The organism is Bacillus sp. V3-13, assembly GCF_002860165.1.
In the GTDB taxonomy this organism is placed as follows: Bacteria; Bacillota; Bacilli; order Bacillales; family Cytobacillaceae; genus Bacillus_BJ.
Window position 1 is genome coordinate 1 of sequence record NZ_PGUZ01000033.1, and the last position, 57,671, is coordinate 57,671.

A 57,671-nucleotide genomic window follows, 5' to 3' on the forward strand; every position below is an offset into this window, starting at 1 on the left:
GAGCGGAACTTGAGATTTACGAGCGGAACTTGAGATTTACGAGCGGAATTTGAGATTTACGAGCGGAATTTGAGATTTACGAGCGGAACTTGAGATTTACGAGCGGAATTTGAGATTTACGAGCGGAATTTGAGATTTACGAGCGGAACTAGAGATTTACGAGCGGAATTTGAGATTTACGAGCGGAATTTGAGATTTACGAGCGGAATTTGAGATTTACGAGCGGAACTAGAGATTTACGAGCGGAACTTGAGATTTACGAGCGGAACTTGAGATTTACGAGCGGAATTTGAGATTTACGAGCGGAACTTGAGATTTACGAGCGGAACCTCGAGATTACGAGCAGCCATCCGCATTTAAAAGCACGTAGTAGTATGTTCAAACGCTTATTGGCATCCCGTGATGGGCCGCAATATTCAGGAAGTAACATGCCTAAAAAAACCCCATTATTACAAAGGAGATTTAGTGATGAATGACGAAGAAGGTTATACCACATTGAAATAGGATAACTGCAATTTTTTCTAAACGAATTAAATGTGATCATCCTGTCCTCTAAAAATACAAAACTCACAAAAAAAGAGTAGTCTACAAGATCTCCACAAGTTCGGATTGCGAACATCTTTCATAGAAAAGCATCGAGAAGACTATTTATATAGTCAGACTAATGATAAAATAACTACAAAAAAAGAAACCGCTTACAAACTAAATGAGGGAGGTCAACCATGCCCCATCCTTATTTAACCGAAGACCATCAAATGTTTCGCAGGTCATTTAGAAAGTTTTTAGAAAAAGAAGCATACCCATATTATCAACAATGGGAAGAGGACAGGATGATTCCACGCGAGTTTTGGAGGAAGATGGGTCAGCAGGGGTTTTTGTGTCCTGATCTCGATGAAAAGTATGGAGGCAGCGGCGTTGATTGGGGGTTTTCCGCGGTCATAAATGAGGAGCTGGAGCGGGTCGGATCCGGACTTGTCGGGATTGGGCTGCACAGTGATATTGTTGTCCCCTATATCCATATATATGGGACGGAAGAACAGAAGCAGCGCTGGCTTCCCCGTTGTGCGAGTGGTGAGTTGATCACGGCAATTGCCATGACCGAGCCCGGAACAGGATCCGATCTTGCCAACATTCAAACGACGGCAAGAAGTGACGGGAACGACTATATTTTAAACGGGCAAAAAACATTTATTACGAACGGAATCCATGGAGATTTGATCCTGGTTGCCTGTAAAACGGACCCGCAAGCGGTTCCTAAACATAAGGGAGTCAGCTTGATCGTTGTTGAGAGGGATGCACCTGGATTTTCAAGAGGCAGGAAGCTCGACAAAATTGGCCTGCACTGCCAGGATACTGCCGAATTAATTTTCGACGATTGCCGGGTTCCAAAAGACAATCTGATAGGCGAAGAAGGAAAAGGCTTTTTATACTTAATGGAAAAGCTTCAGCAGGAGAGGCTGGTTGTTGGGATTGCAGCGCAGACTGCGGCAGAAGTCATTCTGAAACTGACCATTGATTATGTGAAAAGCCGCCAAGCGTTCGGCAAGCCAATCAGCGCATTTCAAAACACGCAGTTTAAGATTGCCGAGATGGCGACAGAAATTGAAATGGGCCGGGCCTTTCTTGATCAGCTAATCGCTGAGCACATAGAAGGCCAGGATATCGTCACAAAGGTGTCGATGGCAAAGTGGAAATTGACGGACTCGGCCAGAAAAATTGCCGCCGAATGCATGCAGCTTCATGGCGGTTATGGATATATGGAAGAATACGAGATTGCAAGGCGTTACCGGGATATTCCGGTCGCGAGCATTTATGCCGGAACAAATGAAATCATGAAGACGATCATTGCCAGAAATCTTGGCCTGTAATGTTGGGCCGAACATTAACCCGGAAAGGAAAGATAGCATGCGAGAAGCAGTAATAGTAGAGGGTGTCCGAACACCGGTAGCGAGAAGAAACGGCGCTTTAAAGGATATCCGTCCCGATGATCTTGCCGCCTTAACATTAAAAGAGCTTGTCACCAGAGCGGGGATTGATCCAGCTCTCATTGAAGACGTGATTTTAGGATGTGTGACCCAATCCGGGGAACAGGCCGGCGATATTGCAAGAGTTGCATCATTAATTGCCGGCTTCCCGATTGAGGTTCCTGGAACAACGATCGACCGCCAGTGCGGATCGAGCCAGCAGGCGGTCCATTTTGCTGCCCAGGCAATTTTGGCGGGCGATATGGATGTGGTAATCGCTGGCGGTGTCGAGAGCATGTCCCGGGTTCCGATTGGCTCCAACTACCAAGGATCCCCTTTTAGTGAAAAATTAAAGAGCCAGCATGAAATCATTCATCAAGGCTTATCTGCTGAGAGAATTGCGGAAAAGTACGGTTTTACACGCGAAGAACTGGATCAATTCTCGCTGGAAAGCCACCAAAAAGCATTAAAAGCCCAGGCGGAAGGTTATTTTGCACAAGAAACGTTTCCGATCGAAGTGACTTTGCCCGATGGAAGCAGCGCCATCTTCAAGGAGGACTCGGGGCCAAGAAAAGAAACATCCTTGTCAGCACTCGCAGGATTGAAGCCGGCATTTGCGGAAAAAGGAGTCATTCACGCCGGAAATTCAAGTCAAATCAGTGACGGGGCAGCCGCACTGCTGATTATGTCCCGCGAAAAAGCGGAGGAGCTCGGTTTGAAACCGCGTTTTCGGATTCATACCCGTGTCGTGGTTGGATCAGATCCAACTCTAATGCTGACAGGCCCAATCCCCGCCACGGAAAAAGTACTGCAAAAAGCAGGATTAACGCTTGATGATATTGATGTGTTTGAGGTGAATGAAGCATTTGCGCCTGTTCCGCTGGCGTGGCTGAAGGAGACAGGTGCCGACCCGCAAAAGCTCAATCCGAATGGCGGGGCAATTGCCCTCGGCCATCCGCTTGGCGCCAGCGGGGCGCGGCTTATGGTGACGATGATGCATGGGCTTGAACGGACAGGCGGGCGCTACGGTTTGCAAACAATGTGTGAAGGGCACGGAATGGCGAACGCGACGATTATCGAACGGCTTGACTAATTTTTGGAGGGATGAATATGTCAACAACGGTTGGAAAGATCTTTGATTTGACGGTAAAAAAATATCCTCATAAAGAAGCCATCTATGATGTCAGGAAAAACCTCCGCTATACGTACCAACAATGGAGCAAGAAAGTGAACCAGCTTGCAAACGCTCTTTTACATGAAGGTGTGAAGAAGGGTGACCGCGTTTCAACCTTTCTGTTTAATACAGAAGAACTGGCAACTGCTTTTTTTGCCTGTGCTAAAATTGGCGCGGTTTTCAATCCGATTAACTTTCGGCTAACAGCTGAAGAAGTGGATTATATTATAAGAGATGCCGAGCCGAAGGTCATTTTGTTTGAACAAGCGTTGGCTGACGTTGTGGCCGCGATTGAAGACCGTTTTTCAACACTGTCCTTCTGGTTTATTGATGAAGAAACGCCTGACTATGCTGCAAGCTACCATGAAAAAGTCAATTCAGCTTCGGAAGCAGATGTTGACACGACGGTTGATGAAAACGATTTATACGCGATTATGTACACGAGCGGGACGACCGGCAGGCCAAAGGGTGTGCTGCACCGCCACCGCGAGATGGTTGAACAAAGCCTGATTATAATCTCTGCGACGAAGCTGGAGCAAAAGGACAACGGGCTGGTAACCGCTCCGATGTTTCATTGTGCAGAGCTTCATTGCGCGTTCTTGCCCCGTGTTCATGTAGGTGCCAGAAACATCATTCTTCATCATTTTGATCCAAAGCAAGTGCTGCAATTAGTAGATCAGGAAAAAATAACGAAGTTTTTTGCGGCTCCGACGATGTGGAATATGCTTCTCCAGGAGGATTTAAGCCAGTATGATATCACCAGCTTAAAACTCGGTTTATATGGAGCAGCGCCAATGGCTCCGGCACTGGTCCGTGCTTGCCATGATCAACTGGGGATCTCGCTCGTCCAGGCGTATGGAATGACAGAGATGGGCCCGGCGATTACCTTTCTCTTGGAAGAGGATCAGCTCACGAAAGCTGGTTCTGCCGGCCAGGCCTGCCTGAATCACGAAATCCGGATTGTCCGGCCTAATGAAACAGGGCTTTCGGATCCTGATGACGTTGTTCCGGCAGGTGAAACAGGCGAAATTATTGTCCAGGGACCATGCATGATGAGCGGATATTTTCGCCGCGATGAAGCAACCGAAAAGGCGATGTACAAAGGCTGGTATCATTCAGGAGATATCGGCTACCTCGATGAAGATGGCTACCTGTGGGTAAAAGACAGGGTTGATGATATGATCATCAGTGGCGGCGAAAATATTTATCCACGCGAGATTGAGGACCTTTTATACGAACATAAAGGGGTTCTCGATGTTGCCGTTGTAGGGCAGCCGGACGACCGCTGGGGCGAAACCGTCACAGCTTTCGTCGTAAAAAAAGATGCGCAGCTCACGGAGGCCGAGCTTGATGAATGGTGCAAGAGCAGTAACAAGCTTGCCAACTACAAGCGGCCCCGCAAATATGTATTCTGTGAAGCACTGCCAAGGAATGCGAGCGGGAAAATCCAGAAATTTACGCTGAGAAAGCAGCTTCAGGAGCTTTTCAGCAACGGACAGTCCTAAATAGTGTCAGCAATTAGCGAGCGAGGGGACCCCCCTCGCTCTTACTATTGTGATTTTAAAGATCTTTTCCGAATTTCCCATTTTAAAAGCTGTTCGCGGTCTTTCCGCTGAAGATGGGCAATAGGATTTATTTTAACCAATTTTTTAAAAGACTGTGTTGTTTCTTTAACGGCTTTAATGGCAGAATTGACAGCTGCCTTCTTCTCCTGAATATCGGCGACAATTTGCTGCTGGTTTGTTGTGAGCTCATCTGTTTCAGTTCTTATGCTATCCGTTTGCTTCTGAACGCGTGCCGCGGATTGCGAAAGCTTGTCGATAGCCGGTTTTGCTTCTTTAAACGTTTTGAAAGCAGAGTACCCTAAGTAGATGAGTGAGCCAACGACTAGAGCGATGCTTAAATAAATAATGAACATTTAGAAACCTCTCCTTTCTTTATTAGCATCAACCGCTTTTTTATTTTTACCCTGAAACGAACGAAAATTAACAATTAAATTGCATTTTCCTTATTGTTAAATTGTTTAAAAATTCCGCGAAAAAAGCTATCATGAACAGTAAAGACTTTTTCTTTAGGTTTCCGAAAGAATTTACATGGCAAACTGCGGACAATCGTTTGGAGGGTAACAGATGCTTAAGATGGGGGCGTTTTTAAAACCATACCGGATTCCGGTTGCGATCGCTTTGCTTTTAATGCTGACAGAGCTTGCGGTTGAACTTGTCCAGCCGCTGTTAATAGCAAAAATCATCGATGAAGGTATTTTGCACGAAGATCTTCGGGTTGTGATATTTTGGGGAGCTGTTATGGTCGGGTTTTCACTCATCGCTTTTGTCGCGGGTGTGACCAATTCATTTTATGCTTCCCATGTCAGCCAAAGCTTTGGCTATGATGTGAGAGAAAGCTTATTCAACAAAGTACAATCGTTTTCATTTGCGAACTTTAACACGTTTCCGGCCGCTTCGCTCGTGACGAGAATGACAAACGATGTCACGCAAATCCAAAACACGGTGTTCATGAGCCTGCGGATCGCACTTCGGGCCCCATTGCTTGTCATTGGGGGCGTTATGATGGCGTTCATTGTCAATGTGAAGCTTGCCCTTTTTTTAGCAACTGTTCTGCCGATTTTATTTGTGTTTCTGCTATGGCTAATGAAAAAAGGCAGATCCGCGTTTAAATCCGTACAGGCAAAGCTCGACGGTGTTAATAATGTGATGCGTGAAAATTTGGCGGGGATTCGGCTCATTAAAGCTTTTTTAAGAAGGGACCATGAAGGCAACCGGTTCAAGAAGGCGAACCAAGACTTGATGGAACGGACGGTTGCCGCTTTAAGGATGATGGAACTGGCAATCCCGGTCCTCCTTTTTGTGATGAATTTAAGTATCCTGGCGATTCTTTGGTTTGGTACGGCTGATGTCAGTACAGGGAATATGCAAGTCGGTGAAGTGGTTGCGATCGTAAATTATGCAACGAGGATCACAGGAGCTTTTTCGATGTTTTCCTGGATCATGATGGCGTTTTCAAGGGCCCAGGCCTCTGCTGAGCGGATTTCCGAAGTGCTCGAAACCGAAATCGATCTCAATGATTCTGAAAACCATGATCCTTCTTTAACAATCGAGGAAGGGAAGATTGAGTTTGACCATGTTTCGTTTCAGTATCCGGCGAGCCGCACTCATGTATTGGACGATGTGTCGTTTAGCGTTAAAAAGGGGGAAACGGTCGCCATTCTCGGTGCAACAGGAGCGGGTAAATCGTCTTTGTTCCAGTTAATCCCCCGGCTGTATGATGTCACGGACGGCGGCATTTATATTGATGATCACGATATCAGAATGATAAAGCTTGATCGTTTGCGCGGGAAGATTGGATTTGTTCCGCAGGAATCATTGCTGTTTACAGGAACGGTAAAAGACAATATTGCCTGGGGAAAAGAAGAGGCGACGATCAACGAAATCATTGAAGCAGCGAAAAGTGCGCAAATTCATGAGACGATCAATAAGCTGCCGAAAAAATACGACACGATCGTCGGACAGAAAGGCGTAAACCTGTCAGGGGGGCAAAAACAGCGGATCGCGATTGCCCGGGCTCTCGTGAGGAAGCCAAGGATTTTGCTGCTTGATGATAGTACGAGTGCATTGGATCTTAGAACAGAAGCAAAACTGCTTGAGGCAATCAAAAAGTATCCTTGTACAACCCTTATTATTACGCAAAAAATTAGTACGGCAATGGAAGCCGATCAAATCATTCTTTTAGAGGATGGCAAGCTGCTTGAAAAAGGAAGCCATGCTTCATTATTAAAGCGTTCTGCCCTTTACCAAAGCATTTTTCAATCACAGTTTGGAGAGGAGACGCTGCAGCATGCTCAAGGAGTTAAGTAAACCTTTCCAATATAAACGTGTTTCTGTTCTGGCTGGGGATGAACGTTCCGGAAAAAAGAAATTAAAAACGAAAAATTGGCTTGGCACAGTGAAAAGGATTTGGGAGTATTTTGCTTCGTATAAAGGTTTATTTATGCTTGTCGTTTTAATGGTTGTGGCCAGCTCGGCTTTGGGGCTGCTCGGACCTTTCTTGATTGGGGTGACGATTGACGAATATGTAGTCTCGGGGAACAGCCATAATTTGATATTGCGATTAATTGAGTTAGCCGTTGTCTATCTTTTGTATTCCGGTTCTCTTTGGTTTCAAAACTTCTGGATGATCGGAATTGCCCAAAATACAGTCTTTACGATGCGCACCCAGTTGTTTAGCCATCTTCATAAGCTGCCGATCCCCTTTTTTGATAAACGCCAGCACGGAGAACTGATGAGCCGCATCACCAATGATATTGAAAATGTCAGCACGACCTTAAACAGCTCGGTCATTCAAATTTTCTCGAGTATGTTGACGTTGGCAGGCACGGTAGCTGTCATGCTCTGGCTCAGCCCGCTGCTGACCCTTGTTACATTGATCATCGTACCGCTTATGTTTATCGGGATGAAATGGATAACAAACCGGACCGGAAAGCTATTCAAACAGCAACAGCGCAATCTCGGCGATATGAACGGATTTATTGAAGAAACCATTTCCGGGCAGCGAATTGTTAAAACTTTTTCGCAGGAAAAGAAAGTGATTGCCGAGTTCCGTGAAAAGAATGAAAAGCTGAAAGAAGCGGGATTTTGGGCGCAGACGTATTCAGGATTTATTCCAAAGCTGATGAACTTCTTAAATAATTTGAGCTTTGCGATTATTGCCGGTATTGGCGGCCTCTTGGCATTGAAGGGGATGGTGACAATCGGGGTTATGGTTATTTTTGCTGAATATGCCCGGCAGTTTACCCGTCCGCTCAATGATTTGGCCAATCAGTTTAACACATTGCTGTCGGCAGTGGCCGGGGCGGAGCGCGTCTTTGCTATTTTGGATGAGGAAGAGGAGATGCAGGACGAACGTTTCGCGGCCGACCTGCCTGCTGTTCAAGGGGAAGTGGAGTTCAGGAACGTGTCTTTCTCTTATGAAAAGGAAGATACCACAGTCACCGACATTGATTTTTATGCTGCTCCCGGGGAAACGGTTGCCTTTGTTGGGCCTACAGGCGCCGGAAAAACCACCTTGATTAACCTGCTCTCGCGCTTTTATAACCCGGACAGCGGGAAAATACTGATAGATGGCCACGATATTACTTCAATAAAACGGGAAAGCCTGCGGCGGCATATGGCTTTCGTTCTTCAAGACTCATTTTTATTCGAGGGCACGATTAAGGAAAACATTCGCTATGGGAGGCTCGACGCCAGTGACAGCGAGGTTGAAAAAGCAGCCAGAAAAGCAAATGCGCATTCTTTTATTATGAAGCTTCCTGAGCGGTATGATACAGTGCTCAGCCAGGATGGCGGAGGGATCAGCCAGGGCCAGAAACAGCTGCTGTCGATTGCGAGGGCGATTTTAGCCAACCCATCTATTTTGTTATTGGATGAAGCGACAAGCAGCATTGATACGGTGACGGAAGTGAAAATCCAGGAAGCGCTGCAGCGGCTGATGGAGGGAAGAACAAGCTTCGTCATCGCCCACCGCCTCAACACAATTCAAAAAGCCAACCAGATCATTGTCCTGGAAGAGGGCAGAATCATTGAAAAAGGCAGCCACCACGAACTGCTAAAACGAAAAGGTTTTTATCACAACCTGTATTTTGGCCAGCTCCGGGATGGCGTAATTTAAAAGTTGGCGATAAAACGGCTGAGGTTGATGATGTATTTGCAAAAGTTGACGATAAAGTGGCTGAAGTTGATGGTAAATTTGAAAAGTTGACGATAAAGTGGCTGAAGTTGATGGTAAATTTGAAAAGTTAACAAGAAAACGGCTGAGGTTGATGATATATTTGAATAGTTGACGATAAAGTGGTTGGGGTTATAGAAAATATAAAGGCATGGGGAACAATGAAAAAATTAATCAAGCTTTATATTATTTTCCTTGCGATTGCGATTGCAGGCTGTTCGCAATCGGAACAACCGGATGATCAGGAGAAAAGAACGGAGCTTACGATTTCTGCGGCTGCGAGTATGAATGATGCTTTAACAGAAATTCAAGAAGCCTATGAAAAAGACCATTCCGGTGTGGAACTGTATTTTAATTTTGGCGGAACTGGCATGCTCCAACAGCAAATTTCCCAGGGTGCCCCGGTTGATTTATTTTTATCGGCGGCTGAAGATAAATTTGCTTTGCTCGTTGAACAAGGTTTTATTGAAGAACGGTACAGTACCAACCTGGTCGGGAATGAATTAGTCCTTGTGCAGTCAAAAGACCGGGAAGATAAGCTGACAGGATTTGCAGATCTTGCTGATGATGCGGTTGAACGGGTTTCAATTGGAACGCCTGAAAGTGTTCCCGCCGGCAAATATGCCCGTGAACTTTTAGAGTATGCCGATTTGTGGAAACCGGTGCAAAATAAACTGATTTTCGCTAAAGATGTCCGCCAGGTTCTAACGTATGTTGAAACGGGCAACGTCGATGCGGGCATTGTTTATAAAACCGATGCGCTTGTATCAGATAAAGTAGAGATCGCCGCTGTTGCCGGGGCGGAGACCCACTCTCCGATCATATACCAGTTAGGCCTCATCAAAGGGTCAGAAAATCGCGAAGAAGCAATCGGCTTTTATGAATATTTACAAGGGAAAGAAGCAGCGGGCATCCTTGAAAAATACGGTTTTAATTCACTTGCCGGCAAATAGGACAGCGCCTTCAGAATGCCTTTTAACGTTTTAACTCGCGATTTTGTCAGGAAAAGCAGGCGGTCAAACGATTAAAAAATACAGAGAGGTGGTAAAGCATACATATAAACGGCCTAAGGAGATGAAATGATGGATTTAAATAAAAAGACTTATTATGTCAATATTGAAAACGGCGAACTTTTGCAAAATGCGACTGAGCCTGAAGCAGAGTGGAATTTTAAAATTTACGCAACTGACGAAGAAGCGGCCCGGCTGCGAGAGCTTTTTAGCGAAAACTATAATGCTGATTTAAAGACGTACGCCCGGGCCCATGTTCCTTACCTTGAATATCATAGAGCTTCACAAAACGAAGAATATGATTCAACGATTGAACAAGCCTATGCGATGATTTATGAGCTTGGCGATGAAAAAGCAAAGCGCCATATCGAGGGCATGGGAATATTACATGGAGAAGATCATGATTTAGGAAAAGCACCATAAAATGGAATGACGGGTAGTTAATTCATGCTCGAATTGGCTATCCTTTTTTATTTTTAAAATATTCGATCGTGTATAATAACATTATAGAGACAGACGAGGGGGGATAAAGTTGATTGAGCTATTGCCCTTAATGGTTGAACGGGTCGGAATTCTCGTTATTGTCGCGTTTTTACTATCGAGGATGAAGTCGTTCAGGCAAATTATCCATAATGAACCAAGCATCTCAGGTAAATTTATTTTAGTTGCCATTTTTGGAACATTTGGAATCATTAGCAATTATACCGGAGTTGAAATTGAAAGCGGGGCCGTTTCTTCCCAAGTATGGCAAACAGATGTTGACATCGACAGTGCAATCGCCAATACAAGGATCATGGGCGTTGTCATTGGCGGTTTGCTTGGCGGGCCGGTTGTCGGCTTGGGAGTCGGGTTGATCGCAGGACTTCACCGCTTGACGCTTGGGGGATTTACCGCGGTTGCGTGTTCGGTTTCAACGATTTTTGCCGGCTATGTAACCGGCCTGCTTAGTAAGCGGTACAGGATCCAAAAAAATCGCGCCCCATGGGGAGCTGTTTCAATAGGGATCCTGATGGAATGTATCCAAATGGGAATCATCCTTGTTGTAGCCAAGCCGTATGACGCAGCTGTCCATTTAGTTGAAATTATCGCATTTCCGATGATAGCCGTTAATGGATTCGGGACCCTGTTGTTTATTTTAATCATTCAAACCATTTTATTGGAGGAAGAAAGAACAAGAGCCTTGCAAACGAATAAGGCACTCTACATTGCCCAGCAAACGCTTCCATTTTTCCGGCAGGGATTAACGATGCATTCGAGCCGAAAAGCAGCGGAAATTATCCTCGGGGAAACGAAAGCGGATGCAATCGCGATTACGAACAAAAACCAGGTTTTGGCCCATGTTGGAGCAGGGTCCGACCATCACAATCCGATGGAAATGATGGCGACTGAATTGACGAAGAAAGTATTGGAGCAAGGACGGATTATCAAGGCCACCTCGCGCAGCGAAATTCGCTGTATGAAAGAGGATTGCCCTTTGCAGGCAGCACTTGTTTTGCCGTTAATCGCCAATAGCAAGACAGTCGGGACATTAAAGCTTTATTTCCTCGATCCGGCAAGGCTTGACCAGGTTGAACAAGAACTGGCAGAAGGATTGAGCAAACTGTTTTCCACCCAGCTGGAGCTGGCGGAAGCGGAGATGCAAAGGCGGCTCTTAAAGGATGCCGAAATTAAAGCGCTTCATGCCCAGGTTCATCCGCATTTTTTATTTAATTCGATCAATACGATCTCAAGTTTAATCCGCACCGATAAAGACAAGGCAAGAAAGCTTCTGCAAAAGCTCGGTGTGTTCTTTCGCAGCAATCTGCAGGGAGCCCGGCAGATGCTGATTCCGCTTGAAAAGGAGCTCGAGCATGTCGAAGCGTATTTGGCTTTGGAACAAGCCCGGTTCCCTGATAAGTATTCTGTTTCGATGGATATAGATCCACCGCTGAAAACAGTGCTTATCCCGCCATTTACACTGCAGCCATTAGTTGAAAATGCCATTCGCCATTCTGTTTCAAAAACAAAGAAAGCAGAGATTACTGTAAGGGCTTATGCAAAAGGCGGGAAAATGGTAGTGGTTACCGAAGATAATGGAAAAGGCATCCCTGCCTCGATGCTTAAGCATTTAGGAAACGATACGGTCAGGTCGGAAGAAGGAACGGGAACAGCCTTGTGGAATATCAAAAACCGGATCCAGGAAATTTATGGGGCGGAAGGCAACTTCCTGATTGAAAGTGAACAAGGAAAAGGCACGAAGGTTTTCATCACCATGCCTTTGGAGCAAAGCAAATGGAGTGAGGAGTATGTTAAAGGCCTTTATAGTGGATGATGAGCCGTTAGCCAGGGATGAGCTCGCTTATCTGCTCTTAAGAACGAAAAAAGTAGAAATAGTCGGTGCTGCAGATAATATTGAAACAGCCATCGATCAGCTTTCCGATTTCGAAATCGACGTTCTGTTTCTAGATATTGAATTGGGCGATGAAAGCGGACTCGACCTGGCAAAACGGCTTATTGAACTGGAGCAAAGACCGGAAATTGTTTTCGCAACAGCTTATGACGAATTTGCCCTAAAAGCATTTGAACTGGAGGCCGCCGATTATATTTTAAAGCCTTTTGATGAAAACCGTGTCGGCCAAACCGTTGAAAAAATCTCAAAGCTTCTTGCCAGGAAAAAAGCAATCAGGCCGGATGAACTCCAGCAAAGGCCGCCTCTTTTGGAACGGACAGGCAAATTGGCGATTACCGTCGAGGAGCGGATTGTTTTAATTGATATTGACAGCATCCTCTATATAAGTACGGCAGAAGGCAGAACCGTAATCGCTGCAGATAAGCAAAAATATTATGTTGCCGAACCGCTTGTAACCTTTGAACGAAGGCTTCAGGGTACCTCGATTGTACGTGTCCACCGCGCATATCTTGTCAACCTGAAGGCGATTCTGGAAATACAGCCATGGTTTCATTCAACGTATAACTTGATCATGCCGGATGGTGAGAAAGTCCCTGTCAGCAGAACCTATACAAAAGAATTGAAACAATTGCTGGGTTTTTAGTCCTGTTGCATTTCAGTACGAAAATTTTGCACCTCACTCGTTAATTCTTGCATTCTATTTTGAAAAATAACGATAAGCGCTTTCATCATATAAAATAGACTCAACGAGAAAGGGGGAGAAATAAAATGAATGCGGTTACAATCGTGATAGCATCGATGTGTATTTTAATGATTGCTTATCGGCTTTACGGCACTTTTATGACAGTTAAAGTTTTAAAATTAAACGATGCCAAGCCAACACCTGCGCATGAATTGAATGATGGGAAAGACTATGTACCGACTAATAAATGGGTAAGCTTTGGCCACCACTTTGCTGCGATTGCAGCAGCCGGTCCGCTTGTCGGCCCGATCCTCGCAGCCCAATTCGGCTATCTTCCAGGCTTGCTTTGGCTGTTGATCGGGGCCGTGATCGGGGGGGCGGTGCATGATGCGGTCGTATTATTTGCTTCCATGCGCAAAAAAGGAAAGTCGCTTTCAGAGGTGGCGAAGGAAGAACTGGGACCTGTTGCCGGCTTTTGCACAGGATTGGCCATGCTGTTTATTATTACGATTACAATGGCCGGGTTGTCCATGGTTGTTCTCCATGCTTTGGAACAAAATCCTTGGGGAACATTTGCCGTCGGGATTACGATTCCGATCGCAATGGGAGTCGGTATTTATTATAAAAAAACCGGCAATTTAAAATTAGCTTCAACAGTCGGCTTTATTTTATTAATGATCGGAGTATTCATCGGTCCTTCAATCCAAGGTACTGTACTTGGGGATCTATTAACACTTGATACAAAAACATTGGCTATTGTTTTACCTGTTTATGCGTTCTTTGCTGCTGCACTTCCGGTCTGGCTTCTGCTAGCACCGCGTGATTATTTAAGCAGCTTTATGAAAATCGGTGTATTTATCGCACTCATTATCGGGGTATTCGTGATTAATCCTGCGATTGAATTTCCGGCTGTAACTGAATTTATCGGTGGAGGCGGCCCGATCCTTGCCGGTCCGGTCTGGCCATTCATTTCGATTACAATCGCCTGCGGTGCGATTTCCGGCTTCCATGCCTTTGTAGGATCGGGGACAACCCCGAAAATGCTCGACCGCTGGAGCGATATTAAGGTTGTCGGTTTCGGTGCGATGCTGGTGGAATGTTTGGTAGGGATCATGGCTTTAATCGCGGCAACTGCACTGCAGCCTGCTGACTACTTTGCGATTAATTCAACACCTGAAGTGTTTAGAACTTTGGGTATGGATGTAGTAAACTTGCCACAGCTAAGCCAGGAAATCGGCCTTGATTTGGAAGGACGTACCGGGGGAGCAGTAACGCTTGCTGTCGGGATGACGTACATTTTTACGGGTATCCCATGGTTCGAAAACTTGGCGTCGTACTTTTTCCAATTCGTGATTATGTTTGAAGCCGTCTTTATCTTGACCGCGATTGATGCGGGAACGCGCGTGGCCCGTTACCTGATTCAGGATTTCTTCGGGGAATTTTACAAGCCATTGAAAAAAGTTGATTGGCTGCCGGGATCGATTTTTGCGAGTGCGCTTGCCTGCTTTATGTGGGGTTATCTCCTTTATTCAGGAGATATCGGTTCAGTCTGGGCACTGTTCGGAGTCTCAAACCAGCTGATGGCTTCAATCGGCTTAATTATTGGGGCAACAGTGATCCTGAAAATTGCCGATAAACGAAGATACATGCTGACATGCCTTGTTCCGCTTGCTTACTTGTTTGCAACGGTAAACTATGCGGGCTACTGGATGATCAAAAACGTGTACCTTAATCCGGCCGCAGCTGGATACAACGTCCTTAATGGAATTTTATCGATTATCATGCTTATTCTCGGCATGGTGATCATGATTACAGCGATTAGAAGGTGGATTTCGATGTGGAATTCACCGCGAGTGGAATTGGAAGCGATATCAGCATAATAAAAGAACCATTAAAAGCGAGGCAGGTGCGCCTCGCTTTTAATTTGAAGTGGGCTACTAAATAGTAATACTAACATCCCCATCTTCGGAAATTTCAATGGTGCTGTAGCTACGAAAGGCATCAGGATTGATTTCATGGGAAACATCGTCTGAAATATTTTCTAAATACTCGTTATATAACCCAGGTTCCTTGATGAGGTGATAAAAATAAACTTTTTTTCCTTCAATCGTATTGGTTTCCCTGAGCACAAAGCGCTCCCCATATTTTTGGGTAAACCAATGGCGAGCACCTTCATGATCGCTAAAGTCGGGCAACTCCTCAGCTAATTGTTCTATATTAAATTCCACTCCCATGCTCCTTTCAACCCATAAACTTTATTGCTTTGGCTTTCCCAAGCTTTGCTTGGCCATATTAATCATTTCCCGAACCATATTGCCTCCGAGGGGGCCGCCTACTTTGCCAGCCTGTTCAGAAGTCAATTTGCCATTATAGCCTTTTCGCAAGGGGATGCCTTGCTCAGCGGCTATTTCATATTTAGCATCCTCAGGGTTGTCAGTTCCGGCTACTTTCGCTTTTAACTGATCCAATCCCTCTCTCGCTTCGGGAATCAGAATTTTATTTCTTCTCGCCAATTTACATCACTCCTTTGCAAATAGTTTCTCCTAATCGCTTTAAAAAATGATGAAGGTAAAAATTGTCCCTGATGAATACGGAGATAAAGATTGTTTTACATTGTCTCTTATCCTATAATTCTAAATAGGTTAAAAATTCAGAATTGTAAAAAGGAGGAACATTTTTGGAGAGTTTCGTTAATGCTTTAAACGGAATACTGTGGAGTACACCGATGGTTTACGTTTGTCTTGGTGTAGGTCTTTTGTTTTCGATTTTAACCCGGTTTTTGCAGGTAAGGCATATTAAGGATATGGTTGTGCTGATGTTTAAAGGAAAAAGTTCGGATGCGGGTGTATCGTCATTCCAGGCCTTATCTATAGCTCTAGCCGGCCGCGTCGGAACAGGGAATATTGCAGGAACAGCCACAGCGATCGCAATGGGTGGTCCGGGAGCCGTGTTTTGGATGTGGTTTATGGCATTTCTCGGAGCAGGTACCGCTTTCGTCGAGTCCACTTTGGCACAGATTTATAAAGTAAAGCGAGATGGTCAATACCGTGGGGGACCGTCTTATTATATTGAAAAAGGGATTGGACAAAAATGGTTTGCTGTGTTGTTTTCGATTTCAACCATTCTGGCAATGGCATTATTAATGCCGGGTATTCAAGCAAATTCGATTGCATTGGGAGTGGAAAACGCATTTGGCATCAGCCCGGCGATAACAGGCATCTTTTTGGTTCTTTTACTGGGTTTAATTATTATTGGCGGGGTGAAGAGGATTGCCACATTTGCCCAGTACGTTGTTCCTTTTATGGCAATTGGCTATATTCTCGTATCATTAATTATCATTGCTTTTAATATTTCTGAAATACCAGCTGTTTTTTCGCTTATTTTTAAAAGTGCTTTTGCGGTTGATTCAGTTTTTGGCGGAATGATTGGGATGGCAATCATTTGGGGCGTGAAGCGCGGGATTTATTCAAACGAGGCTGGCCAGGGAACCGGGGCTCATGCGGCCGGTGCTGCAGAAGTATCCCATCCTGTCAAACAGGGATTGGTACAGGCGTTTTCCGTCTATATTGACACTTTGTTTGTTTGTTCCGCGACAGCTTTCATGATTTTGTTTACAGGATCATTCAACACGGAAAATCCCGAAGGAGGATTCCTTGTCAACAATTTACCGGGAGTTGAGGCCGGTCCTGAATTCACGCAGGCTGCGGTTGAAACTGTTCTTCCTGGTTTCGGTGCCGGATTTGTGGCGGTTTCTTTATTCTTCTTTGCTTTTACAACGATCGTTGCTTACTATTATATTTCCGAAACAAATATCGCTTACTTGGTGCGCGGTAAGGGGAATAATGCAGCAATGTTCTTCCTGAAAATCGTCCTGATGGCGTCAACCTTCTATGGATCTGTTCAAACAGCCACATTGGCATGGGCAATGGGGGATGTTGGTTTAGGGCTAATGGTTGTTACGAATTTAATCGCCATTTTGATTTTGGCGAAGCCGGCACTCATTGCCTTAAAGGATTATGAAGCCCAGAAAAAGCAGGGGCTCGATCCAGTGTTCAACTCGAAAAAATTGGGCATCAAAAATGCGGAGTTTTGGGAAACTGAATATAAATTTGATGGCGAGGATAATGAGCAAGCCTCATAGATAATGAAATAAAAAAACGCACAGGGTTTTTAAATCCCAGTGCGTTTTTTTTAAGCTATAGGAAAGTATAAACGTTTCTAAATATAGTTGGGCGTTTCGATGTCCAGCTCCAGCGCCTAGCCCCTCGAGTCGCTTCGGTCCTGCCAATGAAGTCAAAAAGCGACTTCACTGTCAGGCCCTCCAGCGCTTGTCGGGGCTGACCAAGGCGCTTGCGCTTTTCTTATCGGCAAAAAAGGTTGGATAAGGGGTTTCGCTTAATTAATCGGACTTTCCGCTTAATTACGAATTTATCCGCGAGATTATCGCTCTGAACGCTTAATTACTGGCTCGTTTCGCTTAATTCCAGCCAATTACCGCTTAATTAATTTTACACGGCCTTTTTGAAGCCTTGATAAAGACAAAGCCTGCTGTATCCGAACAGGCTTTTTTGCATTTGTGGCAGAATTTTGTCTGGAATAGGGGTTTATCGGGGGATTTTCTCCCGAGGATAGGGGAGTTCCCCGATACGGAAAACTTTGCACGATTTCTACAATTAGAGTAACAAAAGTGATTCTATTTTTTTCGCAGGTAAGGAGGAAAAAACATGCAGGCAAAAGCTGTGACAAAAGAAAAAACGGGACATTCGGCCGGAAGCGCATTTGCGTCCCATTTTGCCAAATCGATGTTTTTAACTGTAGGTGCCATTGTCTTACTATCATTTATCGGAACGAGAATGTTTACTCATATTGATTTAAACCTTTACGGATACATGGTTGGAACAATCGTATTCATCGGGGGATTCTTTTATCGGTTTATCGCCTGGGGAGAGCGGCCGCCTACGAAGATTTTTATTAAAAAGGGAATTAAGCTGCTGTTTAGGAAGTCGACCCCAAAAACATCGGTTGAGCATCTTGCGACTTACCGGTTTATTTGGAACCGCGGGATTTACCGCTGGACTCAGCATATGCTGATCGGCTGGGGCTGTGTCCTTTCTTGCCTGGTCACTTTCCCGCTCGTGTTTGGCGGAATGTATTTTACGATGCCGGAGAACGGCTACTACACAGTGGTAGCTATGGGAATTGATGTGATGACGATAAAGGCTGACGGGTTGATTGCCTGGCTTTCTTATAACGCGTTAAATATTTCGGCGATCATGGTCATTGCCGGGGTATGCATGGCGCTGTACCGCCGCTTAAAGAATATGCAGGCAAGAGCGGAGCAAACCTTCCTGTACGATTTCATGCCGCTGTACATGCTGCTTTTTATAAGTATCACAGGTTTGGCGCTCACTTTTATGAACGTGTTTTTACACGGCTGGGGGCAGCCGGTCATGTCCTTGATTCATCAATACTCGGTGATCGTTACACTGATTTATCTGCCATTCGGCAAGCTGGCCCATATTCCGTTCCGGCCGTTGAGCGTTTTTGCCCGGAACTACCGTGAGCATTATGCCGGGCAGTCGATGAAACCGTGCAAGGTTTGCGGGGACGAATTCGTATCAACTGAACAATCTAACGATGTCATAGCTGTACTGGGTATAAATGAAATGAGTTTTGAACAAAAAGAAGGCTTCCATCTCGCAGAGCTTTGCCTTCCATGCCGGAGAAAATACCGGATTGCTCAATTTTCAGGAATCGCCACCCATGAGATAAAGGTTAAGGAGGCAAACCAGAATGCAAAGGGATAAATTCTTCAGGGAAGTAGAAAATGTGAATCATCCAAATGAAACGCTGGTTCCGACACATTGCAGCTACTGCGCCATGCAGTGCGGAATGAACCTGCGTGTTGATACAACAACGAATAAAATTATCGGGGTTGAGCCTCGCTATGACTGGCCTGTAACTTTAGGGAAAATGTGTCCAAAAGGGGTTACGGCTTACCAGCAAGTCAACCATCCGGACCGCATCCTTAAGCCGCTCATCCGCGATGACGCTTCTTTAAAAGGAACCAAAAAAGGCTTCCGTGAAGCGACCTGGGATGAGGCATACGACCTGATCGTGAAAAAGTTCAAAGAGCTTCAGCAAAATTACGGAAAAGACAGCCTTTCCGTTTACGGCGGCGTTTCCATGACAAATGAAAAGTGCTATTTAACAGGGAAATTTGCCCGCGTAGCACTTCAAACGAGATATATCGATTATAATGGACGCTTTTGCATGGCCAGCGCGGCGGGTGGCTTAAATTGTTCATTGGGTATTGACAGAGGCTCGACAGTTCCCTGGACAGACGTTCATGAAACAGATTGTCTATTCCTTGCCGGAAGCAACACGGCGGAATGCCACCCAACCTCGATGTTCCGTATTTGGAATGTACAGGAGCGGGGAGGATACCTGATTATCGCGGACCCGCGCGAAACGCCGATCGCAAGAAGAGCGGATGTCCATCTAGACCTTAGACCCGGTACAGATTTGGCATTGGCGAACGGAATCTTAAATCTACTTATCGAAAACGGCCATGTTGATGAACATTTTGTGAACAATCATACAAACGGCTTTGAAGAAACAAAGGAGCTTGTCAAAAAATTTACACCGGAATATACAAGCGAACTGACAGGAGTGGCACCTGAAAAAATTATCCGTGCGGCTGAACTGTATGGCAAGGCTCCAAATGCGATTGTGATGTTTGCGAGGGGAATCGAACAGCAGCATAAAGGTGTGGATAACGTTTCTGCTTATATCAACATGGCGCTTATCACCGGGAAGATTGGCCGCCCGAAATCCGGCGTTGCGACAGTCACTGGGCAAGGAAACGGGCAAGGCGGACGTGAACACGGACAAAAAGCTGATGCACTTCCAGGCTACCGTAAAATCACGAATCCACAGCATGTAAAGGAAGTTTCTGCAGTATGGGGCATTGAACCGGAAGAAATGCCGAAACCGGGAGTTTCTGCATACGAAATGTTTGAGCTAATGGAACAGAAAACGATTCGCGCACTTTATCTTCTTTGCTCGAACCCTGCTGTATCAGCACCTAACCTAAATTATGTAAGGCAGCAAATGAAAAATCTTGACTTCATGGTTTGTGTTGACTTCTATCTATCTGAGTCTGCCGAATTCGCTGATGTCATCCTTCCAACTACAACTTGGGCTGAAGATGAAGGAACAACAACGAACGTGGAAGGCCGGATCATCAAAATCAACAGAGCCCAAATGCCATTGGGCGAATCCAAGCCTGATTGGAAAATTCAAGTAGAACTCGCTGAGCGAATGGGCCGCGGAAAATACTTTTCACATTTAAAAACTGCCAGGGACGTTTTTAATGAACTGCGCCTGGCATCGAAAGGCGGAACTGCCGATTATTACGGAGTAACCTGGGAAAAGATCGAGAAGCAAAATGGCGTGTTCTGGCCATGTAAAGATGAAGATGATCCTGGTACACCTCACCTGTTTCTTGATAAAAAATTCTATCATGCTGATGGGAAAGCGAAAATAATGGCATTGCCTTACAGGCCGCCGGCAGAGGAACCGGATCAGGAGTATCCGCTCCGCTTAACAACCGGCCGCGTCGTTTATCACTATTTATCCGGCAACCAGACAAGACGGATCCAATTTTTGCACGATATGTGTCCTGAACCTTTTGTGGAGGTTCACCCGAAAACAGCCGCCAAATACAACATCAGTCATGAAGAAAGAGTCCGCTTGTTCACCCGCCGGGGTGAAAGCGTCTATAAAGTAAAAATAACAGAGGCTATTCGCAAAGATACGGTATTTGTCCCTTACCATTGGGGTCATGACCAATCCATCAATCTCCTGACGATTCCGGCTCTGGATCCGATGTCACGGATGCCTGAATTCAAAGCGTGCGCTGCCCAGATCGAAAAATTGGAACTAAAGAAGGTGCAATAAATGAAAAAGAGGCTTTATATCGAACTGGAAAACTGTATAGGATGCCGTTCCTGTCTGGCAGCATGCACACAGTGCGGAGGGCATGAAGAACGGAACCGAAACTATGTGTATGATGTGAATCCGCTTGTAAACAGGCAGACAATGCCTCTGATGTGCCTTCATTGTGTCAATCCGGCGTGCGCAAGAAGCTGTCCGGCTCAAGCGATCCAGATTCATGAAACAGGTGCTGTCCTGTCGGCGCTAGTGGAAAAATGTATCGGCTGCCAGAACTGTACGATTGCCTGTCCTTATGGAATTCCGAAATTCGATACAGAACAAAATTTAATGTACAAATGCGACTTGTGTATCGATCGCACAAAAGACGGTATTCCGCCAATGTGTGCGAGTGTATGTCCAACCAATACACTGCAATGGCTGACAGAAGAAGAAATCGAAAATAAGCAAAAGCAGTATAATCTCGACAATGATAAATGGGTTACAAGCATGCCTTATCTTGAAAGCGAAACAAATGTTAGAGTAAACCTCCCTGGTATCCTGCAGGGAACAACAAAGCTGTATTAGGAGGGATGGTTATGACGGAGAAAAACAATAAAATCCCCTTTAATGAAGATAATTACACTCACAATATTCATCGCAACAATGAACGCAAGCTCGACAGGCGGGGTTTTATGAAAACATTGGTCGGGGCGGCCGGAGTATTTGCGGTTTCGTCCCTGCCATGGGGAGCTGTTGCCGCTAAAGAACTGATGGGTTTAGGTGAAAAGGAGTATCCTCATAAAAAAATTACGGATGTTAAATCGCTTGCAATCGGGGATGCTGTCGACTTCAAGTTTCCTGGTGAACATGATGATGCGATTCTGATCAGGCTCTCGGAAGATAAATATGTTGCCTACCAAAACGCCTGTACCCATCTCCGCTGCCCGGTATTCTGGGTGAAAGAAGAAGGCGAAATGGTATGCCCTTGCCATCATGGGAAATTTGACGTCCAGACGGGGGCTCCAACAGCAGGCCCGCCCCGCCGCCCGCTGCCGGAAATACAAGTGAAAGTAGAAGACGGGGCAATCTACGCAGTAAGGGTGAAACGTTATGAAACGTAACAATCTCATGTTTGGCATTCTTTGTGCGATCTTAATGTTAAATATCATCTTTACCCAGTATATGGTACATCAGTATTTTTTTGAAAACTATCGGAATGTGATCGTCTTCGGAGCGCTGAACATCATCTTGTTCCCGGTTGCGATTCTGGTGTACAGAAAAGATCAAAAAGCGCAAAGGCGTGAAAGCTGATGAACAACGAAACATATTTGGACTTTTGTTTTATCAGGGAGGAACTGGGGGGCTTTGCTTCCGAAATTAATGAGCTTCTTCAGCAAATTTTCACCGGAGTTCGCCTCAACTGGTATTTGGAAGAAAAAAGCGCAGATGGTGCAGAAATTGTCATTGTAGAAGTTAAAGGCATGAGCCGCTGGCGCTCAGAGGATGAAGTCCAGCAATTCCTTGAAAACAGTGGCGGTGAACGATTTTGGAATTATTTGCAGGGATATAAAATGTTCATTTATCCTGCAACCATGAGAGGGTGCAGCAGCTGTGAAACACATTAATCTGGAGGAATTGACACGATTTGTTTCGGTTCCTGTATCTATTGGCATCCAGGATGATCAGGGTGATGAAAAAGCTCCTTTTATCCGTAAAACAATCCAAAAGCTCGAAGTCTGTCCTGACGAGACCCACTTGCGAATGTATTTTGATAACTTTTATTTCTTAGCTGTCCCATTAACAGCTGATGTTATCCAAACGGAGAACGAGTGGTCGGCATTTGATCAGGAAAGTGGACTTTACTATTTATTAAAGAAGGGTGTGTAAATCACATGGCAAAAAATAAACGGATTACGTATTGGAATCCAGAGGATGAATCGTTTTGGCAATCGGAAGGAAAAAAACATGCCAGAAGGAACTTATGGATTTCCGTTCCTTCACTAATGCTTGCTTTTATCGTTTGGCAAATCTGGTCAGTGGTTGCAGTGCGCTTGAACGATATTGGCTTTGCGTTTACAGATGAACAGCTGTTTACATTGGCTGCGATTCCAGGGCTTGTCGGGGCCACTTTGAGATTCTTTTACACATTTGCCGTCGGAAAATTTGGCGGCCGAAACTGGACTGTCATCTCAACAGCAGTTCTCGCGGTTCCGGCAATCGGGATTGGTATGGCCGTTCAAAATCCGGAAACACCTTATTCAGTCATGCTTTTGCTTGCCGCTCTTTGCGGACTTGGCGGTGGCAGCTTCTCATCTTCATTGGCCAACATCAGCTTCTTTTTTCCGAAAAAGGAAAAAGGGACAGCACTTGGTATTAACGGCGGTTTAGGAAATATGGGAGTGTCCGTCGTTCAATTTGTCACACCGCTCATTATTGCAGCAGGCACATTTGCGATCGCAGGAGATGGCCAGGTATTGGCAAGCGGTGAAACGATCTGGCTGCAGAACGCTGCGTTCATTTGGGTGATCCCGATTGTGGTCATGACAGTGGCAGCATATTTTGGAATGGATAATCTGCCTAACGCCACCCAGTCTGTAGCAGATCAATTTGTTATCGTAAAAAGGAAGCACACTTGGATTATGACTTGGCTTTATGTCGCAACTTTCGGTTCTTTCATCGGTTATGCAGCCGCATTCCCATTATTATTAAAATCGCAGTTTCCAGAACACATTTCACTTGCTTTCCTGGGAGCCTTTCTGGCAGCGGCAGCCCGCCCAGTTGGGGGATGGATCTCTGATAAGCTCGGCGGTGCGCTTGTTACAGGCTGGGTATTCGTTTTTATGACAGCCGGCGCATTGGGAGTTATCTATTTTACAAACGCAAAACAATTCACAGGATTTTTAATCTCGTTTCTGATCTTGTTTATCGCTTCGGGAATTGGATCAGGCTCAACCTTCCAGATGATTCCCGCTATATTCCCTGTTAAAGAAGCGGCGCCGGTTCTCGGCTTTACAGCAGCCTTTGCAGCATACGGTTCATTCTTTATCCCGCAATTGTTTGGATGGAGTGTTAACACAACTGGAACTCCGGTAACTGCATTTTACTTCTTTATCGGATTTTACGTGATATCCTTTGGACTAAACTGGTATTACTACCAAAGAAAAAATGCAACAAAGAAAGCGGAAATTGCATCAGCATCTTAACAGTAACAAGCCGGCCCCGTGCTAAAACCCGGGGACTGGCAATTTCCTTAAATTTTTCAAGGTCCCAATCGAGGCGGAAGGAGGAGCGAAATGACGATAACACCAGCAAAAAATATTAGTTCTTATATTATTCAATCCCAGGAAGAAGAAATTAAGAGAATAGCTTTTGAACTTCATGAGGGCGTTGGCCAAACTTTATACAGTCTTTATACCGGCTTGCAATTTCTTGAAAGTGGTGTGGAACAGCCTGCCGCTAAAAGTTATTTAAGAGATATGGCTTTGGTGCTCGAAAAAACAATTCAGGAAGTAAGGCTGCTGTCGGTTGAGCTTCACCCCCCGACCTTAACGACATTAGGCTTGCTTCCCGCTATAAAAAGCTATATCAAGCTGTACACTTCCACATTCGGAATCGAAGTGAAGCTTGAAAACACAGGTGTTGAGAAACCAATAGCTGAACATAACAGTATTGCACTTTTTCGCGTCTGTCAGGAAGCCCTGGGCAACATTGCGAAATATGCGGATACATCCAATGCAACGCTTTCGTTTATTTGGGAACCTGATTTGTTAAAAATTGAAATCAGTGACGCTGGTAAAGGGTTTGATGTCGAGAAAGCAATGAACCAGTCGTCAGGGCTGGCAGCCATGAATGAGCGAATGATACTGGCGGGAGGAAAATGTCATATTTCCTCAACAGTCGGTAAGGGAACAATGATTCGTATTTCCTTGCCTTTAACTTAAGAATATTTTTCACTATATTGACATTGTATAGGATGAATAATGATTTTGAGCCGTTTCCAAAAAGCATGACTTAAAAAAGTGATGCTTTTTCATACGCGTATTTTTTCATGAAAAGGATAAAAGGCATGTTAAAATAGGAATAGCATCATAAACAAAGGGGGGGAAAGTCTTTGTTGAAAATTTTGCTTGTTGATGATCATGCGGTGGTAAGAATGGGATTGAGCATGCTTTTAAACAACCATCCTGATATGCATGTGGTCGGGGAAGCCTCCGAAGGAAACGAGGGGATCAGAAAGGCCCTCCAGCTTAAGCCGGATGTTGTCATCATGGATTTAAGCATGCCTCATGGAAAAGACGGGCTTTCCGCAACGACCGAACTGAAGAAACAAATGCCGGAGATCGCCATTTTAATTTTAACGATGCATGATGACGAAGAGTATCTATTTAGAGCGATCCAGGCAGGCGCATCCGGCTGCATTTTAAAAAGTGCTCCTCACGATGAACTGCTTGCTGCGATTGAATCGGTGGCGAGAGGGGATGCTTATCTTCACCCGTCGGCAACAAAGAGGCTGATGGAAGAGTATATAGAAAATATAAAGCAGGGAAATGCGGATACGTATACTCTGCTTTCCGACCGGGAGAGAGAAGTTTTAACATTAATCGCCAAAGGCTTTTCCAATAAAGAAATCGCTGAAAAATTGGTGATCAGTGTAAAAACGGTGGAAACGCACAAAGGCAATTTAATGGAGAAGCTCCAAATGAAGACAAGGCCCGAATTGGTGGCCTACGCTTTAAAAAAGGGGTTACTCGGATATGGGATGTAAAGGAAACGAAAAAATATGACAGAATTAAATATCTATCAGCCGGTCGTTGAAGCATGTGAAGAAATACTCAAGCAAACAGCCTGCGACTTTGTTGGTATAGCCCTGCAAAGTGACAGCGGGCCGGAAGTCAGGTGGCATTATGCTGCCGGAAACCGCAACGATAAATATAAAAGGATTACGCTGCGGTACGGAAAGGGAATTGCGGGCAGGGTTATTGCAACAGGAAGCCCGATGATGATTGAAGATTTCCCTAACGATATTCAGGGGAAGGCTCTCGAGTATCCGATCTTGCTGGCTGAGAGCCTCGTCACATCTTTTGGTGTCCCGCTTATCATCAATGGAAAGCCAAAGGGCGTGCTCTTAATAGGGAGAAGAACAAAACAGCCCTTTACCAATCTGGAGCAGCAGCAAACATTTGAGCATGCCCGCGATTTGGAGGAAATCTTTAATCGCTTAATGAATCTTTGAGCAGGGGGATATTTATGAATGGACAGGTATAGCGAACAGGAAACGAATCAGCGAAATATGCCTCGTTCCAATGAAGAAACGATATTAGTAAATACTTCAGGTACCATTTCTTATTTAAGTAGCAGTGCTTGCGAGCTCTTCGGTTATCAGGAGCATGAAGCAGCCGGATTAAAAATTGATGAGCTTTTTATGGAAATCAGCATTGCCGATATAGAGGACGGGATGATTATCCCTCTATACGGAAAAGACAAGAATGGAAGAACGTTTCCCGTCTTTATTAAGATCAATACTTTTCAACTGAATGGTGAAGCATATTTCCTGATCGTGTTTCAGGACGCTAAAGATAAGACAAAGCTTAGACGGGAGATACGCCAGCCATTAAACGAGCTGGTTGATTTAAAGTTTGCCCTTGATGAATCAACCATTGTTGCGTTTACAGACGAGAATGGAATCATTAAATATGTTAATGAAAAGTTTTGCGAGGTGTCAAAGTACTCTTCTGAGGAGGTAGTTGGCAAAACGCACCGGATCATCAATTCAGGCTATCATCCAAAGGAATTTTTCACAGACATGTGGCAGACCATTTCAGCGGGCCGGGTCTGGAAGGGGGAGATAAAAAACCGCGCCAAGGATGGCACGCCCTATTGGGTCGATACAACCATTGTCCCCTTTTTGAATGAACAAGGGAAACCGTATCAATATTTGGCGATCCGCCATGAAATCACCGCGAGAAAACGAATCGAGGAAGAACTGCAAAAAATGATGCTAAAGATGATGGATGTTCAGGAAGAAGAACGCAAGCGCCTATCGCGTGACCTTCACGATGGACTTGGCCAAAACCTCTACAGCCACTTGATCACGATCAACCGGATGCAGGCGGAATTGAACCACCCATTGCTTGAGCAAATGCAGCAGGAAGCATTGGAATTGATTGCAGAGGTGCGGGAGATTTCCTGGGAGCTTCGCCCTTCAGTTCTCGACGATCTCGGGCTTGTTCCGGCGATCCGCTCCTTTTTAGCCAGGTTTTCCGATTATTATAACATCAATGTCTCCTTCGATTGTGTCTTGCACGAACGGCTTGAAACAGGGAAAGAAATTACGATTTACCGGATTATTCAGGAGGCGCTGACGAATATCCGTAAATATGCGGAAACAGAGGAAGCGGCCGTGGCAATCAGGGAGACCGACAGCTTTATACGAGTGCTGATTGAGGACTTTGGCAAAGGTTTTGAATCTGAAAAGATTGCCCGCGGTGTCGGCCTGTTCAGCATGGAGGAAAGAGCCCGTGCCGTCGGGGGCTCACTTCGAATCACGTCGGTTCCGAAACAAGGCACCAAGATTATTTTGGATGTCCCCATTTAACAAGGCTGAATTGATGTTTCGCGGTTGTAAACCAGGAATCCCGTCTTTGGATGGGGTTCTTTTTTATTGGTGGAATATGGACCTTCTCTTTTCTCACATCTGAAAAAGGATAGTTTAGAATTTTTAAGAGTGAGAGTTTTTACTAAAGATAAAATAATAGAGCCTTGAATATGGGTATTTAAATCTTTTTAAAAATTATTTTGGATATTTCAAGTTTAGTTCAATAAAAAACTTAGTTAAAATTTTAGTAAAAAATATTGACTGAAAATTCCTGGTGTATTATGATGTTTTTGAAGGCGCTTTCAATAGTGCGGTATACTACGCTGAAAAGAAGAGAGGGGTTCGAACATGAAAATTACTAAGTGGGCAGCTTTAGTAGTTTCGATTATGTTGGTATTAGTAGGATGTTCAAGTAATTCTTCGACATCTAAAGATGGGGAAAGCAGCAGCAGCGATAAAGTAAAGATCACCTTCATCAACGGTTTTACTGGTGGAGATGGTGCTTATATGAAGAAGATAACGGAAGCGTTCAACAAGTCGCAAGACAAATATGAAGTCACTGAATTGCAAGAAAAAGACCATTACACAAAGTATAAATCCGGTAACTACGATCTGGTTGTTATTCACGGAAATAGCCTTGAAACTTATAAGCAGGATGGGCTTATTCAAGATATTAAGCCAGTCATGGAGAAGGCTGGATTAAAAGAAACTGATTTTCACCAAGCTGGTTTGGATATTGCTACATTAGAGGACGGGCTTTACGCGCTGCCTCTTGATATTCACCCATTAACAATGTTCTATAATAAAGAATTTACTCCGGAACCCCCAGCTACATATGATGATTTAGTAAAGCTGAATACTGAACTGCAAGCGAAGAATAAAGACCTCTATGCGCTCGGTGTTCCTTCTACCGGATTGGTAGAATTCTATATGCTGATGATTGCTGCACAAAACGATATTGAATTAAAAGACGGCGACAAACTAAACTTTGCCCAGCCTGAGTACGCTGAGGCATTAATGAAGTTCCATGATATGGTGTGGGTAGACAAGGTGTCCCCTCCTAAACTCGGATTAGACGGTGAATTCCAAACCTTCATGAAGGAAGCCAAGGAAGGCAAAGCTTATCAAACTGCCGTAGCGCTTACAGGCCCATGGTTTTATGGCGGGGCAAAAGAAAAATATGGCGATAATTTAGGAGTTGCGCCGATTCCACAAATTGGAGCGAAGCAGGCTGCATATGGAAACGCACATACTATTGCTTTGTCAGCGAAAGTAACAGATCAAAAAGTGTTGGATGGAATTGCCGAGTACTTAAAATTCTTGTTTACTCCTGAAAATCTTATAAATTGGGCAGATGCAGGACAGGCTCCGGTACATCTTCCTACACTTGAGAAGATAAAAGCTGAATCGGATAAATATCAATTGGCATTCCAGAACTCTCAACAATTTGAAAACTATGTAAAACCTCCACAAGTCTACCAATTTGGCGAGCAAATGCGTTATATGAACGAATCTGTGTTCAGTAAATTGGTATTAACAGAGAATTTTACAGAGGAAGACTTAATGAAGGAATTAGAAAAAGCAACAAAATTAGCAGAACAGGTTGCAAGCACTAAGCCGAAATCTTAATTATTCATATAATTTTTAAATAAATAAAGAGTGGCAACCGTTTGTTCCAAAGTTGACGGGTGCACTCTTTATTTACTAAATACTTAAACTCGCTTAAAGCTAAAAAACGGCTGGATAGGCAAACAATTTGCAGGTCTATTTTTCTTTTTCTTCCAAAAAAGATCAAGCATTGGAGTTAATCATTCGAAACCTGAGAGAAAGAACATGTTGTTCTTTCAGATGGAGGGCATTATGTACAAAGGAGCTTCTAAAAAACTCTGGTCCATTTTTATGGTATCACCATTTCTTTTATGTTTCTTGGTGTTTTGGGTAACGCCATTGCTGCTGGGATTATGGATCAGCTTGCATAACTGGAATATTTCTGTTGGAAATAGCGGCTTTGTCGGCCTTCAAAACTACAAAGATATTCTTACACCGGATTCTCTGTATTATGAGCTTTTTATTACAGGATTAAAGAATACGATGGTTTTCGTGCTTATCAGTGTTCCCCCATTAGTGCTGATTAGCTTGGGGCTGGCGCTAATTATAGATAAATTGCCGGCTAAATTAAAACCAGTGTTCCGGACTATTTTCTTTATCTCTTATTCTATTTCGGTTACCGCGGTATCCGCTATCTTTTTATGGCTTTTCAATGCCAACGGCGGGTTTATAAATAATGTTTTGATGTCTTCTGGAGTGATTGGGGAGCCGATCAACTGGCTGGGTGAGCAGCCGTACGCATGGCTGTCTGTTTTAATTGCAACAGTGTGGTGGACAATCGGCTTCAATATGATGCTCTTTATTAACGCGCTTGATGAAGTCGATCCTTCATTGTATGAGGCAGCGGATCTGGATGGGGCTGGTGCCTGGGCTAAATTCCGGTATGTCACGTATCCGCAAATCAGAAACGTGGCCATCTTCATCGTTATCACAACTGTAATTGCGTCCTTTAACTTATATGGACAGACAAAATTGATCACGGCCGGGGGTCCAGAGCAAACGACAAACACACTTATAATGAATATTCAAACATCCGTATTTGGGATGAATCAGTTAGGGATCGGCTCGGCAATGGCTGTATTAATGGGTCTGATTATGATGGGTATTACCGGAGCTCAATATTGGTTTGCATATAGAAAGAAAGACTAAAAGGAAGTGAACTAAAATGAAGAGATCAACTCGAAAAGCGATTCCTATTGTGATATTAGCAACGATTATTGCGTGTTTGTTTCTTTTGCCTTTAATTTGGATGGTCTTCACTTCCTTTAAGACGTTAAGTGAATCCATGGCAAGTTCGAGTATTTTGCCAAGTCGCTGGACGATGGAAAATTATCTCGGTATTTTTTCGTCGGTTTCGGACGCGCCAATCCTCAAATGGCTATTGAATACCGCTTTTGTTACCCTGGTGGGAACCGTTCTCGTTGTAATCGTCGATGTGCTGGCAGCATATTCGTTATCAAGATTGAATGTACCCGGTAAAAAATTGATTTTGGGAATGGTTGTTGCTGCGCTGACAATTCCAGGCATCGTAACGCTTTTTCCTGCCTTTTATATGTTTAAAAGTGTGAATCTCTTAGATACATTTATTCCATTGATCTTTCCATACACAGCCAGTACATTGGGAGTTTTTCTGATATATAACTTCCTCATATCATTCCCTAAGGATTTAGAAGAAGCAGCCTACATTGATGGGGCTTCACAGTGGCAAATTCTTTACCATGTTATTTTCCCGGCAATTAAGCCAATCGCCATGACTTTAGGTGTAATAACCTTCCTGGGAATTTATAATGACTTCCTGTGGCCGTCTTTAGTAATAAACTCCAACGATATGAAAACCATTTCGTTGGGTATTGCGACTTTAATTCAAGGGGCAAACTTCGTAAATCCTGCAAAAATGATGGCATCAACAGTTATCGCTACAATACCTGCGATTGTCATCTTTTTATTGGCAAACAAGTATTTTGTCAAGAGTATTACAAATTCCGGCATTAAATAAAGTTTCGCCTATGATTTGTTTTAAAGCAGGAACATATTTGCGGAAATTTTCCAATTAAAATTATAGAATAGAATAGTAGGGGATTATGATGATTAAGGGTTTTCGCACTATTAATAAAACAAAGACAAATACGATCCATGTAAGAGATCCGTTTGTATTCACTTCCCGAAAAGACGGGAAATACTATTTATTTGGAACCACTTTTGCGGATGGATGCGGCAACGAGGACCCCATTTTTGAGGTTTATGAAAGTGAAAATTTAGAGGATTGGGAAGGCCCGTATGTCGCTTTTCAGCCGCCAAAAGGTTTTTGGGGAGTCCGTCATTATTGGGCTCCTGAAGTGTTTGAAATTGAGGGCCGCTTTTATATGTTTGCCTCTTTTAAAGGAGGAATCGGTGAACACCGTGGAACAGGAATCCTGGTAGCGGACCATCCTGCAGGTCCTTATTACCCGCATAGCGAAGGCCCTGTCACTCCTGATTATTGGGAGTGTCTGGATGGAACTTACTATCAGGATGAAGATGGTCAGCGCTGGATTGTTTTTTGCCATGAGTGGACCGAAATTTACGAAGGAAAAATTAAAGCCCTTCGGTTATCCAGTGACCTAAAGAGCTCTTTTGGCGAGCCGGTTGAAATTTTGAATGCAGCTAAAATGCCTTGGATTCGGCACTTTGGAGATCCCCGCATCGAGAAAACCGGCTTTTTGACGGATGCTCCATTTATGTATAAAGCGAAGAATGGAGAGCTTATTATGCTATGGTCCAGCTACTCCGTGCCGAATTATGGAGACGATGGATTTGGCGGATATACAGTTGCTGTTGCAAGGTCGAAATCCGGTAAAGTGGCGGGACCGTGGGAACATGATGAAGAGCTGCTTCTTGATCGAAATGCAGGACATTCGAGTTTGTTCCGTGATCTGGCCGGCCAACTTTACATTTCGACACATTACCCGGATACGCCACATGGCCGTGAAAGACCATTGTTTATTAAAGTGAAGGAAGTGGAAAACGGGATAATGCTGGCTGATAAAAAACAGTAGCTTCGCAGCAATTCAAGCTGTTCCTATATACAAATTTAGTTTTTTTTAACCTAATAAAAATGATTAAGGAGAAACGTATGGCAACAATAAAAGATATCGCTGAAAGAGCTGGTGTTTCGATTGCTACGGTTTCCAGAGTTCTTAATTATGATACGACACTCTCGGTGGGGGATGACACCAAAAAGAGAATTCTGGAAGCAGCCGAAGCGTTATCCTATCGGAAAAAGTCTGAACGCCGCCCGCTATCATACAAGATTGCAATTGTTAATTGGTATACTGAACAACAGGAGCTCGAGGATCTCTACTATATGTCCATTCGCTTAGGAGTAGAAAATCGGAGCCAGAGCCTGAATCTGCAAATAACGAAACTTCCCCTTGATAACTCACAGCCTGCGAAGAATGAAGAAGTTGATGGGATTATTGCGATTGGGAAGTTTAGCCTAAAGCAGGCCCAACAACTTTGTAAAATTACGGAAAATATTGTATTTGTTGATTGTTCTCCTGATGACGACCGGTTTGATTCAGTTGTCATCGATTTTCATAAGGCTACCGTAAACGTCCTTAATTATTTCCTTAAAAAAGGACACCAGAAAATCGGCTATATTGGCGGAAGAGAAACGTATAAGGACCAGACGGCTGTGATTGACGATCCCAGAAGGGCCAGTTTTGAGAGATTTCTTATAGATAAGAAGCTCTATGACGAATCTTACGTATATATTGGAGCTTTTTCTGTAGATGATGGATATAAATTGATGAAACAGGCAATAAGCGAACATACGGGCAATCTGCCGACAGCATTTTTTGTGGGAAGTGATTCGATGGCGATTGGTTGCTTAAGAGCACTCCACGAAGAAAATATCTCCATACCTGATCAGGTAAGTATAATCGGCGTGAACGACATCAGTGTTTCAAAATATGTTTATCCCCCATTAAGTACAGTGAAAGTTTATACGGAAATGATGGGAGAAACTGCAGTGGATCTGCTGTTGGAAAGATTAGCTGAGCGGCAAATTGCCAAGAAGGTGTTTATTGCAACCCAGCTTGAAATTCGCGGAAGCAGTGAATAAGTTTTTGCTAGAAAAAGTGCATGGGACAATTTCATGGACTTTTTTTATTTACAGCTAAAAAGCCAGGCAACCCGGTGACATGCATCAAATAAAAAGCTAGCTCGTAACAAATGCTTCTGCTTGTTACTCTACAACTATATTAGTTAAATTTTTTAGTTAAAATTTTACTAAAAAATATTGACCTTATTTTACCCTTTATATACAATGATAGTAAAGCGCTTTCAGTTTGAGCTGATTTGCGAAGGCTTATTTATTGATTTTGGTAATTCCAATACATATTAAAGATAAATTTTACTGACCGGGGAGAGATGATTATGAGCTACCGCCAAGAGTATCCAAGGCCGCAGCTTGTTCGCAAAAATTGGCAAAACTTAAACGGGGTTTGGGAATTTGTATTTGACGATGACAACGTTGGGACGGAGCAAAAGTGGTTCAAACAAACGAGCAGTGCGTTCAATAAAAAAATCAATGTTCCTTTTGCGTACCAAACCAAGTTAAGCGGAATTGATGACCCGGCTTTTCATGATGTCGTTTGGTATAAACGAGAATTTCAGATTCCTGGAGACTGGCACGGCCAACGTGTAATTCTGCACTTCGGGGCAGTTGATTACCGCGCTTGGGTATACGTAAATGAACAATTTGTTGGATTCCATGAAGGCGGACATACTTCGTTCTCCTTTGATATCACCGACTCTTTAAATGGGGGTAATGAAACGGTTGTCGTCAAAGTAGAAGACCCATCAACTGACGAAACGATTCCACGTGGAAAGCAATATTGGCTTGAAGAGTCTGATGGAATTTGGTATACACGGACAACAGGGATATGGCAAACGGTATGGTTGGAAGCTGTTAATCCGAGCCATATCTCAAAACTGAAGTTTACACCTGATGTAGATCATGGAGAAATAAAAGTTGAGTTTGAAGTGTCCGGGGACTTAACCGATAAGGAAGTTCAGTTTGATATTCGCTTCAAGGGAGAACAGATAGTAAAGGATACGATCATCCTCAATGAAAAAAATAACAAGCGCTCCTTTAATCTATACAATCTTAAAATCTTCCGAACCGGCTTCCATCACGATGGCTGGAACTGGACTCCGGAGAATCCGAACCTTTTTGATGTTAAAGTTTTATTAAAAGAGAATGAAACAACACTTGATGAAATAGACACATACTTCGGAATGAGAAAAATTCATACCGAAAATGGCATGGTCTACTTAAACAACAGACCTTACTATCAAAAGCTGGTATTGGACCAGGGCTATTGGCCGGAAGGTCTCCTTACAGCACCAACGGATGAAGATTTGAAGAAGGATATCGAGCTGTCAAAAGAAATGGGCTTCAATGGGTGCCGTAAACATCAAAAGGTGGAAGACCCGCGCTTCCTCTACTGGGCCGATCAGCTCGGCTATCTGGTATGGGGAGAATGTGCCGCCGCGCCTTCTTACAATGAAAATGCCGCAGCAAGATTAACCCGGGAGTGGATTGAAATTATTGAGCGTGACTACAACCATCCTTCGCTTGTTGCCTGGGTGCCGCTCAATGAAAGCTGGGGCATACCGAATGTGCGTGACAATGCACAACAGCAGCACCATTCATTAGCGATGTACCATCTCATTCATTCCATTGATCCTACTCGCCTGGTCATCTCCAATGATGGCTGGGAGCTAACAAAAACAGATATTTGTGCTATCCATAACTATAACCACGGTAATAAGGATGAAATGGAAAAATATAAAAAATTCAAAGAAGATTTATCAACAAGAGAATTAGTATTGGCGTCGATGCCCGCAAGAAGGAGCATTTATGCCAACGGATTTGAGCATGAAGGAGCACCGATCCTGTTAACGGAATTTGGCGGAATTGGTTTTAAGGTCGGTGATGAAGCAGGCTGGGGCTATACTTCAGTCGCCAGTGTTGAAGACTTCCTCTTTGATTATAAGCGCATCATGGAAGCAGTTTATCATTCACAGGTATTGTACGGCTACTGCTATACACAGTTAACGGATGTGGAACAAGAAATAAACGGCATATTAACATATGACCGGAAGCCAAAGTGCAGCCTGGAGGAAATTAAGAAAATTAACGATATGTGGCACCCGGGAACAATTTAAAAAATCTCCTGGATTTGCTGAATAGGAAGAGGGACTGCTTACCCGCGAATGAATCGGATAGTGGTTCATCTGATATTCATTCTCATATTCCAAATTACCTGAGGGGAAGAGGTCCTATGGATATTCAAGTGATGGTAAGGAAGTTTCAAGAAATTTTTTCACAAGGCCAGAACGATATACGCATTTTCTTTGCACCTGGCCGAATTAATTTGATAGGCGAGCATACCGACTACAATGGGGGACATGTTTTTCCTTGTGCAATCACGTTCGGGACATATGGGATAGCCAGAAAAAGAAATGACCGGCGAATCCGCTTGTATTCAATGAATTTTGAAGATACCGGCATCATTGAATTCACGCTTGATGATTTGAACTACGACACGGAACATAGCTGGGCCAACTATCCAAAAGGAATGATCCGCTATTTGCAGGAAGCCGGCTCGGAGTTATCATCAGGGCTGGAGATGCTGATATATGGGAACATTCCGAATGGAGCGGGCCTTTCCTCTTCTGCATCAATTGAGATGCTTATTGGTGTAGCCGTTAATGAAATGTTCAATTTAAAAGTGGAGCGATTGGACCTTGTTAAGCTTGGAAAAAAAGTAGAAAATGAATTTATCGGTGTAAATAGTGGAATTATGGACCAATTTGCGGTCGGGATGGGCAAGGAAAACTGCGGTATTTTACTAGATTGCAACACATTGAAGTATGAATACGCTCCTTTCAACCTGGCAAATCATAAAATCATTATTATGAACACAAATAAGCGAAGAGAGCTTGCTGACTCAAAGTATAATGAGCGGCGAAGCGAATGCGAGGAAGCCCTTGAACAACTGCAGAAAGCTGCGCCTATTGACTCGCTGGGCGAGTTAACAGAAGAAGAGTTCGAAGCTATTAAACATTTAATCACCGATGAAGTCCTGGAGCGGCGGGCAAGGCATGCTGTATCCGAGAACCAGCGGACACTAAAGGCATTGAAGGCCCTCAAAGCCAGCGATCTGGACGAGTTTGGACGGCTGATGAATGCCTCCCATCGTTCGCTCAGGGATGATTATGAAGTAACCGGCACAGAACTTGATACATTAGTAGAAGCTGCATGGAAGCAGGAAGGGACGATTGGTGCGAGAATGACAGGGGCCGGCTTTGGCGGCTGTGCCATTGCTGTTGTGGAAAATGAACGGGTAGATGAGTTCATTTCAAAAGTTGGCTCTGAATATAAAGAGAAAATTGGCTATAACGCCACCTTTTATGTGGCAAGTATCGGTGATGGTGCAAAAGAAACGACAATGGAGGTACTGTTATGAGTATTTTAGTGCTTGGCGGGGCCGGCTATATTGGCTCACATGCGGTTTATCAGCTGGTCAATCAAAACTATGACGTAGTGGTTGTTGACAATTTACAGACGGGACATCGGCAGGCCGTACATCCGAAGGCAAAATTTTATCAAGGTGACATTCGTGAAAAAGAATTTTTGCGAAAAGTATTTGCTGATGAACAGATTGACGGAGTCCTGCATTTTGCAGCAAATTCTCTTGTTGGTGAATCGATGCAAAAACCGCTCCAATACTTTGATAACAATGTATATGGTACACAAGTGCTGCTCGATGTAATGGTTGAGTTTGGTGTGAAAAACATTGTTTTTTCTTCGACAGCTGCTACATATGGCGAACAAGACGTGATGCCGATTACCGAAGACATGCCAACGTTGCCGACAAACGCTTACGGTGAGACTAAATTAACGATGGAGAAAATGATGAAATGGTGCGACGCAGCATACGGAGTGAAGTACGTGTCGCTACGCTATTTCAACGTTGCCGGGGCGAATCCCAACGGGGAAATCGGTGAGGATCATGATCCGGAAACCCATCTCATTCCGGTTGTTTTGCAGGTGGCTTTAGGACAGCGGGAATACATCTCCATTTTTGGGGACGACTACGATACAGAGGATGGGACATGTATCCGTGACTATATTCATGTTGAAGATTTAATTGCTGCCCACGTTTTGGCACTCCGTTACTTGCAAAACGGAGGAGAAAGCAATATCTTCAATCTCGGCAGCAGCCGCGGATTTTCGGTGAAGGAGATTATCGAAGCAGCACGTGAAGTCACCGGGCATGCGATTCCCGCCAAAATAGTCGAGCGAAGACCGGGTGATCCAAGTACACTTATCGCTTCTTCAGAGAAAGCAAAGCGTGTTCTCGATTGGAACCCGATGCATACATCGATCCACCAGATCATCAAGGATGCCTGGAATTGGCATCAACAACATCCGAATGGTTATAACGATTAGGAGGGGAAGACGGTGGATATCTATTCTGTCTTGCAGGAGCTTCTTCACAAAGCTATCTCCATAGAATTGATAAGCGGTGAAGATGGAGTTTATGCACGGAATCAAATCATGCCTCTTTTGGCCCTAAATGATTTCCGATGTGAAGAAACTTCTGAAACCGACAAGGACATCCCGGATTTGCTGGACGAATTGACAGATTATGCAGTGGAAAATGGTCTCATTGAAGATTTGCTTGATGAGCGGGAAATTTTATCAAGTAAAATCATGAATGTATTTATGCCAAGACCATCGGATATTAATAGAATATTTTACGAGAAATATAAGGAAGAACCTGAGAGTGCTACCTCATATTTTTATGATTTGAGCAGGAACAGCAATTATATTCAAACAAAGCGCATCAGCAAAAATATTAACTATAAAGCCAGCACAGAGTATGGCGAATTGGAGATCACGATCAACCTGTCAAAGCCTGAAAAGGATCCGAGACAAATTGCGAAAGAACGGGAGAAGAAAGATACTTCGATAAACTATCCGAAATGTTTGCTTTGTGTGGAAAATGAGGGGTATGCAGGGAGAATCGGGCACCCTGCCCGTTCAAATCACCGCATGATCCGCATGGACCTCAGCGGGGAGCCATGGTTCCTGCAATATTCCCCATATGTCTATTACAATGAACATTGTATCCTGCTGGCTGGTGAACACCGCGATATGGTGATTAACCGCGGCGCTTTTGAGCGGCTTCTCGAGTTTGTCGAGAAATTCCCGCACTATTTTATCGGCTCGAATGCCGATTTGCCAATCGTTGGCGGTTCAATCCTGGTTCATGACCACTACCAGGGTGGAAACCATCATTTCGCGATGGCCAAGGCTGGAGACGAATATTCGTTCACTCTCGACAGTTTTCCATCGATAAAAGCGTGTACGATTAAATGGCCAATGTCTGTCATCCGCTTAAGAGGGTTGGATAAGGAAAAGCTTGTTGCTGCCTCTGATTACATTTTGGAAAAATGGAAGAATTATAGCGACCCGGAAGCGGATATTTTCGCGTACTCAGGCGAAACCCGGCATAATACCATCACGCCGATCGTCCGGATGCGAAACGGGGAATTTGAAGTCGATCTCGTTTTGCGAAACAATCGAACCAGTGAAGAGCATCCGATGGGTATTTTCCATCCGCATGCAGATGTTCATCATATAAAGAAGGAGAACATCGGTTTAATCGAGGTAATGGGGCTTGCGGTATTGCCAGCCCGCCTGAAAACTGAATTGGCCGAAGTTGAAAAGTTTCTTCTGGAAGAGCCGCATCAAATTGAAGAATACCATCTTTCCTGGGCTGAGGAAATAAAGGCTCGCCGCAGTACGGAAATTTCGGCAAAATCGGTGCAGGAGATTGTCAGAAAAGAAGTTGCATTAAAGTTTTTAAAAGTTCTGGAGGACGCGGGGGTTTACAAGCGAAATGAAGCTGGCCAAGCTGCTTTCCGCCGCTTTGTGGATTCACTTTAAAGATGGGAAGGTATGCGAATGAAGATTTTTAAGGAGAACTTCGGAGAACATGATGGACAACCAGTTACGGCCTTTACAATCGTCAATGAACAAGGAATGGAAGTAACAAGCATTGACTACGGCTGCATTATCTCTAAAATAATCGCGCCGGACCGGAATGGCGTCCTCGAAAATGTCGTGCTTGGCTTTGATTCTTTACAGGACTATCTGGAACATTCGCCATATTTCGGGGCAGTGATCGGACGGTTTGCCGGGAGGATCAAAAACGCTGAATTTAATTTAAATAACCAAACCTGCAGATTGGCCAAAAATAATAACGGAAACCATCTTCACGGAGGATTGAAGGGCTTCGACAAAGTGTTCTGGAATGCTGAGACAAGGGAAAGCGGGGATTCGGCCAGCATCGAGTTTTCCTATTTCAGCAAAGATGGAGAAGAGGGCTATCCGGGCAACCTGCAGATGAAGGTGACATATACGCTGAATAACGATAATGCATTCACGATCTCATATGAGGGCGTCAGTGATCAGCGGACGGTTTTGAATGTAACCAATCATTCCTACTTTAACTTAAGCGGAAATATAAAAAGAGATATTTTAGATCATGTTTTGACATTGAAGAGCAGCCAATTTATTGAACTGGCTGAAGATTTAATCCCGACGGGGCAAGTACTGCCTGTAGACAATACGCCGTTTGATTTTCAATCAGGCAGAAAAATTAACGATGGCGTTTCCTCGGAACATCCGCAAAATATTTTGGCGGGTAAAGGCTATGACCATCCATTTTTGCTGGCGGAAAATAACAATAAAGAAATCATCTTGCGCGATCCTGAAAGCGGCCGGGTGTTGACAATTGAAACGGACGAGCCGGCAGTTGTTCTCTATACAGGAACCCAGCTTGGAGATGATTTTTCAATCAGGGGTGTGAAGTCGAGGAAATATCTCGGCTTATGCCTGGAAACACAAGGTCTGCCGGACTCCGTCCATCAGCCGCATTTCCCCTCAAGTGTTTTGGAAAAAGGGGAAAAATATAAATCTGTGACGAAATATACGTTTAGTTTGGACTAATAAACAAAACACTGTGGAATGAATCACAGTGTTTTCGTTTATTTAAGTTAAAAAAACGACAGTCTCCCATGTTTAACCAAGCAGTCTTTTTAATAATTCCGTAATCATACCGGCAGGCCTCCTTCTAAAAAGTATCATTGTTTCTATACCCGAGTTGGTACGGGAAGGAACATCACGATCCTTTAAGAAAATACCAGCTAGTGGATGGTGGCAGTATAGAAATGTTGCTTTGCTTGAAGTATACTTTCAGAAGACGATGTGCAAGCATATCTAATAATAAATTAGGTTTTAAAATAAAGGAGACAACTATGCCAAAGCCATTAATCGAAAATCTTTCCCCGTTTATTAGGGAGGTTTGGGACAAATCGGGTTTTGAAAACCCGACCATGATCCAGGAAAAGAGCATACCAATCGCGCTCGAAGGAAAAGACTTGATCGCCGAGTCCCCGACAGGAACGGGAAAAACGCTCGGTTATTTGCTGCCTGTCCTGCAAAAAATTGAGGTTGAGAAACGGAATATTCAAGCGGTGATTTTAGCTTCTTCCCAGGAGCTTGTCATGCAAATATTGACGGAAATCCAGAAGTGGGCGGAAGGAAGCGGGATCCGCGCCGCATCGTTTATCGGCGGAGCCAATACGAAAAGACAGCTTGAGAAGCTAAAGAAAAGCCCGCATATTATTGTTGGAACGCCCGGGCGGACGCTTGAATTAATCAAGCAGAAAAAAATGAAGATGCACGAGGTGAAAACAGTTGTACTTGATGAGGCTGACCAGCTTTTTGTGCCTGAGCATGAAAATACCGTCCGGCAGATTATAAAGTCCACGCTTGCTGATCGGCAAATTCTCCTGTTTTCAGCAACTTTAACGAAGCGAACAGAGGAAATTGCCAGAGAAATAGCCAGAGAGCCGGAAATTATTCGCATTACAAAGGATGAAACAATCGATGCTTCGAAGGTGGAGCATGCTTATGTTATAGCGGAACAGCGGGATAAAATTAATTTTATCGAAAAGCTTTCAAGGGTTTCCGGGTTGAAAGGATTAGTATTTGTTCGGGATATCGGGAATTTGAATGTCCTCGCAGAAAAGCTGAAATTTAAAAAGGTAAATGCTGAAGTACTTCACAGTGATTTAGGTAAAATGGACAGGCAGGCTGCGATAAGAAACTTCAGGACGGGAAAGAGCAATTTGCTGCTGGCCACCGATATTGCTGCAAGGGGTCTCGATATTCAAGGAATTACCCATGTTATTCACTACGATTTTCCGAAGGATCTTAACCAGTACGTCCACCGCTCAGGCAGAACCGGAAGATTTGGTGCAAGCGGCATGGTGCTCGCCATTGTCACAGACAGAGAAGAGCGGGATCTGAAGAAATTCGCACGTGAATTGGACATTTCGATCACTGAAAAAGTGTTCTTTAAAGGTGAAATCATTGATAAACAAAATAGAAACCGCAATTCTTGATTTGGAACACTGATTTAAAAATCTTGGCAGAAGAGCCGTTTTCATTGCGGGTTCTATAACACTGGAACAGAAATGTTCTACCATTAGAAACTGATGTTAGAAAAACTAACAAGGTCATTGACGGATTGAATCGTTGTTGATATACTCCAGCTATCACAGAAAAAAATAAATACTTACTCTTATCCAGAGCGGCGGAGGGACAGGCCCTGTGAAGCCCGGCAACCTGCAAGGAAACTTGCAAGGTGCTAAATCCTGCAGATATAAGATCTGGAAGATAAGAGGAGGATTGCATGTTAAACCTCTTCTTTATCTGAAGGGGTTTTTATATTTTCGCCAAAAGGTTTTGGGCGGAATAATGAATTTGACATATACAACAAGAAGGTGTGAAAGCTTTGGGAAAGAAGTTCGAAACAGAAGTGCTGCACAGCCGGAAAAAACAAAAGAGAGAAATTAAAAGCAAAGTAACACCAATCTATCAAACATCAGCGTTTAAGTTTGATAATTTAGAAGAGCTTGAGGGATATTATCAAGGTGAGGGAAACTATCTGTATTCCCGGGTTGGGAACCCGAATACTGATGAGCTTGGTGAAGCGGTGGCGGCACTGGAAGAAGCACCCGCCGGCGTGGCGTCCTCTTCGGGTTTATCGGCGATTCTTGCCGGCGTTCTTTCCGTCGCCAAAAGCGGGGATCATATTGTTGCAACGGACGATTTATATGGGGGCAGCTACCACTTATTGAAAGAGGAACTTCATGAGCTGGGAATTGAAACCACATTCACTTCCTTTGCTGATCTTAAAGGCGTTGAGGAAGCTAAACAGGAGAATACGGTGCTTCTGTATACGGAGTCGATTACAAATCCGCTTTTGCGCGTTGAAAAGCTTGATGCGATTGTCGGGCTTGCCAACAAGCACCGCCTTTTTACGCTTGTCGATAATACGTTTGCCACTCCTTATCATTGCAAGCCGTACTTGCTTGGAATCGATCTTGTCGTGCACAGCGCGACAAAGTATATTGGCGGGCATAGCGACATCACCGCCGGCGTGCTTGTCGGCAGAGATCAATTAATCAGCAAGGCAAGGGCAAAAATTGTCAATTTGGGCGCAAATCTCAGTCCGTTCGAAGCATGGCTGACATGCAGGGGACTGAAAACACTGGCTGTCAGAATGAAGGTGCAGTCAGAAAATGCAAAACGGCTTGCAGAAGCGATGCAGAATCATCAATTCGTAGCAAAAACTTATTACCCATTTGAAGCTAATCCAGAAAGCTTTGGGGCAATGGTAACGATTGAACTCGATGAACGGGTCGATGTCAATAAGTTTTTCCAGTCGCTATCATGGGTGAAAATTGTGCCGACACTTGCCGGTGTAGAGACGACTGTTTCACATCCGCTCAAAACATCCCATCGTGCGCTTCCGCCGGAAACTTGTGCCGAACTGGGCATCACGAACGAGGTCGTGCGGATTTCGGTCGGTATTGAGCATTATCAAGACATAATAATGGAGTTTGAGAATGCCATTAAAAAGGCGCTCAATTAAAAAAATACAAAAAAATATTTATTTTTAGTCATTTCTTATTGACGAAAAAAATAATCTTTACTATAATCCCTTTATAAAGTTAACAGTTTAATGTTTTAATCAAATAAAATATCTCTTATCCAGAGTGACGGAGGGAACAGGCCCGAAGATGTCCGGCAACCTTCAAGCCCCAAGCTTGAAAAGGTGCTAATTCCTGCAGACAGCAGATGCTGTTTGAAAGATAAGAGGAGGGGCCCCCTCTTCTTATGAAGAGGGGGCTTTTATGTTTTATAAACAATTTGATTTTCAAGTAGATGCAGGGGACGTTGCTCCTCTCACGGGAGTTTGCTAAACATTAAACCTATTATTCTTATAAAATTAATCAGATTTGGGAGGAGATAAAATGTCACAGTCTTATGATACTTACGATTTGGAAACAATCCTTTTACACGGTGGGCAGTCGCCTGACCCAACCACTGGATCGAGAGCCGTTCCGATCTATCAAACTAGTTCTTATGTGTTTCATAATACCGAGCATGCCCAGAGCCTATTCTCCCTTGATGAGCCTGGCAATATCTATTCGCGGATTGGAAATCCAACCGTTGATGTTCTGGAAAAACGGCTTGCCTTGCTTGAAGATGGGGTTGCTGCTGTTGCGACATCCTCCGGGATGGCCGCAATCGCCCTTTCAATTATGAATATTGCCCAGGCCGGCGATGAAATTGTTGCCGCCTCAAGCTTGTACGGGGGGACATATAATTTATTCGCGGTCACCCTGCCAAAGTACGGTATTAAAGTCCATTTCGTTGATCCAACTGACCCGGAAAATTTCAGGAAAGCCATTACACCTCAAACGAAAGCCGTTTATGGAGAGATTATCGGAAACCCGAGCCTGCATGTTTTTGATATTGAAGCGGTTGCTGAAATTGCCCATGAAAATGGCGTGCCACTCATTATCGATAACACTTTTGCTTCCCCGTATTTGTGTAAACCGATTCAATGGGGTGCCGATATCGTTGTTCATTCAGCAACAAAATGGATTGGCGGTCATGGTACTACGATTGGCGGTGTCGTCATTGATGGCGGACGCTTTAATTGGAATAGTGAGAAATTCCCTGGTTTCACACAACCAGATCCAAGCTATAACGGCTTGCGCTATGCGAATGATTTTGGAACGCTTGCTTTCAGCACAAAGCTGCGTGTCCAGCTGCTGCGCGATTTCGGCTCGTCTCTAAGCCCGCACAGTGCATTTTTACTGCTGCAGGGACTTGAAACGCTTCATTTGCGCGTTGAAAAACATAATGAAAATGCCTTGAAGGTTGCAGAGTTCCTAAAAGCTCATCCTGCTGTCGAGTGGGTATCCTATCCGGGACTTGAAGAGCATCCAGCCCATGAGCTCGCCAAGAAATACTTGGGAGGCGGCTTCGGTTCGATCGTCAACTTTGGAATTAAGGGTGGACGTGACACCGGGAAAACGGTCATCGACCATGTTGCACTATGGTCCCATGTTGCCAATGTCGGGGATGCCAAGTCGCTGATTATCCATCCGGCCTCCACTACGCATCAGCAACTGAGTGCAGAGGATCTGATTAAAACAGGGGTTACTGAGGAATTGATCCGCTTATCGATCGGTATTGAATCGGTTCGCGATTTAACCAACGATTTGGATCGGGCGTTCTTTGAAGCGACCGGGCTTTCTTCGAAAGGAGAAGTAAAGGGCGATGTCGCAGTTAATGATGAAGGTGTGATTCGCTGGGCCCTTCAATCACCAATCGTTCGCGAAACGGAGAACGGCAAAGAAGTGCAGCGTGCGAAGACATTGGCAGTTGTCGGACTAAGCAGCAATCCGGGCCGCCCAAGCCACCGTCTGGCAAGAAAAATGCAACGGCTTGGCTATCGGATCGTTCCGGTGAATCCTCGCGAAACCGAAGTGCTTGGCGAGAAAGCTTATCCGGATTTAACGTCGATTCCGTTTAAGGTCGATATCGTCCAGGTGTTCCGCAGCCCTGAAGCGGCAGTCGAAATTGCCGAGGAAGCAGGCAAAATTAAGCCGAAGGTCTTCTGGCTCCAGGAAGGTGTTATTTCACCTAAGGCTGTTGAAGTCGCCAAAGAAGCAGGACTTGAAGTTGTCCAAAACCGCTGTACCTATAAAGAAGCACAAAGGCTAAGGGGAACGATTGTTACCTTTGCATGTGAAATATAAAAGTCGGGAAGTCGAAAGGGGTATAAAAAGATGAAAAAATGGTATGGTTTACTGGCCGGTTTACTCGCACTGTTCGCGATAGCCGGCTGTTCAAATAGTACGACTGCAAGCGGGGACGGGAAAAGCGGCAAGCCAGATAAAATTGTTTTGGATTATGCGTATTATTCACCAACCAGTCTGGTATTAAAAGAATTCGGCTGGGCTGAGGAAGCATTTAAAGAAGAAGGTATTGAAGTAGAATTTGTGCTCAGCCAGGGAAGCAATAAAGCTCTCGAATTTTTAAACAGCAGCAGTGTTGATTTTGGCTCGACAGCCGGTGCTGCGGCATTAATGGCAAAAGCAAAAGGGGCGCCAATTGAGTCCGTTTATCTTTATTCAAAGCCGGAATGGACAGCGCTCGTCGTCAATAAAGACTCAGCGATCGAGGATGTTGGTGATCTGAAAGGGAAAAAGGTTGCTGCAACACTGGGAACAGATCCATATATCTTCCTGCTGAGAGCGCTTGATGAGGAGGGGCTCTCCCAATCCGATATTGAGCTCGTGAACCTTCAGCATGGCGATGGCGGCAGCGCGTTAACGACGGGCCAGGTTGATGCATGGGCAGGTCTTGACCCGCATATGGCAAGGCTTGAGGTCGAAGCGGATACGAAGCTATTCTATCGAAACACTGATTTTAACACATACGGGGTACTAAACGTACGAAGTGATTTTGCCAAGAAGTATCCGAAATATGTTGAGAAAGTAATTGAAGTTTATGAGAAAGCAAGAAAGTGGACGCTTGAAAATCCTGAGAAAGCTGCTGAGATTCTTGCAAAAGAAGCGCAAATCAGTCCGGAAGTCGCAAAACTGCAAATGGAAAGAAACGATTTTTCAAATGCTGTCCCGGGGGATGAACAAAGGGAAGCTTTACAGTCAGCCGGTGAGGTATTGCAAAAAGGGGAAATTATTGAAAAAGGAACAGAAGTTTCAGAGCTTGTTAACGAGCTGATCAATCCGAAATTTGCGGAAAAGGTCGTTCAATAGGCTGTGTTACCTGCGCAGCCTTCACAAAGGGGGTATAGGAAATGAGCAGTAAAGATCCGACGGTTTCAACGCCTTTAACGATCGGAAAATCAAAGAAAAGTTTCCAGGTAAATAAGCATCTGAAAGCGGTCTTGCTTGGCGGGATTGTACCGGGGATTTTGATCATCTTATGGGAGTATTTGAGTAAAAGCGGGTTTTTTCCGGCCCATCTGCTGCCCGCTCCGACGGTTATTCTCGACACGATTATGACAATGGGGCAGGACGGAACACTTTGGGGGCATCTTGGCATTACGCTTTACCGGCTCTTTTTTGGATTTTTAATAGGCGTGGCACTGGCGGTCGTGCTCGGCTCGATCGTCGGATATCTGAAAAAAGCAGAGAGCTTGCTTGATCCGTTAATCCAGGCTTTTCGCTCGATCCCATCGCTTGCCTGGGTCCCGCTGTTTATTTTATGGATGGGAATCGGTGAGCCTTCAAAGGTTGTACTGATCGCCGTCGGTGTCTTTTTCCCGGTCTATTTAAATATTGTATCAGGCATACAAAACGTCGACCGCAAGTTAATAGAGGTTGGGAAAATCTATAATTTCAATTCCTATCAGCTGATCCGCAGAATTATCCTTCCGGCTTCGCTGCCATCGTTTCTCGTCGGCATTCGCAGCGGGCTTGGATTAGGCTGGATGTTCGTAGTCGCCGCAGAATTGATGGGGGCCAGCGAGGGCATCGGTTATCTGCTTGTCTACGGACAAAACACGTATTCTCCGCAACTGATTATTTCCAGTATTGTCCTGTTTGCAATCCTGGGAAAAATAACAGATTCGATTTTGAAGAGCATTGAAAGAAAAACACTCCACTGGCAAGATACGATTGCCGGGAAAGCGTAAGGGACTGATAGCATGTTAGCAATTGAGAATGTATCAAGGACGTTTTCAGGCGGTTCGACCGGCTTTAAAAATATCAATCTTTCCGTTCAACAAGGGGAAGTAATTGGAATCCTTGGGACTAGCGGCTGCGGCAAAAGCACGCTGCTTCGCGTTTTATCAGGACTTGATCAGGAATACCAGGGGCAGGTCAAAATTGACGATGAAAATGTGGAAGGAGTCCATGAGAAAGTCGGGATGATCTTTCAGGAATCCCGTCTCCTCCCCTGGTTGAACGTAATTGATAATGTCGCCCTCGGTTTAAAAGACGATGCCGAAAGAAAAGAGAAGGCAGCTGAATATTTATCTGCTGTTGGACTGGATGGCTTTGAAAAGCATTTTCCAAAGGACTTATCGGGGGGAATGGCGCAGCGGGTCGCAATTGCCAGAGCACTTGTCACAGCACCGGAAATATTGCTGCTCGATGAACCATTCAGCGCGTTGGATGCATTTACGAAAATGCAGCTTCAAGATTTACTGCTGTCGATCTGGCAAAAATACCAGCCGACAATCCTGCTTGTTACCCATGATATCGATGAGGCACTTTATCTTTGTGACCGGATTATCATCCTCAGGGGACAACCGGGAGAAGTCTACCATACAATCAAGCTGGATGAGCGGCGGCCCCGGGCAAGGGGAGATGCAGCACTTGCCAGGACAAAGGAAAAGATTATCAATCTTTTAGACTTAACGACCAATGGCTAAAGGCCATTCACAAGAACGAACAAAGGGGTTTGATTATGACTGTATTAACTAGACATCATTTACCTCCAAAAGAGGGGAATTATAATCTTCGAAATTATGATGAAGCATGTGCGACGTTTTCCTGGGAAGAAGCCGAAAAGGTGTTCAGCTGGAAAAAGACAGGCCGGATCAACATGGCTCACGAATGTATCGATAAGCATGTTGAGGAAGGGTACGGAAGCAAAACGGCAATCCATTATATTAATGGCGAAGAAGAATATAAATTAACCTTCAAGGAAGTAAAGGAAAAATCAGATCATCTTGCTTCTGTGTTAAGGGCACACGGCGTCAAAAAGGGAGATATTGTGTTTATTTTCCTGCCAAAGCATCCTGACTGCTATATTGCGATGATGGCGGTCATTAAACTGGGCGCGATTGCAGGCCCATTATTCGAAGCATTTATGGAAGAAGCGATCCGGGACCGGGTCGCAGATTGTGAAGGGCGATTCATGATTACCGATCATGTTCTTGGGAAAAGAATTCCGAAAAACGACCTGCCATCGCTTGAAAAAATATTTATTACTTCTTCTCCTGAGCATTGTGAAGCCGGTGAAATTTCACTGCCGGCAGAGCTGGCAGCTATTGAGCGAGAGTCTGATATTACAGAATGGGTTGATATGGAATCAGGTTTGAATATTCACTATACAAGCGGTTCGACCGGAAAGCCAAAAGGGGTTGTCCATGCCCACAGGGCGATGGTTCAGCAATACTTGACCGGCAAATGGGTGCTTGATTTGAAGAACGACGATGTTTACTGGTGTACTGCTCATCCCGGCTGGGTGACCGGGACCGTTTACGGCATTTTTGCCCCATGGCTAAACAGGGCAACATTGGTTGTTAATGGCGGCCGTTTTGATGCCTGCTCATGGTACAGGACGCTTGAAAAAACAAAAGTGACCGTCTGGTACAGCGCACCGACCGCATTCAGGATGCTGATGGCCGAAGGCAACGCTCTCCAAAAGGAATACGACCTCTCTTCGCTCCGGCATGTGTTGAGTGTAGGGGAACCCTTAAACCCTGAAGTCATTTATTGGGGCGAGGAAACGCTTGGCAAGCGAATCCACGATACGTGGTGGATGACCGAAACAGGCGCCCAGCTGATTGTGAATCTTCCATCGGAAGTCATTAAGCCCGGATCAATGGGCAGGCCTTTTCCAGGAATCCAGGTTGCCATTTTGGACGATGACGGGAATATCTTGCCGCACGGGGAAGTCGGCCATCTTGCAATCAAAGCCTCCTGGCCTGCGATCATGCGCGAAATTTGGAAAAATGAAGAGAAATATCAATCGTATTTCCCGTTCCCGGGCTGGTATTTATCCGGGGATCTGGCAATTTTAGATGAAGACGGCTATGTGTTTTTCCAGGGCAGAAGCGATGATATGATCAATTCTTCCGGAGAACGGATTGGCCCCTTTGAAGTAGAAAGCAAACTGATTGAACATCCTGCCGTGGCCGAAGCCGGCGTAATCGGAAAACCTGACGCATTGCGCGGTGAAATTGTAAAAGCATTTATCGTCCTCCGTAAAGGTTACAAGCCAAGTGACGAGCTTCTTGGAGATATCCGCCAATTTGTTAAAAAGAAGCTGGCTGCCCATGCAGCGCCGCGGGAAGTCGAATTCATAGATAAGCTTCCAAAAACAAAAATAAGCGGAAAAATTTTGCGAAGAGAGCTGAAGGCGCGTGAGCTTGAAAAGATCAATAAACGGTAAAAAACCCGGCTCCCTGCTCGTCGAGTATGGAAAAGTTAACATTGGCAGCTTCACGTTTGATTCAGGGGATCAGCTGCAAGAAGTGGAGCTTGCCTATGAACTGGCCGGTAAGCGAACCCGGCCTGTCGTCATTGTATGCCACGCTTTAACCGGAAATCAGAATACGGTTGGCACAAATGATCAGCCTGGCTGGTGGTCCGGCTTAATCGGACCCGGGCGGTACATCGATACGAACGAGTATATGGTGATCACTTTCAATGTTCTTGGAGGTTGCTCAGGCTCCACCGGGCCTGCCAGCATTAACCCGAAAACAGGAACCGCCTATAAGCAGGACTTTCCGGAAATCACAATCAGGGATATAGTCCGCGCCCAGCATCAAGCACTGCAAAAATTAGGCATTCATCAGGCGAAAGCGATTATTGGAGGCTCACTCGGCGGAATGCAGGTTTGGGAATGGGGAATTCTTTATCCGTCCTTTTCAGAGCTGTTAATTCCGCTTGCTGCCACGCCATTTTTAAGCGATTATGCGATTGCTTTTAATACAATTGGCAGAACCGCGATTATGGCAGACCCTGAATGGCGGGACGGCTATTATCCGGACGGAACAAAACTTATCGGTCTTGAGATTGCGAGAATGGTGGGCATGGTTACCTACCGGACCGGTCATTTGTTTAACAATAGGTTCCAAAGAGAGCAAAAGGAAAATGGTGCTGAATTCCAGGTTGAATCCTATTTGAAGTATCAGGGTGAAAAGCTGGCTCAGCGCTTTGATGCCAACAGTTATTTGCGCTTACTCGGTGCGATGGACCGGCATGATATCGGCTTTAGCCGTAAAAGCTGGCAGGAAGCATTAAAGCATGTCCAGGCTTCCGTCCTTTTGCTCGGATTTACGGGAGACCTCCTCTATCCGCCACATGCGATTAAGGAAGCGGCGGATTTCCTTCAAGAGCAAAATAAGGAGTCTCTATTTTTTGAGGTGAAAACGAATTTTGGTCATGATGGGTTTTTAACGGAGTTTTCCAACTGGGGCGGGCATATTAAAACGGCCCTCGACTACGGGATAAGAGGAGTGGACAAATGCAAACCCTTAACGTTGTATTATTAGGATACGGAACAGTCGGCAAAGGTGTTTATAACACGATTCATTACCATCAGGAGAGGCTCAAGAGCGTTCTCGGCAAAAAAGTGGAAATTAAGGCTGTTCTTGTTAAAAATATTGAAAAGCATAAGCTTCCAGACGCTTCTGTCATCCTGACAGACCGGTTTGAGGATATTGATCATGTTGGGAAGATCGACGTCGTGATTGATGCCATCACAGGTAAAGAGCCAGGCTTTCATTATTTGAAGCATTTTATTAAAAAGGGCTGCCACATTATTACCGCTAACAAGGAAATGTTCGCCCACCACGGAAGCGAACTTCTTGAGCTGGCGAACGAACAAGGAGTATCCATCGGCTATGAGGCGACGGTTGGCGGTGGGATTCCTGTTATTCAAACGTTAAGAAAACTGCTGAATGTCAACAGGATTGAAAAAATAGAAGGGATATTAAACGGGACTTCCAATTTCATTTTAACGACAATGAGAGAGGAAGGCCTTTCGTTTAAACAGGCTTTATTACTTGCCCAGCGAAATGGCTATGCAGAAGCCGACCCGACCAATGATATCGAAGGCTATGATGCCTTTTATAAAGCAGCCATCCTGAGCCAGCTCGTTTTTGGCGAGCAACCTGATTGGAACAAAACATCCAGGAAAGGTATTGCCGAGATTACGATTAAACAAATCAAGGCATATAAAGAACTGGGCTTTCGCTTTAAGCATGTCGCCTCCCTGGAAAAAACAGCCGGTGGTGTTCATTGTTCTGTGAAGCCTGTGCTTGTTACACGGGCACACCCATTGTACCAGGTGGAGGGCGTGCAAAATGCTGTTTCGATTGATGCTGATATTGTCGGAAATATCAGTCTCCTTGGTCCCGGCGCGGGAATGTACCCGACAGCAAGCGCGATCATTGAAGATCTGATTCATGTTGGCACAGATAATCAGGCCCCGCGTTCAGAAGCGTTTGATGGACTGCAGGAGGATTGCGAAAAAGAAGCATGGGTACTGTCTGGCCAGTTTGACAGGGGAGCTTTTTCAAAAGAGATTGAAGTCGTTGCCATACTTGATTCCGACAACTTCATTGTGAAAGCTGCAAAAAAAGATATCCAACTAACAGGCGTGACCTATTATCCGCTGCTTGGGGAATACAGTGAATATCATAGATCCAATAAAAAAGAACTGCCGTTGCCGGTATTGCGCTAACGGCAGTTCTTTTTTGCAGTTAAAGAAAATACAAAATCAAACAATCCAATTGGAAAGCAATGCTAGTTTTAACCTCCTTGAAGCGGGTATTTTTAATGGTGAACAGCTTTTCCAACCCAAAGGAGGAGGAATAGAATATGGCTGAGCAAGCAAAACATATTGTCGGAGTCTATGATACACATGAAGAAGCGATTCGTGCTGTTGAAGATTTGAAGATGCAAGGGTACCGGTCAGAAGAGATCTCGGTTATTGGCAGAAATGACGATGAAGTTGACGAAGTGACGGAAGCAACGGGCACAAAAGCAGATGAAGGTCTTGCCGCCGGAGCAGCTACCGGCGGAGCGCTTGGCGGCCTTGCCGGCCTGTTGGCAGGCGTCGGTGCATTGGCGATTCCGGGAGTTGGTCCAATTATCGCCGCAGGTCCAATTGCTGCTACTTTAACAGGAGCTGCGGTTGGAGCCGGGGCCGGCGGATTGACTGGTGCGCTGATCGGAATGGGGATTCCTGAAGATGAGGCTGGCCGCTATGAGTCTGAAGTAAAAGCAGGAAAAATTTTAGTGCTCGTTGATAGAGAATCTGCAAGGATGGGCAGAGCCGGATTCGATGAAGCCGATATGAGATCAATGGATGAGCCAGGGAGAATGGACAGAGATAATGCTTATTTAGCGAATAATGAACATCTCACATCCAACAACCCTGCTTCAGTCCGCCAGAGCTTTAATAGCAAAGACTTTTAAATAAAAGCGGATGTTTACAAACAATCAAAAGGGACCGTTCCATAAAGTGCTGGGGGACGGTCCTTTTTTCGACTAATTTGTGAAATGATTCACAAATTAGTGTGAGATGTGAGGAAACTCATATAAAATAGTAACAGGTCAATTTACAATGAAATAAATACGTCCTGCCAATAGATCAGATTAAACAACAACGGCCGGACAGAGGAGGAAAATCATGGACGCAGTTATTTTTGCTGGACACGGCAGTCGCACTGGGGCAGGTAACCTGGAGTTTATTGATTTTATCGAAATGGTAATGGAAAGTATGAATACGCCTATTAAAGCTTATTCATTTTATGAAAGGGCGGAGCCGTCCATCATGCAGGCAGTTGAAACCGTAGTAAGCCAGGGTGCAACAGAGGTGACGATCATTCCCGTCCTGCTTTTGCCAGGCATTCATGCCAACACGGGGATCCCGCAGGAAATAGAACGCGCAAGAGCCATTTATCCTGAGATTGTATTCAAATACGGAGACGCGATTGGCGTCGATCCGGTTATCATCGATATTTTGAAAGACCGTCTTGCCAGTAAACTGTATGCCCATGAAGGCAATGAAGCGGTTTTGCTTGTAAGCCATGGCAGTCCCGATCCTGTTGCAGCTATAGAAATGGAGGCGATTTCGTGTTTTCTTGGTGAGGAACTTGGAACGAAGTCGGTTGCCGGCTATTTGATTACTCCTCCGTATTTTCATGAAAAGCTGGCAGAGCTGCAGGAGCAATCATTTCAAAAAGTCTATATTATCCCTTATCTATTGTTTGCCGGCAGTTTTCAATCAGAAGTAGAAGAACGAATCGCAGCATTTGAACAGTTGAACAGCGGCATGGAATTTATCTTCTGCGACCCGATCGGCTATGATGAGCGGATCAAAAAACTTTTAATTCAGCGTGCGGAAGGCGCAAAGCAGCTGCAATAATCCAGTGATTAAAAAATAATAGGATACAGTTGGCGGGAACCGATCGAGAGGTTTCCGCTTTTTATTGTGGAAAAGAAGGCTGGACAAGTTTCAGCCTTCTTTTTTTGCAGCTAATGCTCATTTTTTCTGTGTTTTTCCAGGCAAGGGGTCGATCCGCTTCGAGTCCTCCGGGTTTAATGCACTTTTTAAAAAATAAACGAACGTTCCCCCAAATAAACCTAAACATATGATAAAACCAGCTGTGATCACCCACATTTCAGCCATATCAATACCTCCTTTTTAGAGGTATATGCATGGTGGGCATGGTTTTTAACCGATCATAAAAACGTCTTAAGGTATTATTGATTCCTTCCCCCTATCTTTCAACCAGCGCCACAGGACTTTCTTGCCCCATCCTGACTGGATCTCTTTTAGGATTTGTATTCTCCAATAAAGGGGAGGATGGGCCATAATTTGAAATTCGATGAGTCGCCAGAGTATCCCGTCGCGTTTTAGGCTTGATATAGGTTTGTCAGCGTCCTTCTTGGCGGCTATGCTGTATTCGATCTGTTTATTAGTTGCTTTGTCCTGCTCAGTGCCAAGTGCAGTCAGGCTTTCCGCCATTTGCTGCGCTCCCCCCTCCAAATAAGAAGCGCCTAAATGATCTGCTCGTACTTCCATCCACTGCGAACAAAAAGATTGATAGATTGGAAAAAGGAAAATAAGCAGCCAAATCAGAAAGAAAACCGCCAATCTATATTCATCGAGATTGGGTAGCTGTTCCCTGATAAACAGGATTACCATTAAAACTGCGGCCATGTAGGGCAGCCGCCAAAGTTGTCCCCATAACACGTCCCGTTTTTTAACATGAACCGCCTCATGGGCTAGTATGCCTTCAACGGCTGCAGCCGGAAGCTTCAAAGTTTCTGTCGTTAATGTAATCATCGAACGGCCGATATTCATTCCGGTTGCCATCCCGTTATATTCTGCTGACTCTGTTTCGTACACTCTTACATTCGAAATGCCCGCTTTTTGAAAAATTTTGCGCGCCGCTTCAGCTACTGCTGGATTAGTCGTTTCTTTTGCGTCCATGGCGGTTTTTAAAACCCGGTCAGAAATATATAAGTTAAAAATCCAAAAGACTAAGGTTGCTGTTACCATCAGCCATTCGGGAACATCCAAGTAATACATAATCAGCAACAATCCGGTATATGCCGAGATACCTTTTACGGTTATAGCAAAATATAGTTTGCCCGCTAATCGTTTTAAATTTTTATAATGATAAAAGGGTAAGACAGTAACCGTTTCGCTGATTTCTATTGGTTCTGCTTGTTTATTTTCAATCAATGTCTTCAAATATAATGAATTCTCTACAGTCAAATAAACAGTTTCCCCGGGGAAAGCAATGCGGATCACTTCTTTATCGCTTGTTGTAAAATCTGAATTCGAAGAAAACAGCGTAAACAACGGGTGCAGTTTTAATAGATCAACAGAGGATTCTAATTGAACACTCTTAACATCACGAAGAGGCAACTTTCTCGAGTCGGCCTGGGAGTGGATATAAAGTATATGTTCATTGCCACAATAATAAAGTTTCACGCTCTTATAAACAGCCAATCTTTTAATCATTTCTGTAATGACTGTTATCAAGCTGAATAAAATAAATATTTTCAATGGGCTCTCATCGGGGCCAAATATTAGAAACAATATAGCGCCTGCCAATACGGTTGAGGTAATCGCTAAATCGGCAAATATACGCCTGGAATTTCGGCTAAGTTTGATCTCAATAGGTTCCAGCCTGCTAATCTCGTTTTTGACTTCTTCATATTTATCCCGGCCTGATGTAAGTACCGTCGCTGCAAAATATCCGTTCGACATAAATGCAAGGTAAATGATGCTGTCAGGAAAAGAATGGCTAAAAAAAACATAACCGGCCGCTGAAATGATTGCTAAAATCTCTAAAATAATTCCAGTCCGTTTATGGAGCTTGCCGGCGTATAACCCGAAGAGCTGGATCAGTGCACCGATAATTATATAAATAGTAACTGTTTGGACATTTGGAAGCATAGTCTCACCTACCTATTAGATTATCTCACAACTGTTAGATCGGTAATATTAAGTTTTTTTTTAATATTATGAAATTCACCGGATCATGAGAGTAATTCATGGATTGGTAAGATATCAACGTAAAACGACATTGAAAAAAGAGTAAATTTACAAAATTAATGAAATTTTAATAGAAATTCTACACATTTTGCAACTTTTTTCCACGATAATCGTATAACATTAGAGAAGTTCATTTAAACAGAAAAGAGGGGAAAGTATGGCACAGTATGCACTGGAGGTGCAATCGTTAACAAAAAAAATCGGGAAAAAGACGATTGTTGACGATGTCAGCTTTAGCATTGAAAAAGGAGAAATATTTGGCCTGTTAGGCCCAAATGGAGCTGGTAAAACAACGATCATCCGGATGATTGTGAGTCTGATCAACCGGACAGGCGGACATGTTATTGTTAACGGACATAATCTTGATGACGCCTTTAAGGAAACGATGAGTGAGATTGGCGCTATTGTTGAGAATCCAGAATTCTATAAATATATGAGCGGCTATAAAAATCTCATTCACTATGCGAGAATGGCCACAAAGGAAATACCTGAATCAAGACTTGACGAAGTCATCGAATTAGTCGGTTTGAAAAATGCAATCCATAATAAAGTGAAAACATATTCGCTCGGCATGAGGCAACGGCTGGGGGTGGCACAGGCGCTTTTACATAATCCGTCGTTGCTGGTATTGGATGAACCGACAAATGGTCTTGATCCCCAAGGAATCCGCGAATTCAGGGACTATCTCCATTCATTGGCGAGCCAGGGAATTTCAGTGCTGGTGTCATCGCATTTACTTTCAGAAATGCAGCTGATGTGCAACCGCTTTGCGATCATCGATAAAGGAAAGCTTACGCATATTTCAACGATGAATGACAGCGTTGAAGGATCTGAACAATTATTGCGCGATGTGATCTTTGAGGTTGATCATGTTGAAAAAGCGGTTGAGCTGTTAAAGAGTAATGGATTTATCAATGATGTTAAGGCATCGAAAGGGCAGGAATTCACAATTGCCATAAAGCGAGAAACGATCGCCAGGGCGAATCAAATGCTCGTTCAGCATAATATTGATGTTTATGGAATCAGCAGTGTCAAGGCAACTCTTGAAGATCGCTTTTTAGAATTAACCAACAAGGACCAAAAGGAGTATAGCTTATGATCAATTTAATACGCAATGAGCTGATGAAAATTTTTCAGAAAAAAGCCAGCTGGATTTATATGATCATTATCGTATTAGCCGTTTTGATTGGCGGCATCGTCTACCAAAGAATCAATGGGGAGCAAAACGAAAACTGGCGTGAAGAAATGCAAATGCAAAATGAGCAGCTCCAGAAGGATATGGAGGGGCTGTCTGAAGGAGAAAAACAGTGGGCCCAGCAGCAAATCGACCAAAACCAGAAGTACTTAAACGAGGACATCAATCCAAATGAAAAAAATAATTGGCACTTTATGAATGATGTCGTCATAGGAGTCGGTTCTCTCGTAACGCTGTTTGTTGTCATTGTCTGCAGCGCCAATGTATCAGCGGAATTCTCTGATGGGACGATTAAACAGCTGCTAATCCGCCCGCACCGAAGATGGGCCATTTTATTATCAAAGTATATTGCCGTGATTATTTATGCCGTTTTAATGCTGCTGACCCTGATTGTTTCAGGATATTTAATCGGATTCATTTTATTTGGAAATGGTGCATTTGATGCAAAAATTTTCGAAATGGGCCTTGAAGGGCAACAGGAAGCTGTGGTAGGAACACAATACTTGCTCAAAACGCTCTACTTTTTACCTGGCTTATTGGTGATCATGACGATCGCCTTTATGCTGTCGACATTGTTTAAAAGCCAGGCACTCGCAGTCGGCAT

Annotated in this window: 51 protein-coding genes and 2 riboswitches (1 of these 53 running past the window's edge); of the genes, 46 read left to right on the forward strand and 5 right to left on the reverse strand. The window is 44.3% G+C overall.

Annotation, left to right across the window (positions count from 1 at the left end):
- Positions 1–722: 722 nt before the first annotated feature.
- The 3 genes from CU633_RS13075 to CU633_RS13085 are packed head-to-tail and all read left to right on the forward strand — an operon-like array spanning position 723 to position 4,643.
- Complete coding sequence (locus tag CU633_RS13075; RefSeq protein ID WP_101661039.1) at positions 723–1,868, forward strand: acyl-CoA dehydrogenase family protein; 1,146 nt, start codon at positions 723–725, stop codon at positions 1,866–1,868.
- A 37-nt stretch (positions 1,869–1,905) separates the two neighbouring features.
- Entirely contained in the window at positions 1,906–3,057 is a 1,152-nt protein-coding gene (locus CU633_RS13080) for a thiolase family protein (RefSeq protein ID WP_101661040.1), read from the forward strand.
- A gap of 17 nt (positions 3,058–3,074) precedes the next feature.
- Positions 3,075–4,643: a fatty acid--CoA ligase gene (locus CU633_RS13085; protein WP_101661041.1), complete on the forward strand. Its 1,569-nt coding sequence runs from the start codon at positions 3,075–3,077 to the stop codon at positions 4,641–4,643.
- A 44-nt stretch (positions 4,644–4,687) separates the two neighbouring features.
- On the opposite strand, the gene CU633_RS13090 is transcribed toward CU633_RS13085, so the two are convergent.
- Positions 4,688–5,056, reverse strand: a complete 369-nt coding sequence (locus CU633_RS13090) for a DUF948 domain-containing protein (RefSeq protein WP_101661042.1) — start codon at positions 5,054–5,056, stop codon at positions 4,688–4,690.
- A gap of 211 nt (positions 5,057–5,267) precedes the next feature.
- Between CU633_RS13090 and CU633_RS13095 the strand changes: the two genes are divergently transcribed.
- From CU633_RS13095 to cstA, 7 genes are all read left to right on the forward strand, one after another.
- Positions 5,268–7,010: an ABC transporter ATP-binding protein gene (locus CU633_RS13095; protein ID WP_101661043.1), complete on the forward strand. Its 1,743-nt coding sequence runs from the start codon at positions 5,268–5,270 to the stop codon at positions 7,008–7,010.
- Entirely contained in the window at positions 6,991–8,820 is a 1,830-nt protein-coding gene (locus CU633_RS13100; RefSeq protein ID WP_101661044.1) for an ABC transporter ATP-binding protein, read from the forward strand. The genes CU633_RS13095 and CU633_RS13100 overlap by 20 nt, the downstream gene beginning before the upstream one ends.
- 218 nt (positions 8,821–9,038) lie before the next feature.
- On the forward strand, positions 9,039–9,830 hold the full coding sequence (modA, locus tag CU633_RS13105) for a molybdate ABC transporter substrate-binding protein (protein WP_101661045.1): 792 nt from the start codon (positions 9,039–9,041) through the stop codon (positions 9,828–9,830).
- A 129-nt stretch (positions 9,831–9,959) separates the two neighbouring features.
- Positions 9,960–10,310 carry a hydrolase gene (locus tag CU633_RS13110; protein WP_101661046.1) on the forward strand — a complete coding sequence of 117 codons (351 nt, stop codon included), beginning with the start codon at positions 9,960–9,962 and terminating at the stop codon, positions 10,308–10,310.
- A 109-nt stretch (positions 10,311–10,419) separates the two neighbouring features.
- Positions 10,420–12,198, forward strand: a complete 1,779-nt coding sequence (locus tag CU633_RS13115) for a sensor histidine kinase (RefSeq protein WP_101661047.1) — start codon at positions 10,420–10,422, stop codon at positions 12,196–12,198.
- A complete protein-coding gene (locus CU633_RS13120; RefSeq protein ID WP_101661048.1) occupies positions 12,173–12,919 on the forward strand; it encodes a LytR/AlgR family response regulator transcription factor in 747 nt (248 codons plus the stop codon). The genes CU633_RS13115 and CU633_RS13120 overlap by 26 nt, the downstream gene beginning before the upstream one ends.
- Before the next feature lie 125 nt (positions 12,920–13,044).
- Positions 13,045–14,838, forward strand: a complete 1,794-nt coding sequence (cstA, locus tag CU633_RS13125) for a carbon starvation protein CstA (protein WP_101661049.1) — start codon at positions 13,045–13,047, stop codon at positions 14,836–14,838.
- A 57-nt stretch (positions 14,839–14,895) separates the two neighbouring features.
- Here cstA and CU633_RS13130 read toward each other — a convergent pair whose 3' ends face one another.
- Both CU633_RS13130 and CU633_RS13135 read right to left on the reverse strand, forming a co-directional pair.
- Positions 14,896–15,186: a hypothetical protein gene (locus tag CU633_RS13130; protein ID WP_101661050.1), complete on the reverse strand. Its 291-nt coding sequence runs from the start codon at positions 15,184–15,186 to the stop codon at positions 14,896–14,898.
- Positions 15,187–15,213: 27 nt separating this feature from the next.
- Complete coding sequence (locus tag CU633_RS13135) at positions 15,214–15,471, reverse strand: alpha/beta-type small acid-soluble spore protein (protein ID WP_101661051.1); 258 nt, start codon at positions 15,469–15,471, stop codon at positions 15,214–15,216.
- Positions 15,472–15,683: 212 nt separating this feature from the next.
- Here CU633_RS13135 and CU633_RS13140 point away from each other — a divergent pair, with 212 nt between their 5' ends.
- The 34 genes from CU633_RS13140 to CU633_RS13305 all read left to right on the forward strand — a co-directional run bounded on the left by CU633_RS13140 (position 15,684) and on the right by CU633_RS13305 (position 53,727).
- Positions 15,684–17,099 carry an alanine/glycine:cation symporter family protein gene (locus CU633_RS13140; protein WP_374703372.1) on the forward strand — a complete coding sequence of 472 codons (1,416 nt, stop codon included), beginning with the start codon at positions 15,684–15,686 and terminating at the stop codon, positions 17,097–17,099.
- 583 nt (positions 17,100–17,682) lie between these two features.
- On the forward strand, positions 17,683–18,765 hold the full coding sequence (locus CU633_RS13145; protein ID WP_101661053.1) for a hypothetical protein: 1,083 nt from the start codon (positions 17,683–17,685) through the stop codon (positions 18,763–18,765).
- Complete coding sequence (locus tag CU633_RS13150) at positions 18,752–20,920, forward strand: molybdopterin oxidoreductase family protein (RefSeq protein ID WP_101661054.1); 2,169 nt, start codon at positions 18,752–18,754, stop codon at positions 20,918–20,920. The genes CU633_RS13145 and CU633_RS13150 overlap by 14 nt, the downstream gene beginning before the upstream one ends.
- Positions 20,921–21,481 carry a 4Fe-4S dicluster domain-containing protein gene (locus CU633_RS13155; protein ID WP_101661055.1) on the forward strand — a complete coding sequence of 187 codons (561 nt, stop codon included), beginning with the start codon at positions 20,921–20,923 and terminating at the stop codon, positions 21,479–21,481.
- 11 nt (positions 21,482–21,492) lie between these two features.
- Positions 21,493–22,017 carry a Rieske (2Fe-2S) protein gene (locus CU633_RS13160; protein WP_101661056.1) on the forward strand — a complete coding sequence of 175 codons (525 nt, stop codon included), beginning with the start codon at positions 21,493–21,495 and terminating at the stop codon, positions 22,015–22,017.
- Positions 22,007–22,207, forward strand: coding sequence for a hypothetical protein (locus tag CU633_RS13165; protein ID WP_101661057.1), 201 nt, complete (start codon positions 22,007–22,009; stop codon positions 22,205–22,207). The genes CU633_RS13160 and CU633_RS13165 overlap by 11 nt, the downstream gene beginning before the upstream one ends.
- Entirely contained in the window at positions 22,207–22,521 is a 315-nt protein-coding gene (locus CU633_RS13170; protein WP_101661058.1) for a hypothetical protein, read from the forward strand. Before CU633_RS13165 ends, CU633_RS13170 begins: the two co-directional genes overlap by 1 nt.
- Positions 22,508–22,783 (forward strand): hypothetical protein, encoded by a 276-nt coding sequence (locus CU633_RS13175; RefSeq protein ID WP_101661059.1) that lies wholly within the window; start codon positions 22,508–22,510, stop codon positions 22,781–22,783. The genes CU633_RS13170 and CU633_RS13175 overlap by 14 nt, the downstream gene beginning before the upstream one ends.
- A 5-nt stretch (positions 22,784–22,788) precedes the next feature.
- Positions 22,789–24,099, forward strand: a complete 1,311-nt coding sequence (locus CU633_RS13180) for a NarK family nitrate/nitrite MFS transporter (protein WP_101661060.1) — start codon at positions 22,789–22,791, stop codon at positions 24,097–24,099.
- 90 nt (positions 24,100–24,189) lie between these two features.
- The gene (locus tag CU633_RS13185) at positions 24,190–24,837 is read left to right on the forward strand and encodes a sensor histidine kinase (RefSeq protein ID WP_101661061.1); all 648 of its coding nucleotides are present in this window, start codon (positions 24,190–24,192) and stop codon (positions 24,835–24,837) included.
- Between the two features lie 170 nt (positions 24,838–25,007).
- Positions 25,008–25,661: a response regulator gene (locus tag CU633_RS13190; RefSeq protein ID WP_101661062.1), complete on the forward strand. Its 654-nt coding sequence runs from the start codon at positions 25,008–25,010 to the stop codon at positions 25,659–25,661.
- A gap of 15 nt (positions 25,662–25,676) precedes the next feature.
- Positions 25,677–26,129, forward strand: a complete 453-nt coding sequence (locus CU633_RS13195) for a GAF domain-containing protein (RefSeq protein WP_101661063.1) — start codon at positions 25,677–25,679, stop codon at positions 26,127–26,129.
- Positions 26,130–26,147: 18 nt separating this feature from the next.
- On the forward strand, positions 26,148–27,491 hold the full coding sequence (locus CU633_RS13200; RefSeq protein ID WP_101661064.1) for a PAS domain-containing sensor histidine kinase: 1,344 nt from the start codon (positions 26,148–26,150) through the stop codon (positions 27,489–27,491).
- Positions 27,492–27,839: 348 nt separating this feature from the next.
- Positions 27,840–29,120 (forward strand): ABC transporter substrate-binding protein, encoded by a 1,281-nt coding sequence (locus CU633_RS13205; protein WP_101661065.1) that lies wholly within the window; start codon positions 27,840–27,842, stop codon positions 29,118–29,120.
- Positions 29,121–29,351: 231 nt separating this feature from the next.
- Complete coding sequence (locus CU633_RS13210; protein ID WP_101661066.1) at positions 29,352–30,248, forward strand: carbohydrate ABC transporter permease; 897 nt, start codon at positions 29,352–29,354, stop codon at positions 30,246–30,248.
- A gap of 16 nt (positions 30,249–30,264) precedes the next feature.
- On the forward strand, positions 30,265–31,095 hold the full coding sequence (locus CU633_RS13215) for a carbohydrate ABC transporter permease (RefSeq protein ID WP_101661067.1): 831 nt from the start codon (positions 30,265–30,267) through the stop codon (positions 31,093–31,095).
- Positions 31,096–31,183: 88 nt separating this feature from the next.
- On the forward strand, positions 31,184–32,134 hold the full coding sequence (locus tag CU633_RS13220) for a glycoside hydrolase family 43 protein (protein WP_101661068.1): 951 nt from the start codon (positions 31,184–31,186) through the stop codon (positions 32,132–32,134).
- A gap of 77 nt (positions 32,135–32,211) precedes the next feature.
- A complete protein-coding gene (locus tag CU633_RS13225; protein ID WP_101661069.1) occupies positions 32,212–33,201 on the forward strand; it encodes a LacI family DNA-binding transcriptional regulator in 990 nt (329 codons plus the stop codon).
- A 314-nt stretch (positions 33,202–33,515) separates the two neighbouring features.
- A complete protein-coding gene (locus CU633_RS13230) occupies positions 33,516–35,312 on the forward strand; it encodes a glycoside hydrolase family 2 protein (protein ID WP_101661070.1) in 1,797 nt (598 codons plus the stop codon).
- A 116-nt stretch (positions 35,313–35,428) separates the two neighbouring features.
- Entirely contained in the window at positions 35,429–36,616 is a 1,188-nt protein-coding gene (locus CU633_RS13235) for a galactokinase (RefSeq protein WP_101661071.1), read from the forward strand.
- Positions 36,613–37,602, forward strand: a complete 990-nt coding sequence (gene galE, locus CU633_RS13240) for a UDP-glucose 4-epimerase GalE (protein ID WP_101661072.1) — start codon at positions 36,613–36,615, stop codon at positions 37,600–37,602. Before CU633_RS13235 ends, galE begins: the two co-directional genes overlap by 4 nt.
- 12 nt (positions 37,603–37,614) lie before the next feature.
- Positions 37,615–39,105, forward strand: coding sequence for a UDP-glucose--hexose-1-phosphate uridylyltransferase (gene galT / locus CU633_RS13245; RefSeq protein WP_101661073.1), 1,491 nt, complete (start codon positions 37,615–37,617; stop codon positions 39,103–39,105).
- An 18-nt stretch (positions 39,106–39,123) separates the two neighbouring features.
- Entirely contained in the window at positions 39,124–40,170 is a 1,047-nt protein-coding gene (locus tag CU633_RS13250) for an aldose epimerase family protein (protein ID WP_101661074.1), read from the forward strand.
- A gap of 308 nt (positions 40,171–40,478) precedes the next feature.
- Positions 40,479–41,630 carry a DEAD/DEAH box helicase gene (locus CU633_RS13255; protein WP_101661075.1) on the forward strand — a complete coding sequence of 384 codons (1,152 nt, stop codon included), beginning with the start codon at positions 40,479–40,481 and terminating at the stop codon, positions 41,628–41,630.
- A gap of 176 nt (positions 41,631–41,806) precedes the next feature.
- A riboswitch (SAM riboswitch) is annotated at positions 41,807–41,911 on the forward strand.
- A 111-nt stretch (positions 41,912–42,022) separates the two neighbouring features.
- Complete coding sequence (locus CU633_RS13260; protein ID WP_101661076.1) at positions 42,023–43,165, forward strand: trans-sulfuration enzyme family protein; 1,143 nt, start codon at positions 42,023–42,025, stop codon at positions 43,163–43,165.
- Between the two features lie 112 nt (positions 43,166–43,277).
- Positions 43,278–43,392: riboswitch (SAM riboswitch) on the forward strand.
- A 155-nt stretch (positions 43,393–43,547) separates the two neighbouring features.
- Positions 43,548–45,347 (forward strand): PLP-dependent aspartate aminotransferase family protein, encoded by a 1,800-nt coding sequence (locus CU633_RS13265; RefSeq protein WP_101661077.1) that lies wholly within the window; start codon positions 43,548–43,550, stop codon positions 45,345–45,347.
- 30 nt (positions 45,348–45,377) lie between these two features.
- Positions 45,378–46,370, forward strand: coding sequence for an aliphatic sulfonate ABC transporter substrate-binding protein (locus CU633_RS13270; protein ID WP_101661078.1), 993 nt, complete (start codon positions 45,378–45,380; stop codon positions 46,368–46,370).
- A gap of 41 nt (positions 46,371–46,411) precedes the next feature.
- On the forward strand, positions 46,412–47,251 hold the full coding sequence (locus CU633_RS13275) for an ABC transporter permease (RefSeq protein ID WP_101661079.1): 840 nt from the start codon (positions 46,412–46,414) through the stop codon (positions 47,249–47,251).
- Positions 47,252–47,263: 12 nt separating this feature from the next.
- Positions 47,264–47,992, forward strand: a complete 729-nt coding sequence (locus CU633_RS13280; protein ID WP_101661080.1) for an ABC transporter ATP-binding protein — start codon at positions 47,264–47,266, stop codon at positions 47,990–47,992.
- A gap of 35 nt (positions 47,993–48,027) precedes the next feature.
- The gene (acsA, locus tag CU633_RS13285) at positions 48,028–49,740 is read left to right on the forward strand and encodes an acetate--CoA ligase (protein ID WP_101661081.1); all 1,713 of its coding nucleotides are present in this window, start codon (positions 48,028–48,030) and stop codon (positions 49,738–49,740) included.
- A complete protein-coding gene (gene metX, locus CU633_RS13290; RefSeq protein ID WP_257958738.1) occupies positions 49,718–50,845 on the forward strand; it encodes a homoserine O-acetyltransferase MetX in 1,128 nt (375 codons plus the stop codon). The genes acsA and metX overlap by 23 nt, the downstream gene beginning before the upstream one ends.
- Complete coding sequence (locus tag CU633_RS13295) at positions 50,818–52,038, forward strand: homoserine dehydrogenase (RefSeq protein ID WP_101661082.1); 1,221 nt, start codon at positions 50,818–50,820, stop codon at positions 52,036–52,038. Before metX ends, CU633_RS13295 begins: the two co-directional genes overlap by 28 nt.
- 137 nt (positions 52,039–52,175) lie before the next feature.
- Positions 52,176–52,775 (forward strand): general stress protein, encoded by a 600-nt coding sequence (locus tag CU633_RS13300; RefSeq protein ID WP_101661083.1) that lies wholly within the window; start codon positions 52,176–52,178, stop codon positions 52,773–52,775.
- A gap of 214 nt (positions 52,776–52,989) precedes the next feature.
- Positions 52,990–53,727 carry a sirohydrochlorin chelatase gene (locus tag CU633_RS13305; RefSeq protein ID WP_101661084.1) on the forward strand — a complete coding sequence of 246 codons (738 nt, stop codon included), beginning with the start codon at positions 52,990–52,992 and terminating at the stop codon, positions 53,725–53,727.
- Between the two features lie 117 nt (positions 53,728–53,844).
- On the opposite strand, the gene CU633_RS22870 is transcribed toward CU633_RS13305, so the two are convergent.
- Positions 53,845–53,991 (reverse strand): hypothetical protein, encoded by a 147-nt coding sequence (locus tag CU633_RS22870; protein WP_180954959.1) that lies wholly within the window; start codon positions 53,989–53,991, stop codon positions 53,845–53,847.
- A gap of 66 nt (positions 53,992–54,057) precedes the next feature.
- A complete protein-coding gene (locus CU633_RS13310; RefSeq protein WP_101661085.1) occupies positions 54,058–55,773 on the reverse strand; it encodes a M56 family metallopeptidase in 1,716 nt (571 codons plus the stop codon).
- A 256-nt stretch (positions 55,774–56,029) separates the two neighbouring features.
- Here CU633_RS13310 and CU633_RS13315 point away from each other — a divergent pair, with 256 nt between their 5' ends.
- The gene (locus CU633_RS13315) at positions 56,030–56,971 is read left to right on the forward strand and encodes an ABC transporter ATP-binding protein (RefSeq protein WP_101661086.1); all 942 of its coding nucleotides are present in this window, start codon (positions 56,030–56,032) and stop codon (positions 56,969–56,971) included.
- A protein-coding gene (locus tag CU633_RS13320) for an ABC transporter permease (RefSeq protein WP_101661087.1) crosses the window boundary here: on the forward strand, positions 56,968–57,671 show its 5' portion. It continues 241 nt past the right edge of the window; the window shows 704 of its 945 coding nt (coding positions 1–704); its start codon is at positions 56,968–56,970; its stop codon lies off the right edge, out of view. The genes CU633_RS13315 and CU633_RS13320 overlap by 4 nt, the downstream gene beginning before the upstream one ends.

Bases quoted from the DNA above. Each gene is read 5' to 3' on its own strand.
- CU633_RS13280 (WP_101661080.1), top strand. From the start codon at position 47,264: ATGTTAGCAATTGAGAATGTATCAAGGACGTTTTCAGGCGGTTCGACC.
- CU633_RS13220 (WP_101661068.1), top strand. From the start codon at position 31,184: ATGATTAAGGGTTTTCGCACTATTAATAAAACAAAGACAAATACGATC.
- CU633_RS13195 (WP_101661063.1), top strand. From the start codon at position 25,677: ATGACAGAATTAAATATCTATCAGCCGGTCGTTGAAGCATGTGAAGAA.
- CU633_RS13080 (WP_101661040.1), top strand. From the start codon at position 1,906: ATGCGAGAAGCAGTAATAGTAGAGGGTGTCCGAACACCGGTAGCGAGA.
- CU633_RS13120 (WP_101661048.1), top strand. From the start codon at position 12,173: ATGTTAAAGGCCTTTATAGTGGATGATGAGCCGTTAGCCAGGGATGAG.
- CU633_RS13085 (WP_101661041.1), top strand. From the start codon at position 3,075: ATGTCAACAACGGTTGGAAAGATCTTTGATTTGACGGTAAAAAAATAT.
- CU633_RS13180 (WP_101661060.1), top strand. From the start codon at position 22,789: ATGGCAAAAAATAAACGGATTACGTATTGGAATCCAGAGGATGAATCG.
- CU633_RS13110 (WP_101661046.1), top strand. From the start codon at position 9,960: ATGGATTTAAATAAAAAGACTTATTATGTCAATATTGAAAACGGCGAA.
- CU633_RS13265 (WP_101661077.1), top strand. From the start codon at position 43,548: ATGTCACAGTCTTATGATACTTACGATTTGGAAACAATCCTTTTACAC.
- CU633_RS13160 (WP_101661056.1), top strand. From the start codon at position 21,493: ATGACGGAGAAAAACAATAAAATCCCCTTTAATGAAGATAATTACACT.
- CU633_RS13155 (WP_101661055.1), top strand. From the start codon at position 20,921: ATGAAAAAGAGGCTTTATATCGAACTGGAAAACTGTATAGGATGCCGT.
- CU633_RS13170 (WP_101661058.1), top strand. From the start codon at position 22,207: ATGAACAACGAAACATATTTGGACTTTTGTTTTATCAGGGAGGAACTG.
- galE (WP_101661072.1), top strand. From the start codon at position 36,613: ATGAGTATTTTAGTGCTTGGCGGGGCCGGCTATATTGGCTCACATGCG.
- CU633_RS13090 (WP_101661042.1), bottom strand. From the start codon at position 5,056: ATGTTCATTATTTATTTAAGCATCGCTCTAGTCGTTGGCTCACTCATC.
- acsA (WP_101661081.1), top strand. From the start codon at position 48,028: ATGACTGTATTAACTAGACATCATTTACCTCCAAAAGAGGGGAATTAT.
- CU633_RS13230 (WP_101661070.1), top strand. From the start codon at position 33,516: ATGAGCTACCGCCAAGAGTATCCAAGGCCGCAGCTTGTTCGCAAAAAT.
- CU633_RS13205 (WP_101661065.1), top strand. From the start codon at position 27,840: ATGAAAATTACTAAGTGGGCAGCTTTAGTAGTTTCGATTATGTTGGTA.
- CU633_RS13300 (WP_101661083.1), top strand. From the start codon at position 52,176: ATGGCTGAGCAAGCAAAACATATTGTCGGAGTCTATGATACACATGAA.
- CU633_RS13255 (WP_101661075.1), top strand. From the start codon at position 40,479: ATGCCAAAGCCATTAATCGAAAATCTTTCCCCGTTTATTAGGGAGGTT.
- cstA (WP_101661049.1), top strand. From the start codon at position 13,045: ATGAATGCGGTTACAATCGTGATAGCATCGATGTGTATTTTAATGATT.
- CU633_RS13095 (WP_101661043.1), top strand. From the start codon at position 5,268: ATGCTTAAGATGGGGGCGTTTTTAAAACCATACCGGATTCCGGTTGCG.
- CU633_RS13165 (WP_101661057.1), top strand. From the start codon at position 22,007: ATGAAACGTAACAATCTCATGTTTGGCATTCTTTGTGCGATCTTAATG.
- modA (WP_101661045.1), top strand. From the start codon at position 9,039: ATGAAAAAATTAATCAAGCTTTATATTATTTTCCTTGCGATTGCGATT.
- CU633_RS13310 (WP_101661085.1), bottom strand. From the start codon at position 55,773: ATGCTTCCAAATGTCCAAACAGTTACTATTTATATAATTATCGGTGCA.
- CU633_RS13250 (WP_101661074.1), top strand. From the start codon at position 39,124: ATGAAGATTTTTAAGGAGAACTTCGGAGAACATGATGGACAACCAGTT.
- CU633_RS13200 (WP_101661064.1), top strand. From the start codon at position 26,148: ATGGACAGGTATAGCGAACAGGAAACGAATCAGCGAAATATGCCTCGT.
- CU633_RS13315 (WP_101661086.1), top strand. From the start codon at position 56,030: ATGGCACAGTATGCACTGGAGGTGCAATCGTTAACAAAAAAAATCGGG.
- CU633_RS13225 (WP_101661069.1), top strand. From the start codon at position 32,212: ATGGCAACAATAAAAGATATCGCTGAAAGAGCTGGTGTTTCGATTGCT.
- CU633_RS13270 (WP_101661078.1), top strand. From the start codon at position 45,378: ATGAAAAAATGGTATGGTTTACTGGCCGGTTTACTCGCACTGTTCGCG.
- CU633_RS13210 (WP_101661066.1), top strand. From the start codon at position 29,352: ATGTACAAAGGAGCTTCTAAAAAACTCTGGTCCATTTTTATGGTATCA.
- CU633_RS13185 (WP_101661061.1), top strand. From the start codon at position 24,190: ATGACGATAACACCAGCAAAAAATATTAGTTCTTATATTATTCAATCC.
- CU633_RS13305 (WP_101661084.1), top strand. From the start codon at position 52,990: ATGGACGCAGTTATTTTTGCTGGACACGGCAGTCGCACTGGGGCAGGT.
- CU633_RS13145 (WP_101661053.1), top strand. From the start codon at position 17,683: ATGCAGGCAAAAGCTGTGACAAAAGAAAAAACGGGACATTCGGCCGGA.
- CU633_RS22870 (WP_180954959.1), bottom strand. From the start codon at position 53,991: ATGGCTGAAATGTGGGTGATCACAGCTGGTTTTATCATATGTTTAGGT.
- CU633_RS13235 (WP_101661071.1), top strand. From the start codon at position 35,429: ATGGATATTCAAGTGATGGTAAGGAAGTTTCAAGAAATTTTTTCACAA.
- CU633_RS13215 (WP_101661067.1), top strand. From the start codon at position 30,265: ATGAAGAGATCAACTCGAAAAGCGATTCCTATTGTGATATTAGCAACG.
- CU633_RS13100 (WP_101661044.1), top strand. From the start codon at position 6,991: ATGCTCAAGGAGTTAAGTAAACCTTTCCAATATAAACGTGTTTCTGTT.
- CU633_RS13295 (WP_101661082.1), top strand. From the start codon at position 50,818: ATGCAAACCCTTAACGTTGTATTATTAGGATACGGAACAGTCGGCAAA.
- CU633_RS13140 (WP_374703372.1), top strand. From the start codon at position 15,684: ATGGTTTACGTTTGTCTTGGTGTAGGTCTTTTGTTTTCGATTTTAACC.
- CU633_RS13275 (WP_101661079.1), top strand. From the start codon at position 46,412: ATGAGCAGTAAAGATCCGACGGTTTCAACGCCTTTAACGATCGGAAAA.
- CU633_RS13075 (WP_101661039.1), top strand. From the start codon at position 723: ATGCCCCATCCTTATTTAACCGAAGACCATCAAATGTTTCGCAGGTCA.
- CU633_RS13150 (WP_101661054.1), top strand. From the start codon at position 18,752: ATGCAAAGGGATAAATTCTTCAGGGAAGTAGAAAATGTGAATCATCCA.